Here is a 54,074-nt window from a genome sequence, read left to right on the forward strand (position 1 = left end):
GCGCGCGAGGCGGCCGGGCGCGCCCGCGTCCCGGCGCTCGCGGCCGAAGTGGCCGAGGCGCAGGCAGCGCTCGATCGCCCCGCGGCGCGGCGGCTCTTTCCCGGCGGCGAGCAACCGCTGCGCCTGGACGAGGTCGCGGCGCTGCTGGCCTCCGACGCGCTGGTGGTCGATGCCTGCCGCCGCGGCGTGGGCGCCGGCGATGCGTGGCGGCCGCTCGCACGCCGACCGGTGCTCTTCGCGCTGGCGCGCGCGCTTGCGGAAGCCTGGCCCGGCGATGTCGAGCGCGAGGCGCTGATCGCCTATGCCTTCAATACCCGCCATCCCGACGAGACGCTGCGCGCACGCCTGCGCGTGGAGATCGGCCGGCTGCGCGCGCTCGTCGCTGCGGAAACGGGCATCGAGGCCACCGCGCGCGGCTTCGCGCTCAAGCCGCGCGACGGGCGCGAGGTGGTGCTGCTGGTGCCGCCCATCGATGGCGAGCAGGCCTCGCTGGTGGCGCTGCTGTCCGACGGCGCGGCGTGGTCGACCTCGGCCCTCGCGCTCGCGCTGGGCGCGAGCCAGCGCACCGTGCAGCGCGCGCTGTCCGAGCTGGAGGCCGAAGGGCGCGTGCGCGCCAACGGGCGGGCACGGGCGCAGCGCTGGCTCGCGCCGCCGCTCTCGGGATTCACGACGATCTTGTTACTCCCCTCTTCGCTGCCGATTGCCTAAAGTTGTCTCCAGGGCGCCGATCCGCGGCGCACCGCACAAGGAGCCAACGATGAGCAGCAAGAAAGACACCCCCCAGGCCACCCTGCGCGCGGCCGAGATCGTGCGCGAGTACGGCCCCTTCGACGGCGTCGACAAGGTGGGCGGCGTGACCCACGACGGCCAGCGCGTGTGGGCCGCCACCGGCGCCCGGCTGATCGCATTCGACCCCGGAAGCGGCGAGGCCACGCGCACGCTGGACCGCGCCGCCGACGCCGGCACCGCCTTCGACGGCAAGCACCTCTACCAGATCACCGAGCAGCGCATCGACAAGATCGACCCCGCCACCGGGGACGTCGTGACCTCGATTCCCGCACCCGGCCACGGCAACGACTCCGGCCTCACTTGGGCCGAGGGGAGCCTCTGGGTGGGCCAGTACCGCGACCGCAAGATCCACCAGATCGACCCCGCGACCGGTGCGGTGCTGCGCACCATCGAATCGAATCGTTTCGTCACCGGCGTGACCTGGGTCGACGGCGAGCTGTGGCACGCCACCTGGGAAGGCGACGAGAGCGAGTTGCGCCACATCGATCCGCAGAGCGGCGCCGTGCTCGAGCGGCTGGAGATGCCGCGCGGCGTGGGCATCAGCGGGCTCGAATCGGACGGGGCCGACCTCTTCTATTGCGGCGGCGGCGGCAGCGGCAAGGTGCGCGCCGTGCGCCGCCCCAAATCCGCCAGGGCCTGAGGGGCCCGCACATTCAAGGAGACCACACCATGAACACCGTGACTGCAGGAACCACCGACCTGAAGAACCACCCCGTCGTGCCGAAGGACCGATGGCTCGCCGAGCGCAAGGCGCTGCTGGCGCGCGAGAAGGAACTGACGCACCTGCGCGACGAGGTCGCCCGCGAGCGCCGCGCGCTGCCGTGGGCGCGCGTCGAGAAAAACTACAGCTTCGACACGCTCGAAGGCCCGCGCAAGCTCGCCGACCTCTTCGAAGGCCGCCGCCAATTGGTGGTGCAGCACTTCATGCTCGGCCCGGACTGGGAGCAGGGCTGCCCGAGCTGTTCGTTCATGGCCGACCACATCGCGGGCATGAAGGTGCACCTGGAGCACCGCGACGTGACCCTGCTGGTCGTCTCGCACGCGCCGCTGGCCGAGATCGAGCGCTTTCGCCAGCGCATGGGCTGGCAGTTCACGTGGGTGTCGGCGTACGACAGCGATTTCAACTACGACTTCGGCGTGAGCTTCAAGCCGCAGGAATGGGCCGAGGGCAAGGGCGAGGTCTACTACAACTACAGCGTGCGCCCCTTCCCCGCGCAGGAGGCGCCCGGCGTGAGCGTGTTCTACAAGGACGACGCGGGCGCGGTCTTCCACACCTACTCGACCTACGAGCGCGGCGTCGAAGTGATGATGGGCACGTACAACCTGCTCGACCTCACGCCCAAGGGCCGCGACGAGCACAACCCGGTCTACGCGATGGACTGGGTGCGGCACCACGACCGCTACGAGCCGGTGCCGGAACCCGCGAAGCCGGCGGCGGGCTCGTGCTGCCACGGCGGCGACTGAACGCGCGGGGATGTCGTGCCGGCCGCAGACCTTTGGCCATGGCTCGCAGTTACCGGGGTCGGCGCCCTTCATGGGCTGAACCCTGCGACCGGCTGGATGCTGGCCGCCGCGTGGGGCGTGCGCGCGGGTGACCGGGCGCAGGCACTTCGGGCGCTGATGCCGATCGCCATCGGGCATGTGGCATCGATCGCGCTGGTGGCCGGCGCGGTCGCGTTCGGCCTGTCGATGGATCGCACGTTGATGCAGGTGCTGGCGGGTGGGCTGTTCGTGGCAGTCGCGCTGCTTCACCTGTGGGGCCGCACGCCCGAGGCTGCGCGGGCGCCGGCAGGGCACGCCGGCCTCGCGCTCTGGTCTTTCATGATGTCCACCGCGCATGGGGCGGGGCTGATGCTGGTGCCGGCGCTGATGCCGCTGTGCATGGAAGATGGGGCGGCCAGGCAGATGGCTGCATCCGATTCGCTGATGCTGGCGTTCGCGGCTGTGGGTGTTCACACGGCGGCGATGCTCGGTGTCACGGGCTTGATCGCCAGTGGGGTGTGCCGTGGCTTCGATTCAGGGGCGGGCCTTTTTCGAAGCCTCAGGCGCGAGGCTCGGTGCCCTGACTAGGCATGGACGGCGATTCGCATGAGCTGTCGCGCGCCCTCGACGACCAGGCACAGCACCGCCCCAGCAAGACCGATCCGAAAACACCACCACGCCTTTCGGCCCGATACGCCCAACGCCGTCACCAGCACAGCGAGAAATAACTGGAAGAGGCCCATCAGTCGGGCGTCGAGTGCCAGCAGCGTGACTGTGCCGTTTCCCCGCCCCGGGCGATATGTGTATTCGCCGGAGAACAGCACCCAGATGCCGTAGGCCGCCAAGCTCAATGGCAGCAACGGCCCCAGATAGCGAACGACGAAGGATCTTCTGCCTTCGCTCACCTCACGCGGCCTTGGGCTCCGGCAACACCGCCGTCAGCGCGAAGTCGATCAGCCGCAGCCACGTCTCTTCGAGACCCATGATGTTGTAGTGGTCCGAGCCGGGAACGGTCTCCACGCTCACCGGCGTCGGCCATGCCGCGATGAGCTTCTGCGAACGCTCGGGCAGCACGACGTCGTCGCGCTCGGCCAGCAGCACCTGCGTCTTGGCGGCAACCTCAGCGCAGTGCGTGAGGGAGTCGAAGCGATTGCGCAGCAGCAGCGACAGCGGCACGAGGGGAAAGCGCTTCTTCGCGACTTCGAGCATCGAGTCGTAGGGCGTGACCAGTTGCAGGCTCGCGAATTCCTGGCGCGCCACGAGCTGGATGGCCACACCCGTGCCGAGGCTGCGGCCCACGACGTGCAGGCGCGCATTCGGGAAGGCGCGGCGAAGGTGCCTGGCGAACTGGCCGGCGTCTTCGACGGAAGCGATCTCCGACGGGTGGCCCTGCGAATCTGCCACGCCGCGGTAGTTGATCGCGGCGAAGCCGAAGCCCTCCGGCAGCCAGTGCAGCGCCTGCGCCGTGGCGCGAACGTCTTCGCTGCGGCCCGCGAAATAGATGAAGAGGTCCTGCACCGCCTCTTCGCCCTGCGGGTGGTAGACATAACCGCGGACCATGCCACCGGGCACCGTGTGCGAGTAGGTGGAGAAGTCGTCCGACAGATGCACGACCGGGTGCTTGCGGGCATTGAAGAGGATGTGGCCCTGGCGCGTGGCCAGCAGGGTCCAGTAGGCGGCGAGGCTGCCGATGGCGGCGGCCGAGGCGGAGAGTGCGATGCGGGCGGCTTTGGATGACAAGGTTTCTTTTCCCTGGAGCAATGGCATGGAGGCGCGGAGCCTGTGTGCGAAGGCGCTAGTTTCGCCTCGTTCGCGGATGGGGTTGTGTCAGAAATCAGTTCCCCGGCGGGTGGGGTGTTTTCTTTTTCCGCCCTCCGATGGCGCCCGATCCGGCGGCCTTCAGGATGCGGCGGAACGTGGGGCATTCCATGTGGCTCGGCGCGGGGCACACGGCCGCGTGCCGCAGGCCGTCGCGCAGGGCGCCCAGCTTGCGGATGGTGCGGTCGAGCTGGTCGGCCTTGGCCGCGAGCATCTGCCGGTCGATGCGCGGGCCACCCTCGGGCGCGAACATGCGTGCGATTTCATCGAGTGAAAAACCGGCCGCCCGGCCCACGGTGATGAGCGCCAGCCGCTCCAGCACGCCGGGGTCGAACAGGCGGCGCAGGCCGCGCCGGCCGCTGGAGACGATCAGCCCTTTTTCGTCGTAGAACCGCAGCGTCGAGGCCGGGATTCCCGATTGCCGCGCCACCTCGGCGATGTCCAGATGTTCCACCTCTTGACCTCAAGTCGACTTGAAGTTGCACAGTCTAGCTACCGCCTCTTTTCCGAAGGCATGCAAAGGACCAACGCCATGAACACCACGCCCCCGAATTCCACCGAACAGGCCGCACTCTGGAACGGGCGCGCCGGCCGCGCCTGGATCGACGGACAGGCAACGCTCGACCGGATGTTCGCCCCCTTCGAAGACCTGCTCGCCGACACGGTCCGCACCGCGTCCGCGCGGCGGGTGCTCGACGTGGGCTGCGGCACGGGCAGCACGACGCTGGCCGCTGCAAGGGCAGTCGGCGCGCGCGGCGAATGCGTCGGCGTCGATATCTCGCAGCCGATGATTGCCGTGGCCCGCGAACGCGCGGAGCGTGAAGTCTCGACCGCCCGCTTCGTGAGCGCCGACGTGCAGACGCACGCCTTCGAGCCCGCGAGCTTCGACCTCGTCATCTCTCGCTTCGGCGTGATGTTCTTCGACGACCCCGTGGCCGCCTTCGCGAACCTGCGCAGCGCGGCGAGCGCCCATGCACGGCTGCAGGTCATCGCGTGGCGAAGCGCCGCCGAGAACCCGTACATGACCACCGCCGAGCGCGCAGCCGCGCCGCTGTTGCCGAACCTGCCGGTGCGCGCGCCGGGCGCACCGGGGCAGTTCGCCTTTGCGGAGCGGCACCGGGTCGCCTCCATCCTGCGAGAGAGCGGCTGGGGCGACATCGACATCCAGCCGATCGATGTGGAATGCGCCTATCCCGAGAAGGACCTGGTCGGCTATTTCACGCGGCTCGGCACCGTCGGCCAGGTCCTGGAGGACGCGGACGAAGCGACGCGCCGCGAGGCCATCGGCACCATGCGCGCCGCCTTCGATCCGTTCGTGCATGGCGACGAAGTCCGCTTCACCGCCGCCTGCTGGGCGATCGGTGCGAAGGCACCCGCCGATGCCTGAAGCGGTTTGATGCCCGGTGCCTGGTGCTCGGCGATCGCGGCTACTCCGCCGCCCTGCCCTGCATCTGCGCCTTGAAGCCGCGGTTGTTCTCGAAGGCCACGTTCACCCGCTGCCCGTCGAAGCGCAAGGTGTACGTCGCCACGTCGTCTTCGCCGAGCACGCGCGAGTCGATGCGAAAGCTCTGCGCGTCGAGCCAGTGGCCCTTGACTGCGACGGGCGCGTTGGGGGCCTTGTCGTTGATGCGGAAAAGGCCGTCGAGCCCGATCGGTCCTGCCAGCGGCGGCGAGGTTGCGCCGGGGTCCTTGCCGTCGAACACGATCTCGTAGGTCGGCGTTGCGGCCTTCAGGTCGAGCACCAGGCTCCTGATGCCCAGCATGTTGCGATCGAACTGCCAGACCTTGCCGGACACCGCGGCCGCCAGCTCAGGTGCGGGCGTGACCGCGCTCGGCTTCTCGATGGCCGCATCGCGGATGCGGTCCGCCAGCTGCGCCTGCGCAGCGGCGTCCGAGGGAAGCGGCTGCGCCGAGCGCGCGGCGGCGACGAGCAGGTCGATGAACGGCGCCATCGGGAAGTTGCGCCGGCTCGTGGTCACGGCGACGACGTCGACCTCGGGCAGCACGACGATCAGTTGCCGGTTGTAGCCCGCCGCGATGTAGGCGCGCTTCTCCGGAATGGTCCACCAGCCATTGGCGTAGCTGTAGGCCGGCGTTGCGCCGAAGCCCATGTCGACGGAGGCGTTGAACACCCTGTCCACCCATTCGGCGGGCAGCAGTTGCCGGCCCGCCCACTGGCCCTTGCGCAAGTAGAGGTAGCCGATCTTCGCCATGTCGCGCGGCTGCAGGTAGAGGCCGAAGCCGCCGGCCTCGATGCCCTGCGGGTCCTTGATCCAGCGTACGTCCGCAATGCCCAGCGGCGCGAACAGGCGCTTCTGCGCATAGGCCAGCGTGCTGCCACCGGTTTTCTTCGCGACGATGGCCGACAGCAGGTGCGAGTTGCCGCTGTTGTAGTTGAAGCCGGCACCGGGCGCCTGCGCCATCGGGCGGTCGAGCACGAAGCCCTGCCAGTCGCGGCTGCGGCGCAGCTGGATCAGGCTCTCGGGCACGCTGGCGTCGAGCTTCTCCTTCCATTCGAGGCCCGAGGTCTGGTCGAGCAGGTTCCCGAGGGTGATCGACTTCTTGGCGGCATCGGCGTTGGCCACCGTGCGGTCGGAAAAGAACTCGAGCACCGGCTGGTCGCGCGAGGCCAGCAAGCCATCCTGGATGGCCATGCCCGTGAGCGTGCCGACGACGGCCTTGGTGACGGAGTTGACGGTGTGCTTGAGGCCCGCGCGATAAGGCGCGTAGTAGGCCTCTGCGACCAGCTTGCCGTGGCGCGTGACGAGGATGCTGTCCAGGTTGTTCACGCCGCCGCGTTCGACCAGCCTGGCAAGCGCCGCCGAGTCCATGCCTTGCTCCTCGGGCGTGCTCGTGGCCCAGCCGGCGGTGGGCCACGCAGCGGGTTCGTCGGCCAGCGCCGGCTTGAGCGGCAGCGCTGCGAACACCAAGGCCGTTGCGAGGCGAGCCAGTGAAGAAGCTGTCTTTCCGTGCACGCGCATCGCCGGTCTCCGCTGTTGATTTGGCGCCGATCATATCGACGCCCTGTGCCGCGACATCGCGCGGCCGGCGGGGGCCTGGGCATTGGCGCACGGCCTGGCTGACCGGCGCGGCCCGGGCCGCCGCTCAATGCCGGGTTTCGTTGCAGCTTCGCAGTTCGGTGCAGGCGGCGTCGAACTGCTCGTAGTACGCATCGATGAACGATTCCTCGTCCCCGCCCGCCATGTCGAGCAGCGTGGCGAGCACGCCGATCTTCTGCGCGCGGGCAAAGACGGCGAGGTCTTCGATCGCCGTCTCGTGCACGTCTTCCAGTGCATCGAGTGAACCCGCGTTTCTCACGGCGTAGTCGAGGGCCCACATGCAATAGATCGCCCGCTCGGGCGGCGAGAGCGAGGCCTCGCCCTGCTCGGCTCTTTTCTCGATGACTTCGTCGCCTGCTTCGAGCAACCAGGTTTCCATATCGTCCGCATCGTCCGCAGCGCTCATGGCGTTACTTGTCCTTCCTGTCGATGGCCAGGCCCGTTCCGATGCCCAGGCTCTTGCGTTTCATGCGGACAGTTTATTCACCGGTGCCGATCGCAAGACGTATTCTTTGGCAACAAGCCGCATGTCCGAAGCCATGAACACGCGCGACCGCCGCGCCCTCTTCCGCCGGCCCCGTCCTGCGGCTACGCGGCGCTCTCGAAGAATGCAAGCTTTCGGGTTCGAGGCAGCGCCTTGACCTTGATCTCGGCCCGCAATGCGGCGCCCTTGTCCGGGTAGACGCGGGCGGCGAGCACGCGCAACGGCGGCCGTGCGCGCGTGAACTTGGCGCCCAGCCCGAAGACATGCTGGAAGAAGCGCTGCTCCACATCGAGCGCGATTCCCGCGTAGTACACGCCGCCTTCGCACTCCAGGAGATAGAGCCAATAGGGTGTGGAAGCGGGCACGGGCGCGGACTGAGGATCTGGCGGGGTTCGAGGCACGGCTGGATTGTGCAGCGACAATCCCGGCATGGCTCAAGGCAAACGCATCTCGGCAGACATCGACAGCGATGCCCTCCAGGCGATCAGGCACATGGGGGCAGAGGCCAAGCTCGCGCGCACGCGCGCCGGCGAAGGCCAGTCGGCCGCCGCCGCACGATTGGGCGTTCACGTGCAGACGATCGCGCGCATCGAATCGGGCGAACCGGGTGTCGCCATCGGGCACGTGCTGGGCATGCTGGCGCTCTATGGGATCGCGACGAAACTGCAGCCTGCAGATGGCGAGCGGCCGTCCTCCTGAACAGGCAGGCGCGCCATGCGGGCCCAGGCCCTCGCAACGGAGAAGCGACATGAAGATTGAAGTCCGTCGGCAAGCGTGTTGCGCACAGGACGACCAGATGGGCCCGCTCACGCAGACGTTCGAGATGCCCGATCGATGCAGCATCGAAGACCTGGTGAAAGCGGTCGCGGCTTCGCGCTTCCTGCAGTTCTCGTCGACCCACACGGCGTTGCATTGCCGCATCGCGGGCAACGAGGTGGCCGTGGTTTTCAGCCCCCATGAGGTGCCTGCGCGAGAACCGCTCTTCGTCGTGGCCCCGGACACCGCAGTTCAAAGCATTGCAACGGTGGATCGCAAGGTCGAGTTCGTTTTCGACCGCGCTTGAGCCATGGCCCACCCTTGGTTCTATCCAGGACCCAAGGCCCGAACCTCCCTCCCCAACGCCCCATAGAGCCACTCGCGGTCAGAGACCAGGCCGCCGCCATCGCCCTTGCCCATCTTGATCGATGAAAGCCGTTGCCCGGTGGCTGGGTCGAGAAAGACGATCCCCTCCTCCGGCGCGAGCACTGCCAGTGCTTCGCCGGCCATGACCGGCCGCCCGCGGATACCGCCTTCGCATGCGGCCTGCCACGCGCTCTCGAGCGAGAGCCTGGTCTTGAAAAATGATCGCTTGCTCTGCAGCACCGCGCAGCGAACGCGCCCTGCATCCGTGCCGAAGCAGATGCGGTCGCCAAAGACCTGCATCTGCCCGTCGATGGCTTCCTGGCCCTCCAGGTCCAGCCTTGCGAGCAGCTCGCCGGTCTGCAACGAATAGGCGCGCAGCGATCCCCTGGCACCGATGAGGACGGTCTGGTCCTGCACGACCGGATGGAACATCCACTCCGCGCTGTCGACGGCCCAGAGCGCGCGGCCGTTCGACATGTCCACGCAATGCAGCCGAACTCCCGCGCCCTTCGCGAGCACCGTCGCGTGAACGACGCGGCCGTTGTTCGCGGCAAGGCCGTAGCTGTGGCCGTGGTTCTCGAAGGCCCACACGATAGAGCCCGTGCGCACGTCGAGGCACCACGTCTTCGACGCGCCACCGCCGGTTTCCGCGACGACGAGCCGGTCGCCCCCGACGAGGCAAGGCCTGCCCATGTTGCGATCGCCGCATCGTCCGTCCCACAGCTTCTTGCCGGTGCGGTCGAAGGCGTGGACCGTTCCGGAAAAGCTGCTGACGTACACCGAGCCGTCCGGCCCCAGCAGGGGCTCGTTGATCACATGGGGAATGGTGGCGCGCCAGCGTTCTTCGCCCGTCGTCGGGTCGAGCGCGACGAGCGTGCTCTCGTAGAAGCCAGCCTTGTCGTAATGAAAGGCGACGAGCACCGTGTCGGCGCCTGCGACAGGGGGCCTGGCACCGACCTGCCGCTCTTTCGGCAGGCGATAGGACCAATTCAATTTCATGCGCGTTCTCTTGGGTTGTATTCGGAGAGCCTGAAGAATTTCTTCTAACGCTGGCGCGCTTCCTGATCGATGGTTGCCACCACTTCGCGCAGCCATGCCCGATGGCCCTTGAAAGTGTCTAGCCGCTCTTCGGCTGCTTGTCTCGAAGCGAGGTACCGATCGAGGAACCGGAATCCCACCGAGGCCGCGGCGCGCTGAAGTTCTTCGTCGGGCAGATCGCATTCGTACAGGAAATCGAACCGCGTGGCCCAGAACCCTTGCTCGGTCCTGGCGATCCTGTCGATTTCATTGGGGGTCTCGATGCTGAATTCGATGAACTCCAGGCCATCGGATTTTTCCCAGACGCCGGAGACCGTGTCTCCGCTGTCCCACAAGGGGACCAATGTCGGACCGGCAGGCGCATCGGCACGGCGATAGACATGGAACGGTGGGCCCAGGCAACGGTTCCGGAATGCCTCGTGAATGCATTCGCCTGCGGCCAGCCGTATCAATGGCGCGGAGACACCCAGCCTGCGCAATTCTGCGATCCGCAGATCTTCGGCAATCACCGCCATTCTGAAATTTCCTCGGTCACCCGGTCGCGGGCCTCGTTGCAAAACGCCGTCATTATTCTGATGCTAGGCTCCGCCTTTCCGCATACACACACCTGCATAGGAGTTCGAAGATGGGCACGTGGTCTACCGAAAGCTTTGGCAATGACGATGCACTGGATTGGTTCGGCGAGCTGCAGGAAGCCCCGAGCGCGCTGCCGTTCATCGAGGAGACATTGACCTCGGGCTCGACCGAAAGCGTCATCGCCGCGGGCGCTGTTCTCGCGGTGCTCAGCGGCAAGGACGGCGCAGACGTTCATCCGGATGTCATTGCCTGGTGCGCCGGAAAGGCGGCACCTCCGGCCTCGCTGAAGCAAGCCGCCATCGATGCGATCCAGGCCGTCATCGACGACCCCGAGGCGGATGGGCACGACACGTGGGCGGAGCTGGGCGAGGACGATGAAGACTACCTCGCGTGGCTCGCGAACCTGAAGAGCATTCAAGCCCGGCTTCGCTAAGCGGCACTGGACCTTGCACCGGCGCGGGCCAACGTCGCGCCAGCCCTGCGATTCACGACGATCTTGTTACTCCCACTCCGCGCGCTTGCCCGAATAGATTTGCCTTCACGCCACGCGGCGTACGAGCACTTCTCTCAACGCAACCGAACGGAGCACACATCATGATCGACATCATTCACAGGGTCGGCATCAAAGCCCCCGCCTCCAAGGTCTACGCCGCCATCTCGACCGTCGAGGGCGCCGCAGGCTGGTGGACGAAGGAAACCACCGGCGATGCGCAGCCCGGCGGCAACATCGACTTCGAATTCAGCACGTCCGACGGCGAAAAGATCGGCGGCTTCGGCATGGACGTGCTGGCGCTCGCGCCCGGCAGGAAGGTGCACTGGCGCGTGGCGACGGGCCCCGAGGAATGGATCGGCACCGACATCGTCTTCGACCTGGCCGAGGACGGCGAATACACCATCGTGCGCTTCGGCCACACGAACTGGCGCGAGGCGAGTGAGTTCACCGCGCACTGCAGCACGAAGTGGGCCGTGTTCCTGCTGAGCCTGCGCGACCTCGTGGAAACCGGCAAGGGCCGGCCCGCACCCGACGACGTCCAGATCGGCAACTGGCATTGAAGACCGGCCCGTCGAGAGGACACGAAAAATGAACAAGCCCTACACCGGCGGTTGCGCGTGCGGCGCGATCCGCTACGAGATTTCGGGTGAGCCCGTCTTCCAGAACGACTGCCAGTGCCGCGACTGCCAGCGCAAGAGCGGCACCGGCCACGGCTCGTACCTCACCTTCCCGCGCGGCGGCGTGAAGCACAGCGGCGAGGCCACGCGGTGGGACATGGTCGGCGACAGCGGCAACGTGAAGACGCGCGCCTTCTGCCCGCAATGCGGATCGCCCGTGTACATGACCTTCGCCGCAATGCCCGACGTGTTCACCGTGCATGCCGCGAGCCTGGACGACCCGGGCCGCTACCGGCCGCAGGCGGTCACGTACGGCGTGCGCGGACATGCATGGGATTTCCTGGACCCGGCGCTGCCGAAGTTCGAGCGTATGCCGCCCATGTGAAATCGCTGCGCCCGGATCGGCCTATCGCATGTGCGCCAGGTCCCGCAGGTCCGAACGGATCGCCGCGCGGTCCGCGCCGTGCAGCGGCAGGCTCGCGAACAGCTCCAGGCGCCGCCGCAGCACGAACATCATCTGGATGGCGGCGCGAACCGCGTCTTCGGGGTTGCCGATCGCGGCAATGTCGGGAAAGGCCCACAGCGCCGAATCGGGCTGGCCCGGCCAGCGCGGCTGCGAAGGGAGCGTCGATTCGTCCAGGGTGATGACGAACTCCGCGCGCGGCGCGCCCGACGCGGTGAGGTCGTTCCAGCTGCGCGGCGGCGCATCGAGTGGGGGAATGCCTGCGTTCTCGAGCGCGGCGACGGCGGCGGGATGAATGTCCGCGGCGACCTTCCCGGGCTGGCCGCACGAGAGCACCGTGAACCGGCCTCCGCCCAGGTGTGCGAGGCTGGCATGCGCCAATGTGCTGCGAAGGGAATTGCGTCGCGAGACGAAGGTAACCACGATGCCTCTTGCCATGGTTTCCAGTCTAAAACGAAGATATGTCGAACGCATGCGGTGCGACATTCAGCCGGGCTTGCCCCGTAATCGGCCTCGTGATTCCGAGGGTGCCGGCGCGGCCCCTTCTCCGCCGTTCACGAGTTGGGCTTCGATGGCCGCCTTGTCGATGACGGACCAGACGTTCGCGATCTTTCCGTCGAGGAATTCGTAGAACACGTTCTCGGTGAAGGAGACTCTGCGCCCGTTCACGGGCAGCCCGAGAAACACGCCCTTCGGCGAGCAGTCGAACTGCAGCCGGCTCGCGATGCGCGGCGGCTCGGCAATGACCAGGCGAATGTCGAAATGCAGGTCGGGGATGTCCTCGCAGTCACGCTCCAGCATCTCGCGATAGCCGGACAGGCCGATGCGCCGGCCGTTGTGGCGGGCCTCGGCGTGAACGAACCTGCCAAGGCTCGGCCAGTCCCGTGCATTGAGGCAGGCGATGTAGCTTCGATAGATGCTGGCGAGATCCGTCCCGGTCATGCCGATTCCTTTCTTCGAACGAGCGCGCGGCGCAAGAATGGCCGATTGCGGCCGACCCGACAAGCGAGATGGCCGCACGCGGCCGGGCCCCGCCCCCGATGCGGCATACTCCCACCCCCCAAACACGCCACGAACCCACCCGCATGGACAAGGAAGTCGACCCCCACGTACTCGCCGTCATCGATGAGATGCGACTCTCAGGACCGCGGCTCACGCCGGTCGAGATCGTCGCCAAGATGGGGGTGTTCGACGCGCGGGAAAAGCCGTTCGACCAGGCCTGGCTAGCGACGGGCGACAACGTCATTGCGACCGTCTGGGCGGAATACGTGAGCGTTGGCGCCGGCGGACGCTGGTTCTGCCTCGAATCGCTCGACACGCAGCACCGCCCGGGCGGCGGCACGCGCAGCCCCTTCCAGGTCCAGCGCGCGAAAGACCGACTCGCCCTGCTCAAGCGGACCTTCGATGCGGGCCAGGGCTTTCGCGCCGTGCTGCAGACCAACCGGGTCGCCATCGCCGAGCTGGAGAGCAACAAGGCCGCGAAGGTGTCCACGCGCGTGCGCGACGATGCCGAATGGCACGTCGCGAGCTGGGAGCCGGAGCAGCAGCTCGCGGTGCTGGTGCGCGGCGCACGCGGCTGGACGCCCGACGAGGCAGAGGTGAAGGCCGCCACGGCGCGGGGCGGCGTGCCGGTCGTGGCCGAGGCCGAGCCCGACGTCGCGACCCCTCCCCCGCCGGCCTCGCGCGAAGAGGTCCAGGCCGCCGCGATGGACTACGTGATGCGCCACTTCAAGGGCTACGGCTACAACGCCGAAGACCTCACGAGCAAGAACATCGGCTTCAGCATCGAGGTGTCGAACGCGAAGGGCGCGACGCTGCTGCGCGTCGTGGTGAAGGGCACGTCGACCGCATCGCCCAAGTTCCAGCTCACGAGCGAGGAACAGGCCTCGTCGGTGCGCGAGCCGCTCTGGCGTCTGCTGGTGGTTTCCGATGCAGGCAGCGCGATCGCGCAGCACAAGATCTACAAGCCTTCGGAGATGAGCCAGGCGCCCGGGTTCGAAGCGCAGGCGTAATCCGCTCAGGCGTGGGCGCGGGCAGCGTTCACAGGGTCTCCCAGACCTGAACGAGCCCGGCCAGATGGACGAGGCCGAACACGAGGCAGATGGCCGAGCTCCACACCCAGAAGGCGCTCAGGCGTCGCCGGTCGAACACGAACAGTGCGACGGCAACGAGCCCCCGCAGCAGGTAGACGGCGGTGATCGCGGGCAGCACGAACGCCAGCAACGGCAGCGGCTGCAACACACCCGCACCGGAGAGCGCATAGGCGGCCCAGGTCGCCAGCACGCAGGCGATCAGCACCGTGAGGATGGGCGGATACCAATGCCCCGCCGCGGCGCCCGCAGCCATGCGCTCGCCCGCTCCGAAAAAGCGGTACCACGCAGGTCCGCCGAAGATGACGCAGATGTGCAGCAGCGCGGCAATGGTGCTGAGCGCCGCGCCGGCAATCAGGAAGACGTTGGGCGTCATGCGGGACCTCCGATGTGTTCGCGTGCCCGCACGGTACCGCGCGTCGGGCCGAAGGCGCCGAAGCGCACGGGGAGGCCGCCGAGGGCTTCGACGCGCTCCACCCACGCCTGCGCGGTGGCGACGGGATGCGATTCGTAAAGGGGCTGCGCGCCTTGCAGCAACCGGGTCAACGCGTGCTGATGGTCGAGGTCCGGTTCCTTGCTGAACGGCAGCGATGCAACGTGATTGCCGCCAGCAGTGCGGTAGCCGGTGCACCAGCGCAGGCCCGCGCCCTCGACCGCATCGAGATGACTCACGACCAACCCGTCGAGCGGCCCGACCGCCGCAAGCGCATGGTGCAGCAGCACCGCATCGGGGTGGCCGCGTCGGAACGCGCCCTGCCAGCCTTCGTCGGCGTTGTGCGGCTCGGCGAATCGCGCGTCGAGTGCGCGATCGTGCGTGGGCAACGGGCCCGGGCCATGGCGCGTGAGGTAGCTGCGCAGCACGCCCAGGTGCTGCACGGGCGCATCGATGCCCGCGTCGTGCAGCACGGCTTCGACGGCGGACGTCGAGATGGTGCTCCACGTGGTATGCGGATGAAAGCCGCGCCATTCGTCGAGCAGCACGCCCTGCGCACCTTCGAACAACACAGTGCCTGGATGCGCGAGCCTTGCACCGATGGCGTCGGCGCTGGCAGGAGGCGAGAGGCGAACACAGGGCGCAGCGGCATCGAGCCAGCGCTCGGCGAGCGAGGCATCGCCCAGCAACGTCAGCTCCTCTGCGGCCTCGGGATGCGCCGGCGCCATGTCCGCGAACTCACGGCGCAGCGCCGTGCGCGAAGCCTGCAGCTTGTCGAGTGCTTGCGCACGATGCATGAGGTCGCCGTAGCGCAGGGCATCGTCGGGCGCAGCCAGCGCCTGCCGCACCGTCTCGCCGACACCCACGCCGCACGTGCCATGCGCCGCCGCGCCCCTCGCCCATTCGCGCAGCCGGCCCGCGGCCTGATGAAACGGCGTGGTCACGCGGCAGCGCGCATCGATCAGCAAGCGCGCGAAGGCATCGGCCACGCCCACCCGGCGCAACGCCTCTTCCTCGACGCGCAGCGCCGTCGGATGCACCACCACAGGGCTCGCGAGCACCGTCGCCACGCCCGCATGAAAGCTGCCGGCACCGAACTGCGAAAAGGTGTGATGCCGCCCATCGGCCAGCACCACGTTGTGGCCCGCCTGCGCGCCGCCGTTGAAGCGCACCACCGTGTGAGCCTGCCACGCGCCGCACAGGTGGTCGGTGAAGAGGCCCTTGCCGCAGTCCCCGAAGCCGAGGCCCAGCAGCGAGGCGTAGCGCGTGGGCGCTGCGGTCGTCACACGGTGTTCAGCCGTCAGCCGTTCAGCCGAACAGCCGCTTCCACCACGACGAGCGCGGCCCGCTCGGTGCCGGTGGCGCACGGCGCGGTGCGGTGGGGTCGAGCAGCGCGGCGTACGCGTCCAGCGCATGCAGCACGCCGCCCACGCGCTCCTTGGCCATGCCGGTCGCGCCCATCACCTTGGCCAGGCCGTCGAGGTTGGGCACGGCCTTCTCGGTGAGCGCGACGATGCCGGCGGCTACGGCGCAGGCGTCGTCGGGCGAGTCCATGCAAATGACGTGATCGCCGAGCAGCTCGCGCCAGCGCGGCTCGCAGCGGCGGCGGCGCTGGGCGTCGGGAATCAGGAAGAACAGGTTCGTGGTCTCGGCCGCGGCGGCGATGACTTCCTCGATGGGAATGTCCTCGTCGAGCTTCTCGCCGATGAGGCCCTCGATCTGGTGGCGCGAGACGGCGGGGTACGGCAGTTCGTCGCCGGTCACGAACAGGTAGCCGCGCTTCTTGCGCTTCACCCAGCAGTCCATGTCGGTGTGCTGCGCCATCACGTAGAAAGCCAGCTCGTAGCTCTCTTCGCCGCTGCCGCCACCGCCGCCTTCGAGGTAGCTCCAGGTGAGCCACTGGTCCATGAGGTTGGCGGTCGATTCGAACTGGCCGACCTGCAGCGGCGCGCGGTCGGAAGTGGCGTCGCCGATGGCCATGAACATGAGCTGGGGGTCGGCCACGCCGCAGTCGGTCAAGAGCTTCATGAAGGTGGGCAGCTCGCGGCGCGCAAGGGTCTGCGGGATGTCGCCCATGGAGCCGGTGACGTCGAGCGCGAACACGATGCCCAGCGAGTTGGGATGGTCGGCGTTGTCGCGCGACTCGCGCACCTTCAGGCCGTGCGGGTTCATCAGCGCGTGCGTGGCCGTTTGCATGAACACCTCGGCGCTTGGCTTGGCGGCGCGGTCGGCGATCAGCGCCGTGTGTGCGGCGTGCGAGTAATTTCCGTAACCCATGGATGCTCCTTGGAATGTCGGTCCGTCAGCCGCCCAGGCGCGGCGCGGGATCGAAGTGAACGAACTGCGGGGCGCCGAAGGCTTCGCGCGATGCGTCCGACAGCGCCTGCTCGATGCCCTGCGCGCCGAGGCGTTCGCAGAAGGCGGTGTCTTCGCTGCATTGGCGCAGCAGTGCGGCGAGCGGTGCGGGCGTGTGCGCGCCCAGACCAGGATCAACGGTGTCGCCGGCCGCGCCGCCGTGCAGCGCTGCGCGCACGGTCCATGCGGCTTGGGCAAGGTCACGCGCCGCGGCGGCCGCAAGCGCTGAGCCTGAGGGTTGACGCGCCTGCGACCAGCCGATGATCAGCACGCCATGGTCGCGCGGATGCACCAGTGCATGTGCAGGCGAAAGATCGCGGTGCGCCCAGCCGGCGCCATGCACGAAGGCCAGCACCTCGAGCATGCGGCGCCAGATCCACACGGCGTGGCGCGCGTCGATGCCCTGCGGATTGGCCTGCAGCACGTCCTGCAGGCTGCCCCAGAAACCGTTCGGATGGCGCAGCACCAGGGCCTGTCGCTTGCCGTCGCCCAGGCCCTCGGCGATGCCCGTGCCCAGCGGCTGCGGCAGGCGGCGCGTGAAGTAGGCGGCACCCGGAACGGAAAGGCTTTGCAATGCCTGCAGCACCGCACCTTCGCGCAGCAGCACATCGTTGTCAGACGCCTCGCGCGCAAGTTTCAGGGTGACGCGTTCAGGCACCGCGCCGAGCCGTTCGGCGAACAGCACCTCGCTGTGCTCGCCGAAGCCCAGCGGCGCCAGCACGCGGTAGCGCGCGCCGCGCCATTGCACGATGCGCCCGCCTGCGACGTCTGCGTTGGCACGCCGCCAGGCCGCGCGGAAGCCCTCGCGCTCCACGGTTTCTTCGCCGCGCGTGATGGTCGCGCCGCAGTAGCTGCAGTTGACGGTGCGCCAGCGCGCGGCGCGCGGGAGCGGCGCGGAGCATTGCGGGCAGCTCAGTGCGAGCAGCGACAGCATGGCCGTTCGTGCCTGCCTACTCGTCGCGCGGCGCCGCGGGGTCGGGCGAGGCCAGCACGCGGTCGATGCGGCGGCCTTCGAGCGCCACGATCTCGAAGCACCAGCCGGCGCAGTCGATCAGCTCGCCCACCGCGGGCAGATGGCCCGACACCGACATCAGGAGGCCGGCCACGGTGTTGTAGCGGCCGCGTTCTTCTTCGGGCAGCTCGCGGATGCCCAGGCGCGCGCGCAACTCCGACACGGGCATGAGGCCATCGAGCTCCCACACGCCGTCGGGCCGCTCGCGCGCCCAGGCGTCGGTCTGCATGCCGGGCTGCAGTTCGCCTGTGATGGCTTCGAGCAGGTCGCGCGGGGTCATGAGGCCCTGCACCACGCCGTATTCATCGACCACGAACACCAGCCGGCCGGCGCGGGCGCGGAACTGCTCGAGCAGTTCCATGCCGGTGAGCGTCTCGGGCACGAACACGGCGGGCGTGGCTTCCTGGCCGAGCACGCCCTTGTGGGCGGAGCCCAGGCGCAGCAGGTGCGCCACGCTGATCACGCCGACCACGTCGTCGAGCGAGTTGCGGCAGACCGGATACCACGAGTGCACGAGGTTGAGCGCCGCGGCATCCGCCACCTTCTGCAGGGCCTGCGCCACGGTGTTGGAGGCGTCGAGCCACTCGATGTCGGCGCGCGGGATCATCAGCGACGACAGGCGCCTGTCATCGAGGTGAAACACGTTGCGCACCATCTGGTGCTCGTGCTGCTCGATCACGCCGGCATCGACGCCTTCTTCGAGGCTCGCGGAAATTTCTTCCTCGGTCACCGAGCGCGCCGCGTTGGCGTCGATGCGCAGCACCTTGAGCATGGTGGCCGTGGCGCCGGCCAGCAGCCACACGAAGGGCTTGGCGCCCTTGGCCAGGCCGCGCATCGGGCGCGACACCCAGCGCGCCACCGGCTCGGGATACAGCTGGCCGATGCGCTTGGGCACCAGCTCGCCGAAGATGATCGTGAAGAAGGTGATGCAGGTCACCACCACCGCGGTGGAGGCGATGCTGGCGGTGCCCGCGCCCATGCCCAGTTCTTCCATCCAGACGGCGAGCGGCGCGGCGAAGGCCGCTTCGCCCACGATGCCGCTGAGCATGCCGATCGACGTGATGCCGATCTGCACCGTCGAGAGGAATTGCGTGGGCGATTCCATCAGCTTCAGCGCGGCGGCCGCGCCGGTGTCCCCCGTTTCGGCCAAGGCTGCAAGGCGTGCGCGCCGGCTGGTTGAAAGGGCCATTTCGGACATTGCGAACACCGCATTGAGGGTGGTCAGCAAGGCCAGCAGGAAGACATCCATGAACAGGGGGAGAGAATGAGGGAATGTCACTTTACTGTATCGGCGACGTGCAGGGCTGCGACCCTGCCCTCGGGCGGCTGCTCGGCGAGATCGATTTCTCCCCCAGCCGCGACACCCTCGTGCTGCTAGGCGACCTGGTCAACCGGGGGCCCGACTCGGCCGCCGTGCTGCGCCGCGTGCAGGGCTACGGCGCCTCGGCGCAGAGCCTCCTGGGCAACCACGACCTGCACCTTCTGGGCGTGGCGCACGGCGCGCGCAAGGCCGGCCGCAAGGACACGCTGGCGGGCATCCTGGCCGCGCCTGACAGCGAGGCGATGCTCGACTGGGTGCGCCACCAGCACATGGCGCTGCACATGCAGGTCGGTGGCGGCGATCTGCTGATGGTCCACGCCGGCGTGCTGCCGCAGTGGACGATCGGCGACACGCTCGCGCTCGCGTCGGAGGTCGAATCGGTGCTGCGCGGTCCGGCGCTCGGCGACTTCCTGCTCACCATGTACGGCGACGAGCCTGCGCAATGGCACGACACGCTCACCGGCAGCGCGCGCCTGCGCGTGATCGTCAATGCGCTCACGCGCCTTCGCTACTGCACGCCCGAGGGCGAGATGAAGTTCGAGACCAAGGACGGCGCGATCCCCGCCCCCGAGGGCCTCTTGCCGTGGTTCGACGCGCCGGGCCGAAAGACCGCCGCGGCCACCGTCGCCTTCGGCCACTGGTCCACGCTCGGCTGGCTCTCGCGCCCCGACCTGCTTTCCACCGACACGGGCTGCGTCTGGGGCGGGTGCCTGAGCGCGGTGCGCATCGGCGCGACGCTGGCCGAGCGCGAACTGATCCAGGTGAAGTGCGAAGCGGCGCAGAAGCCCGGCAAGCAGGCCTGACGGCCGCCTCGTTCGCTCAGAACCCGTGCGTCATCAGCGCGTAGACCGTCTGCACGCCGGTCACGTAGTTGCCCATGCGCAGGTTCTCGTTGGCCGCATGCTGATTGTTGTCGGCGTTCACCAGCGGAATGATCGCAAAGGGCACCTGCAGCACCCGCACGATCTCCGCCGTCGGCACGGTGCCGCCCATCATGCGGATGCGCACGGGCGCGGGCGTGGCGCCGAAGGTGTCGGTCAGCGCCTTGTAGGCCCACTGCCCGATCGGTGAATTGATGGGCGAGCCCGCCGCGTCGGCGCCCTCGCTGCGGTATGAGAAGCTGGCGATCTTGTCGTAGCGGGCGCGCTCCTCGTCCGTCGGCGCGCCCTTCACGAGGTGATAGCCCTGCTTGACGATGTGCGCCTCGATCAGCTTGCCCAGGTACGGCGCATCGGAGTCGGGCGTGGTGCGCAGGTCCATCTCGGCCTCGGCCTTGTCTGGAACGATGTTCGCCACCTTGTCGCCCACGGCCGCCGAGGCCATGCCGCGGACGTTCAGCGAGGGGTACTGCATCGCCTCCTGGTAGTTGGCGCCGACCTTGTCGGTGCGCGCGATGCCCAGGCGCCGCTTGAGCGCCACCTCGTCGTCGGGCACCGCGGCCATGATCTTGCGGTCGGCCTTGCCGATCTTCACGTGGTCGTAATAGCCGGGAACGGTCACCCGCCCCGTGTCGTCCTTCATCGAGGCCAGGAGGCTCGCCAGGCGCTGGGCCGGGTTGGGCGCGTAGTTGCCGTAGTGCCCGCTGTGCAGCGGCACCTTGGCGCCGTACACCGTGAGCCGCGCGTCGGCTGCGCCGCGGTTGCCGAACACCAGCGTGGGCCGGTTGGTCGCGTGCATGGGGCCGTCGTGGATCACGATGGCATCGCTGCGCAACAGGTCGCGGTGCGCCTGCATGACCTGGCTGATCGACGGGGAGCCCTTTTCTTCCTCGCTGTCCAGGATCACCTTGACGTTGACCGCCGGCTGCCCGCCGCCGGCCTTCAGCGCATCGATGGCGGCCAGCAGCATCATGATCGGGCCCTTGTCGTCGGCCGAGGCCCGGCCGAACACGCGCCACTCGGGGTCGAGCGGGCCGCTGAAGAGCGGGGCCGAATCGATCTCCTCCCACTCGCCCTTGTCCGACTTGCGCTTGAGCACGGGCGTCCACGGGCTCTTCTGCGCCCACTGCGCGGGAATCACCGGCTGGCCATCGAGGTGCATGTAGAACAGCACGGTCTTGCGCGCGGGATCGCTGCCCGGGAATTCGGCGTAGAGCATCGGCTTGCCGTTGTTGGGCAACTGCTGCGTCGTGAAGCCGCGCTTCTGGAAGGCCCGCTCCAGCCAGTCGACGTTCTTGCGGATGTCCTCCGGCACGGTGGCGTCGTTGGGGAGCGCCAGCAGTTCGAAGTACTCGCGGTAGGTGGCTTGCGCATGGCGTTCGGCCTGGGCCGGCGAGAGTTCGGCCGCCCCTGCGAGGCCATGGCCCAGGAGCAGGAGGGCCGAGGGCACCAGTGCCATCAGGCGACGGGGAGTGCGACGGGAACGGGTGGACGCGGAATCGATGGGCATGGGTTGGCAGTGCAGAGGGAGCGAGTCGGAGAGCGGGGTATCGGTGCAGCATAAAAAGCGCACACCTTTTCAACAATTGCTATTTTCTTGAGCTACCTTTGCGTTTCCCGCAAACCGCGCGCATCGCCCTCACCCCTTTTCCGCCCCATGCCCAGCCGCCGCCTCCAGGAAACCTCGCTGCGCTACTTCCTCGAGGTGGCCCGCACCGGCTCGCTCACCGAGGCGGCCGCGCGGCTGAACGTCAGCATCTCGGCCGTCAGCCGCCAGGTGGCCACGCTGGAAGCGCTGCTGGAGGTGCCGCTCTTCGAGCGCCGCCCGCGCGGCATGGTGCCCAGCGCCGCGGGCGAACTGCTGGCGGCGCACGCCCTGCGCGGCGCGCTGGAGGCCGAGCGCGTGCTCTCGGACATCCAGGCGCTGCAGGGGCCGCTGAGCGGGCGGGTGCGCATCGCCTGCTCCTCGGGCTTCGCCAACGAGTTCCTGCCGCGCACCATCGCGGCATTCCGGGCGCAGTACCCGGGCGTGCGGTTCCGGCTCGATGCCACCGGCCCGACGCAGGTGAGCGATGCGGTGCTGCTCGGCGAAGCGGACATCGGCCTCACCTACAGCCGCGCGGCGGTTCGCGGCATCCGGGTCGAGCATCGCCAGCCGGCGTCGGTGTTCGCGATCATGCGGCCCGACCATCCGCTGGCGAAGTCGCGCAGCGTGACGCTGGCGCAGATGCATCCATTCCCCATTGCGCTCGGCAGCCCCGAGAACACGGTGCGCCAGCTGTTCGATGTGGGCTGCAGCAACCGTGGCCTCGTGTTCGAACCCGTGCTGGTGAGCAACCGCTTCGAGGCGCTCGCCAACTTCGTGCTGCATGGCGGCGGCCTCGCGATCACCGGGGAAATCACCGTGCGCGACCGCCTGCAGCGCGGCGAGTTGCACGCGGCCGAAGTCCGCGAGCCAGGCATGCGCGGGCGTTCGGTCGAGCTGCAGACGCTGGCCGACCGCACGCTGCCGGAGGTGGTGCGCACGTTCCTCGCATTCCTGCGCGAGCAGTTGCCGGAACCGGGCGCCCGCGCGGCGGCGACGAAGGCGCCCGCAAGCAAGAAAGCGAACGCGCGCAAGGCCGCGTGAGCTTCGCGCAGCGCCCGGCCCTCAGTCCGCGCGCGGCAGCCTGAACTTGTCCAGCGCGATGCGCTGCCTGCCCTGCGCATCGAAATTCTCAGGTGCGAGCCAGCGCTCGAACGCCGTGCGCAGCACCGGCCATTCGCTGTCGATGATCGAGAACCACGCGGTATCGCGGCTGCGGCCCTTGTAGACGACCGCCTGCCGGAAGAGCCCTTCGTACTGGAACCCCAGCCGCGCGGCTGCGCGCTTGGACGGCTCGTTGAAGTTGTCGCACTTCCATTCGTAGCGCCGGTAGCCCAGTTCGTCGAATGCGAGCTTCATCAGCAGGTACTGGGCTTCGGTGGACATCGGCGTCTGCTTGAGCAGTGGCGAGAAGGTGACGCTGCCGACCTCGATGGCGCCGTGCGCCGGGTCGATGCGCATCAGCGCCAGCGTGCCGACGGCATGGCCGCCCTGGCTGTCGATGACGGCGAAATGCATCGGATCGGCCGTCTGGGCGGCGCATTCGAGGTGCGCGCGCGTCGCGTCCAGGTCGGCGGGCCGCTCGACGAACAGGTAGGTCCAGTCGCGGCCGTCGGGCGCCTGCGCGTAGGCGGCGTAGAGGTCGTCGGCGTGCCTGGCGGCATCGAGCGGTTCGAGGCGGCAGTACCGGCCCTCGATGACGCGGCGCGGCGGCAGGGCACGCGGCGTCCAGCCGGGGACCTCGGGACCGATGGATTGACCGAATTCGTTGTGGCGGACTGGCATGGGAGGAAGAGTCTTTCAGGGCGGAAGAAGCGGCGACGCCGGAGACCGGTAAAGTACGCCCGCCGTGGCGCCATGAAAAGTACCACGAGGCGTTCATTTCGTGGTGCCACGCCCCCCCCTCCGCCGCAATCGCCGCCATCGCCGCCACCGCCCCCATGCCCAACCCGCCAGACTTCGCCGCACTGCTCGAGTCCCCGCTCGCGAAGGATCGCGACGCCGGCTCGATGCAGCGCCAGCTGCACGAGCGCCTGAAGCGCGCCATCCTCGAGGGCCGCCTCGCCCCGGGCAGCCGGCTGCCCGGCTCGCGCGCGCTGGCCGAGGCGCTCGCCATCTCTCGCAACACCGTCACCGCCGCCTACGAGCACCTGGCCGCCGAGGGCTACGTGCAGCCCGACCGCCAGGGCACGCGGGTGACCGAGCTTTCGTCGCCCGCCCTGCCCCTGCCCCGACGTGCGGGCAAACCGGCCGGCACGCCCGCCACCGCGCGGCGCCTGGCAACGATCAAGCCCGCCACGCCCTTCACCGAGCCCGACGCGGCCCTGCGCCCCGGCGTGCCCGCGCTGTCGCACTTTCCTGCGGCTGCATGGCGGCGCGCGATCGACCGCGCCATCCGCACGGCGAGCCCGGCCACGCTCGGCTACGGCAATCCGCTGGGCGAGCCCCGGCTTCGTGCGGCCATCGCGCGGCACCTGGCGATCGCGCGCGGCGTGCGGTGCGAGCCGGGGCAGGTCGTCATCGCCGAGGGCGCGCAGGAGGCCATCTCGCTGTGCGTGCGGCTGCTGTCGAACCCCGGCGAGACGGGCTGGATCGAAGACCCGGGCTACCGCGGCGTGAAGTCGGCCATGCGCGCCGGCGACATGCACATGGTGCCGATACGCGTCGATGCCGAGGGCCTGTGCGCGAGCGCGCAGGACTGGCGCGACCACCCGCCGCGCCTGATCTACACGACGCCCTCGCACCAGTACCCGGCCGGCGCGGTGCTGAGCATCGCGCGCCGCCTCGCGCTGATCGCCGAGGCCCGCCAGCACGGCGCATGGATCATCGAAGACGACTACGACAGCGAGTTCCGCCACACCGGCGAGCCCATCGGTGCGATGCAGGGGCTGGTGGCCGACGCGCCCGTGCTCTACATCGGCACCTTCAGCAAGACGATGTTCCCGTCGCTGCGGCTGGGTTTCCTGGTGCTGCCCGGGGAGTTGGCGGCTGGCGTGCAGGCCCCGCTCGAGGAAATGCTGCGCGGCGGGCACCGCCACGAGCAGCTGGCCATGGCCGACTTCATCGAGAGTGGGCAGTTCGGCCGGCACCTGGGCCGCATGCGGCGGCTGTATCGCGACCGTCAGCAGGCGCTGCGCCTGGCGCTGACCCGGCATTTGAAAGTGCCGCACGAGATCGACGGCGGCCACTGCGGCCTGCACCTGACGGTGCGGCTGCCGCCCCGCTTCGACGACCGCCGGATCGCCGCCGAGGCGCTGCGCCACCACCTGGCGCCCGTGGCGCTGTCGAGCTTCGCGGTGCAGCCGCTGCCCTCGGACAACGGGCTGGTGCTGGGCTACGGCAATACCTCGGCCGAGCTCTTCGAGCCGCAGGTCAAGCGCCTGTCGCAGCTGGCGCGCGCCGCGGAACGCAGCGGCGCCTGAAGCGCCCGCGCGAGCCGGCTATTGCGGGCGGCCGGCGTCCCAGCTCAGCAGGCCCAGTTCCATCGCCTTGCGGACGGCCCGGGTCCGCGAGTTGACGTCGAGCTTGCGATAGATGCTCTTGATCTGCGTGTCGATGGTGTTGCCCGAGCGGTTGAGCGCCTCGGCGATCCGGCGGTTGGTCCACCCCTGCGACACCAGCTGCAGCACCTGCAGTTCGCGCGGTGACAACTGCACCGTCGGCAATGCGGGCCCGGCGAGCGGCGCATCGTGCATGCGCGGTGGCGTCTCGATGGCCGGAGGCCGCGTTTTCGCAGCCGCGGCAATCAGGGCGAGGATGCGGCGCGCGATGCGCGACGGCCCCGGCGCACCGCCGTGCTCCATGGAAAACATCAGGGCGGCCAGTTCGTCCTCGTTCGCCTCGTTGAAGAGATGACCGACGGCACCGGTGGCGACTGCGGGATCGGCTTTTCCTGTGGACATTGGGCTACTCGCTCAAGAAATCGGGTTCGGCCATGCAGCCGCGCGGAGGCAAGAGTGGTGGCACGGGTTCGGCGGACTTGACCGTCCGTCTCAGTTATTGAGAGAATTCCGCCGGTTTTGCGCTTTTTTTAACGGTTTTTTCTGTTCATTGGCGCATTAACTTCGACGTCGCAACTGGCGATTTCTTCTCTCCCATGAACCTCCCCGGCCCTCGAAGCGCCTCCCCCGCGGCACATGGCGGCGTGGCGCGCAGCCACTTCAGCGTGCTTGGAGAGCCTCAGCACCGGCAGCTGCTGGCCTGGCGGGAGCGCGTGGGCCACGTGATCGACGTGCTGCCTTCGAAAGCCGACATCGAGCAACCATTCCGGGCGGAAATCGACCGCTACAAGGTCGAGGGGCTCCTCTTCACCGACTGCCGCTCCGATGCGATGCTGCTGGAGCGCTCGCTGGCGCGCATCTCCACCGACAGCGTGCGCGACTACGTGTTCCATGTGTTCGCCGAGGGCGGCGTCGGCGACATCGCGCTGCGCGCCTCGCCGCGGCACAGCGCCCCCGTCGCCGCCTCCACCGCGAAGATCCTCGCGCTGGACATGAGCCAGCCGGTGCGCATGCGGCGCAGCCACTGCCGGGTCCTCACCTTCTTCGTGCCGGGCTCGATGGTGCAGGAGATCTTTCCCGACCCCGAGGCCATCCACGGCCGCACGGTCCAGGACGCGACGCCGCTCACGCGGCTGGCGCTCGAACACGTGGCGGCCCTGGGCGCCAACATCTCGGGCATGACCGCCGCCGCAGCGGACAGCGCCGTGCGCACGGCCGCGCACCTGGTCATCGCCGCCTTCGGCAAGCAGGCGGGCCTGAGCGGCAACGCGCGCTCGGCGGCGCGCGCCGCGCTCTTCGGCCGGGTGCGCCGCCATATCCAGGCGAACCTGCATAGGGCCGAGCTGACGCCCGAGAGCCTGCTCAACGCGCTGCACCTGTCGCGCCCGACGGTCTACCGCATGTTCCAGCACGAAGGGGGCCTTGGGGCCTACATCCGCCACCTGCGGCTGCGGCAGGCCGCCGACGAGCTCGCCCGCTACCCGCACATGATGGTGACCGACGTGGCCTATGCGGTCGGCTTCAAGAGCGCCTCGGACTTCACCCGCGCCTTTCGCCGGGCCTACGGCATGGCGCCGCAGGAGTTTCGCGCGCTCGCGCAGACGTACCGGGCCGATCGCCCGGACCCCTGGCAGGCGCCCTCGGCCTAGCCCGCGACGCCGAAGCCGGTGTCGAAGGTGCCCTTCACGTCGAGCGGCTGCTTGATGAGCCCCACCTGCCGGTAGAAGTCAGCCGTGCCCTGCTGGTCGGCGATGACCTGCGCATCGATGGCCACCCACTTCTGCTGGCGGCGCTCGAACTGCAGCTTGGCCGCCTCGGGCGGAATGCCGATGATGCGGGCCAGCGCGGCCGAGTAGGCATCGACATTGCGGTACGACCAGAGCTGCGCCTTCACCACGCGCTGCAAAAAATCCTGCAGCACCGGTCGCTTCGCGGCAATGGCCGCATCGGTCGCGGCAAGGTAGCTCAGGCCCGGCAGCAGCCCGCGGCCGCTCACCAGCACGCGCGCATGGTGGCTCACCTCGGCCAGCGCGGTGTAGGGCTCCCAGGTGGCCCAGGCATCGACCGAGCCCTGCGTGAGCGCGAGCTTGGCGTCGGCCGGCGCGAGGAAGCGGATGTTCACCTCTTCCGGCTTCAAGCCCGCCGCGGTGATGGCCTTGAGCGTCACGTAGTGGCCGATGGAGCCGCGGTTCGTCGCGATGCTCTTGCCCTTGAGGTCGGCCGCGGTCTTGAGCGCGGAGTCGGGCCGCACGAGCACGGCGGTGCCGTAGGAGTCGGAGCGGTTCGCGCCGATGGCTTTGACGCGCGTGCCGGCGGCCAGCGCGAAGATGAGCGGTGCATCGCCGATCGGGCCCGAATCGACCGCCGCCGCATTGAGCGCTTCGGCGAGCGGCGCGGCCGCGGGAAATTCGGACCACTGGATGTCGTAGCCGAGGCCTTCGAGCCCGTTGGCCGCTTCGAGCAGGGCGCGCAGCCCGCCCTTCTGGTCGCCGGCCTTGAGCACCGGGCGGCCCTGTGCACGGGCCGGCAGCGAGAAGGCGGGCAAGGCGGCGGCCGTGGCGGCGGCGAGGCCCTGGGAAAGGAGCTTGCGGCGTGAGGGGTCGAGGTGCGAAGTCATGGGTTCTCCGGGTTTGGTCGAGGTCAAGAAAAAATCAGTGGATGAAACCGCCCTTGACGAAGCGCACCGGCTCCGCGTCCATGCGGGCGATGAGTGCGCCGAGGCCATCGGCAGGTGATGCGGCGCTCTTCGCAGAAGCGGGCGCGCGCTCGCTGCGGCACAGCAGGTCGTCGTCGGACCAGCCCGCCTTGCCGGGCTCGCCGCGTGCACGCAGCCAGCCGTCGCGGTCGGCAATGAGTTGCGTGCCGGCGAGGCGGTCGGTGCCGGCGATCAGCGCCAGGGCCTCCCAGGCCGCGGGCGAGTCGGCCACGCAGTCGGCGGTCTTCGCGGTCAGCGAAGGCGAAGGCGAGACCAGCTGGACGGTGACGAGCCGCGGGTCTTCCGTGGGTGCGGTGTCGCCCGCCACGATGCGCACGCGCTGCCCGCGCCAGCTCGCGAGCAGCCGCGGCGCCTGCGCGCCGCAGCGCACCGCCATGTCGGGCAGGCCGATGGGCTGCGGCCAGTTGCCGAGCGCGCGCAGGCTCTGGCCCGCGCCCTGCGCCTTCATGTAGTCGATCAGCGCCCAGGCGTCGGCCTCGTCGAGCTGGCCGCCGAAGCCGGGCATCGTGGATCGCTTCTGCTGCGCATCGCGGGTGCCGTGAAGAATGCGCCAGAGCAGGTCGCCATCGGCGCGCCGCCACAGCAGCGGGCCGCTCAGGTTAGGCGGCCACACCGCGAGCGAGGCTGCGAGCGGCCCCTCGCCCTGGCCGTCCGCGCCATGGCACGCCACGCAGTTCTGCGCGTAGAGCACGCGGCCCTTGGCGATGGAGGTGGCCGTGAAACCTGTCGGCGAAGACTGGAAGCTCGTCGGCGTGGCCGGCACCAGCACCACATGCGCCTCGGGCCATGGCGCGGCGACGAGCAGCATCGGCACCAGCGCCAGAACGTAGAAGCGCCGGCGCCGCCAGAACAGCGCGACCAGCAAGGCCAGCGCCGCGACGGCAACGCACGCGAGCGTCCACGCAAGGCCGCGCGCCTGGCCCAGGTCGATCAGCAGGTTCTCGCCCGACAGGCGCCGCGCCCATGGCCACGCCGGCTGGCCATGCACCTGCGCCGCGAGCCCGAGCGCATCGAGCACCCGCAGCAGTTGCAGTTGCGCGCCCTGGAGCAGGCCGATCAGCAGGTTGAGCCAATCGGCCTCGGGCGTGCTGTTCATGTCACCAGGTGGCGTCGAGCCCCAGGTGCCGGAGCGCCTCGTGGCGCAGCTCGGCAAGCCGCGCATGGCCGCGATGCCGCGGATACGGCAGGTCGACCACGATCTCCGCGGCAATGCGCGCGGGCCGGTCGCTCAGCACGATCACGCGGTTGGCCAGGAACAGCGCCTCTTCCACGTCGTGCGTGACCAGCAGCGCCGAGAAGCCTGCGCGCTGCCAGAGGTTGACCAGCTCGCTCTGCATCGCGATGCGCGTGAGCGAGTCGAGCTTGCCGAGCGGTTCGTCGAGCACCAGCAGCTGCGGGTCGTTGACCAGCGCGCGCGCCAGCGTCACGCGCTGCGCCATGCCGCCCGAAAGCTGGTGCGGAAAGGCCTTGGCGAAGTCGGTGAGACCGACGAGCTTGAGCGCCTCGTCGACCCGCCCGCGCTGCGCCTTGAGCACGCCGCGCGCCTGCAGGCCGAGCGCCACGTTGTCCCACACGCTGCGCCACGGGTAGAGCGTCGGGTCCTGGAAGACGACGATGCGCGACGGGTCGGGCCGGGTGATCGGCACATCGTCCTGCGTGATGCGGCCGGCGGTGGCGGGCTCCAGGCCCGCGACCAGCCGCAGCAGCGTCGACTTGCCGCAGCCGCTCGGGCCGAGCAGCGCGACGAATTCGCCGGGCCCCACCGTGAGGTCGATGTCATCGAGCACCTGCAGCGGCCCCGCCGGCACGTCGAACCAGTGGCTTACGCCGCGGATGTCGATGTGCGCGCCGGCCTGGCGCACGCTCGCATCGGGAATGGCGGCGGCTACCACTTCACGGTCCCCTTCTGCCACGACAGCACGCGGTCGCGCACCTTGAAGAGCAGCGTGATGAGGCCCGAGCAGAGCGCCGCCATCACGATGAGCGCGGCGTACATGTTCGAGTACGAGGCCCAGCCCTGCGCCCACGACAGGTAGAAACCGAGGCCCGCCTTCACGCCCATCATCTCGGCGGTCACGAGCACCGAGAACGCGGCGCCCAGCCCCATGAAGAGGCCGACGAACACCTGCGGGAGCGCCGCGGGAATCGCCACGCGCAGCACCAGGAAGCGTTCGCTCGCGCCCATGGTGCGCGCCACGTCGTAGTAGTTGCGGTTGACGCCGGCCACGCCCGACCAGGTGAGCACCGCGACCGGAAAGCCCGTGGCGAGCGCGATCAGGAACACCGCCGCCGCATAGCTCGATGGAAAGAAGAAGAACGCGAGCGGCAGCAGCGCCGAGGCCGGCACCGGCCCGACGAATCGCAGCACCGGATGCACCCAGTAGCCCGCGATGCGCGACCAGCCGATGGTCACGCCCGTGAGAAAGCCCGCGAGCGCGCCGAGCACGAAACCGTGGGCGAGCAGGCGTGCCGAATGCAGCAGGCTTTCGCCGAGGCGGCGCCAGTCGTCGATGTAGGTCTCGACCAGGCTCTGCGGCGGCGCGAAGAACGGCGTGGGGAGCAGCGCGAGCTTGGCGGTCGCGATTTCCCAGATCGCGAAGAGCACCGGCAGCGCGACGAGCCACGGACCCGCGGGCCGCAGCACGCGCGACACGCGGCCGGCGCGCGAACCGAGCAGCGCGACGACCAGCACCAGCGCACCCACGGCGATGGCGGCGATACCGAACTCGTCGGTGTAGGCCCAGTCGCTGAACCCCACCGCCTTGTTCGGCCAGTAGATCGTGAGCAGGCCCAGCGCGAGCCACGCAACCGCGGCGGCGAATCCGCTGCGCCACACGGGCGGGGTTGCCTGGGTACGGAACGGCGTCGAGGCGGGAGCCGCGGTGCGCTCGGGCGCCGCTGCCCCCACCCTTGCCCTTCCCCGGAAGGGGAGGGAATCGAAGCCCAAGGCGGGGTCGGGGGTGCTCATGCCAGCGGATCGAAAGAGACGTGCTCGGCGAAGCGCACCGGGTCGGTGGTCTTCTTGAGCACGCCGACGCCGCGGAAATCGCGCGCGTAGAACTCCACCTCGTCGCGCAGGTTCTTGCCCAGCGGATGGTGGTTGTGCGTGAGCGTGCCCAGCAGCGCGCGCAGGTCTTCGATCGGCACCTTGGGCGAGTACTTGGCGAAGAGCTTGGCCGATTCGTTCGGGTTCTCGGCCACGTAGTCCGACGCCTGCGCGATGGAGCGCACCAGCGCCGCGACGGTCGGCTTGTCCTTGCGCACCAGTTCGCCGCGCGCACCGACGATGCAGCAGACCTTGTCCTTGTATTCGCCCGAGAGGTTGCTCGCCACTTCGACGAACGTGCCCTTGTTGCGCTTCTCGATCAGGTAGACGTTCGGGTCGCCGTCGGCAATGGCGTGGATCTCGCCCTTCTGCACCGCGATGTCGAGCAGGTCGGCCGGGTACTGGCGCCAGGTGACGTCGCGGTCGGCGTCGATGCCGTTCTTGGCCAGCAGGATCGAGAAGAAGTTCTTGCCCGGGCTCGCGATGTCCGACACCCCGATGATCTTGCCCTTCAGGCTCGCGAGGTTGGTCACGCCCGCGGCCTTGGCGCCCACCAGGCGCACGCACCCGCCGTGCGAGCTGCCGACGATCTTCACGTCGAAGCCCGACTCCAGCGGCTTGAGCCAGCGGTGGATCATGCCCACCGCCGCATCGGCCTTCGCGGTGGCGAGCGATTCGAGCAGCTGGTCGGTGGAGCCGGTGTAGTTGATCAGGTCCACCTGCAATCCGTTGCGCTCGAAGTAGCCGCGCTCCTGCGCCACCACCACCGGCGAGAGGCAGAACGCGGTGGCGTTCCATGCGAAGGTGAGCTTGCGCGCCTGCTGCGAGAACGCCTGCGAGGCGATCAGGCCGCCCGAGGCAACCACGGCGGCGGCGCCGCCTGCTCGCAATACGCTGCGGCGGGAAAGGGATGCGGTCATGTGCGGGTTCCGGAAGGTGTCATGCGATCGGAACCGTTCGGGCCGAGCTTGTCGAAGCCTTGCGCGGCGCTTCGACAAGCTCGGCGTGAACGGTTTTATTGAACGGGTCCTGGTGTCAATCCAGCAGCTCGGGCTCGGCCTCGACCAAGCCTTCATAGAGGCTGTAGAAGGAATGGATGGCCCCCTCCGGGCCGCCGATCTGGCTGTGCGTGTGGCGCGCGGTGTCCTCGTCGATCGGCTGCGGCTTGCCGGCCGCCTCGGCGAGAAGCTGCGTGTGGCAGGCGTTGTCCAGAGCGATGTACCACCACGCGGCGGCTTCCACCGTCGGACCCGCGGTCAGGATGCCGTGGTTCTTGAGGATCGCGCCCTTCTTGTCGCCCAGCGCCTGGGCGATGCGGTCGCCCTCGCTGGTGTCGACCACCATGCCGGTGAAGTCGTCGAACAGCGCCACGTCGTCGTGGAACACGCAGCTGTCCTGCGTGATCGTGTCCAGCTTGCGGCCGAGCGTGGACCAGGCCTTGCCGTAGGTCGAGTGCGTGTGGGCGGCGGCCACGATCTTCGGGTTGTGCTCGTGGATCGCGGCGTGGATCGCGAAGGCGGCCTTGTTGAGCGGCTTGTCGCCGATCACGGTCTCGCCCTTCGAATTGACCAGCAGCAGGTCGGACACCTTGATGCGCGAGAAATGAATGCCCAGCGGGTTGACCCAGAAGTGATCGGAAAGCTCGGGGTCGCGCGCGGTGATGTGGCCGGCCAGGCCCTGCGCGAAGCCGAAGCGCGCGAACAGGCGGAAGGCCCCCGCCAGGCGCTCCTGCCGATGGCGGCGCTCGGCCTGCACGCTGGTGCGCGGCGGGACCGGGTCGAACCAGTATTTCTGCTGGGGGTTGGGGTTGAGCTTGAGCGGCTGGGCCGCGTTGCGGTCGATGGAAAGAACGGCACTCATGGGGATTCCTCGTATTCGGTTTCTGGTTTTGCTCCTTCCCCTTCCGGAGGAAGGCTGGGATGGGGGCAAGCGGCGCTTCAAAGGCCGCAGCGTCGTGAAGGCCGCTTGCCCCCCACCCCAGCCCTCCCCCGGAAGGGGAGGAAGAAAGTCAGGTCAGGCCGCCTTGCGAACGGAAGCCACGCGCTGCGCGACGAGTTCGCGCGTGCGCGGAATCAGCTCGCGTCCGTAGTCGGTCGCGTCTTCCAGCGGATCGAAGCCGCGGATGAGGAACGTGGTCACGCCCAGGTCGTAGTAGTCCAGCAGCGCATCGGCCACCTGCTCGGGCGTGCCGACCAGCGCGGTGCTGTTGGAGCGGCCGCCGATTTCCTGCGCGACGGCCGTCCAGAGGCGCTTGTCCACGCGCGGCCCCTTGTCGGCCGCGGCCAGCAGGCGCTTGGCGCCCTCGCTCTGCTGCGGGCCGCCGCGGTTGTAGCCCTGCACCACGCGCAGGCGCTTGGTCTCGGCCAGGATGTTCTCGGCGCGCGCCCAGGCGGCCTCTTCGGTTTCCGCGAGGATCGGGCGGAACGACACCGAGAAGCGCACGCTGCGCCCGTGCTTGGCGGCTTCGGCGCGCACGCGCGTCGTGAGCTCGCGCGCCTGGTCGAGCGATTCGCCCCACAGCGCGTAGACGTCGGCGTACTTGCCCGCGACCGGAATCGCGGCTTCCGAGGCACCGCCGAAATACACCGGCACATGCGGCTTGCCGTTGCGCGTCTGCAGCGGCTTCACTTCGGAGAACGCGTTCTGGTAGCGGTAGTGCGCGCCTTCGTGGTCGAAGGGCTTCTCGGCGGTCCACACCTTGTGCAGCACGTCCAGGTATTCGTCGGTGCGCGCGTAGCGCTGGTCGTGATCGAGCCAGTCGCCGTCGCGGCGCTGCTCTTCGTCGGAACCGCCCGAGATGTAGTGCACGCCAAGCCGCCCGCCGCTGAACTGGTCGAGCGAGGCGAACTGCCGCGCCGCGAGCGTGGGCGCCACGAAGCCCGGACGGTGCGCGAGCATGAAGTGGATGCGCTCGGTCACCGAGGCGGCATATGCCACGGTGAGCGTGGCGTCGGGGCCGGTCGAATGGTGCGGCACCAGCACGCGGTCGAAGCCGGCGTTCTCGTGCGCCTGCGCGAAGGCGCGCACGTAGTCGCGGTCGATGGCCGGGCCCTTGGCGGCATGGATCTCCGAGACCTTCTGGCCCTGGATCATGCCGATGAATTCAACGTCGTTCTGGCTCATGGGTGTCCTTCGTTTGTTGTCGAGGTGTGGGGGTGTTTCAGGCGGCAGGCAGGCGCAGCACGTTTTCGAAGCTGCGGTCCCAGAGAGGCTTCACGTCGGCGGGGCCGTCGAGCACACCGATCTTCAGGAAGGTGTCGGCCACGTCCTGGTGGCTGCGCACCACCGCGTCGCTCACCGGGCCGAGGCTGTAGTCGCCGCTGCGGCCGTTGAAGAGTTCGACCAGGTCGCCGACGGGCACGCGCGTCTCGGCCGACTGCGCGCGCGCATAGGCCAGGAAGTTGCCGTTGATCCATGCGAACGAACGCTGCAGTCGCTGCAGCAGGTCGCTCAATGCCGCGCGGCGCAGCGTGTCGTCCAGCGCGCGCGGGTTGGCGTAGATCGGGAAGTTGCCCGAGAGATAACCCACGCCGGTCTTGATGATCCGGGCGCCGTACTGGGTGCGCGCGATCTGGCCGTTGTAGCCGTAGATGGCCCAGGCATCGAAGTCGCCGCGCGCGAAGGCCGAGAGGCCGTCCGAGGGCGTGAGGCTCACGGCCTGGATGTCGTTGAACGAGAGGCCCGCCTCGGCCAGTTGCTTGGCCAGGTAGTAGTGCGAGGTGGTGGCGCGCACGTAGCCCACGCGCTTGCCCTTGAAGTCGGCGATCGAGCGGATCGGCGAATCCTTGCGCGCCAGCGTGGCCTGGTTGTTCAGGTCCTCGTGCGTCACGGCCACCAGGCGCACGCTGGATTTCTGGCGCGCCGCGAACACCGGCGGGATCTCGCTGCCCGAGCCCAGGTCGAGGGCGTCGCCGTTGATGGCCTCGATGTGCAGCACGCCGTTGTTGAGCTCGCGCCAGTCGATCCTGTAGGGCGTGTTGGCCTGGCCGGAGGCCTGAAGCAGCGGGCGCCACAGACCCTTGTAGGTGCCGACGCGCAAGGTCACGCCCGAGAGGTCGCGCGACGGCGTGGCGGCCTGGGCCGCATGCGTGCCGAGGCCGGCGGCGGCGGCGCCCCATGCGGCGGCGGCCTGGAGCAGGCTGCGGCGATCGAGCGGGAAATCGGGTTTCATGCGTTGCGGTCTTTCGTCTTCCATGCCCACGGGAGCCATGGGAGAGAACCGAGACCGTACCGAGGCGCCCCGCAAAAGCGAACGCAGAAAAACGAGTTTGGATATGCAGGATGCGTCGTTTTCGGGCCGCCCGCCGGCCGGTACCGTGCGGGAACCATGAGTGCACTCCCCCTGCGCCGCCCGTCGGCCACGCCTGAAGAAGCAACCCCCTCCTCCACCGTCGATGCCGCGCTGCTGGCCCGGCTGTCGGCCCAGTTCGCAGCGACAGCGGCCGACTACGACCGCAGCGGCGCCTTCCCGCAAGAGAACTTCGAGGCGCTGCAGGCGAACGGCCTGGTCGGCCTCGTCGCGCCCGCGGTGCACGGCGGCGGCAGCGCCACGCTGGCGACGGCACGGCGCGTGATCGGGGCCGTGGCGCGCGGCGAACCGGCCACCGCGCTGATCCTCACGATGACCTACCTGCAGCACCACGCACTCACGCGCGGCGACAACCGGTGGCCGCCGCAACTACGCGAACGCGTGGCGCGCGATGCGGTGCAGCGCGGTGCGCTCATCAACGCGCTGCGCGTGGAGCCTGCCCTCGGTTCGCCCTCGCGCGGCGGCCTGCCCTCCACCGTCGCACGCCGCGACGGCAACGGCTGGGCCATCGACGGCCACAAGCTCTACACCACCGGCATCGAGGGCCTGACCTGGCTCGCCGTGTGGGCGCGCACCGACGAGCCGACGCCGCGCACCGGCGTTTTCCTGGTGCCGCGCAACGCCCCTGGCGTGCGCGTGATCGCCAGCTGGGACCACCTGGGCCTGCGCGCCTCGGGCAGCCACGAAGTGATCTTCGAGAACGCGACCATCGACCTGGACCACGCGGTCGACCTGCGCGCCCCCGCCGACTGGGCGCCCGATGCCGGCAGCCAGACCGACATCGACGCGCACGCCACGCAGCAGGCCTGGATGGTCGTGCTGCTCGGCAGCCTCTACGACGCGGTGGCACAGGCCGCGCGCGACTGGCTCGTGGGCTTTTTGAACCAGCGTGCACCCGGCAGCCTGGGCGCGCCGCTCGCCAGCCTGCCGCGTGTGCAGGAGCACGTCGGCGAGATCGAGGCGCTGCTGCGCACCAACCGCGTGCTGCTCGATGACGCGGCGGCAGCGGTCGACAACGGCCACGCGCCGCCCGCCACCGACAGCGGCCTCCTCAAGTACACGGTGACGAACAACGCGATCCGCGCAGTCGAACTCGCGCTGCAGCTGAGCGGCAACCATGGCCTCACGCGGCAGAACCCGCTGGAGCGCCACTACCGCGATGTGCTGTGCAGCCGCATCCACACGCCGCAGAACGATGCGATCCTGGTCGGCGCGGGCAAGCGCGCGCTGCTCGCGGCGGGAGTTGCCGCATGACCGACCCGCTCTTCTCCAGGGCATCGCGCCGCGATTGGCTGAAACAAGGCGCCGCGCTCTCGCTGGCTGCCACCGGTTCGCTGCGTGCATGGGCGCAGCCACCGACCACGCTCGTCCTCGGCGATCAGGCCGGCGGCCTGCGTTCCTTGTTCGAGGCGTCGAAGGCGCTCGAGGGCGCGCCGTTCGCCTACCGCTGGGCCAACTTCCAGGGCGCCGCGCCGCTGTTCGAGGCGCAGCGCAGCGCGGCGGTCGATACCGCGATGGCGGGCGACCTGCCGGTGCTGGCCGCGGCGGTCGGCAAGACGCCGCTGAAGATCGTCGCCACGCGCGTCGGCAAGGCCGATTCGCTGGGCATCGTGGTGCAGCCCGATTCGCCCTTGCGAAGCGTGAGCGACCTGCGCGGCAAGACGGTGATCGTCTCTTCGGCGCGCGGCAGCATCTCGCAATACCAGCTCTATGGCGCGCTCGAGGAAGCCGGCGTGCCGCGCAGCGAAGTTACTGTGAAGTTCGTGCTGCCGACCGACGCGGCGGCCGCCTTCGCCTCGAAGCAGATCGACGCGTGGGCCGTCTTCGATCCGTACTACACGATCGCGGTCCAGCAAGGCGGGCGCATCCTGCGCGACGGGCGCGGCATCAACACCGCGCTGGGCTTCATCACCGCGAGCGAGCATTCGCTGGCCGACCCGGCCCGGCGCGCGGCCATCGTGCAGTTCCTCGACCGGCTGGGCCGCGCGGGCGACTGGGCACTGGCCAACCCCGAGGCCTATGCGCTGGCCTACAGCCAGCTCACGCGGCTGCCGATCGAGTCGGCGCGGATCATCACCGCGCGCGCGTCGGTGGCGGGCCGGCCGGTGAGCGAGGCGGACATCGTCGCGCTGCAGGCCGTGGCCGACCGCTCGGCGCGCGACGGCATCCTGCCGGTGCGCGTGGACGTGCGCGCCATCACCGACACCCAGCTCTGGAAGCGCCCCGCGTGATCGCGCCGCTGCGCGACTTCGTCGGCGCTTTCGGCCGGCTGCTCGACAGCGGGCCCGACGAGCCCCGCATCCTCCGCGAAGGCGGTGAGTTGCTCCGTGCGCTGGTCGCGCGCGACGACTGGCTGCCCGATGCCTTCGCACGGCCCGACCCGGCGCGTTACCAGCAGTTCCTGCTGCATGCCGACAGCACCGAGCGCTTCTCGGTCGTGAGCTTCGTGTGGGGGCCGGGGCAGGCCACGCCGATCCACGACCACACGGTGTGGGGCCTCATCGGCATGCTGCGCGGCGCGGAATACAGCCAGGGCTACGCGTTCGACGGCGACGGCCGCGCACAGCCGCAGGGCGATGCGGTGCGGCTGGATGCCGGCGACGTGGAGGCCGTGTCGCCCAACGTCGGCGACGTGCATCGCGTGCACAACGCGCATGCGGACCGCGTGTCGATCAGCATCCACGTCTACGGCGCCAACATCGGCGCGGTACGGCGGCATACTTACCCGGCCGAGGGCGGGCGCAAGCCGTTCGTCTCGGGCTACTCCAACACGCTGCTTCCCAACCTCTGGGACCGCTCCGAAGAACTCAGATCGACCTTCGCATGACGACCGCTGCCTTTCCCCCCGTGCCCTTTGCCGCCGTGCGCGAACGACTCCTTGCGCGCGAAGAGACGGCGTTGCTCGATGTGCGCGAGGAAGATCCGTTCGCGCAGGAACATCCGCTGTGGGCCGCGAACCTGCCGCTCTCGAAGATCGAGATCGAGGCCTGGCGGCGCATTCCGCGGCGGGACACGTTCATCGTGCTGTACGGCGCGCACGACGGGACCGACCTCGCACCGCTCGCGGCACGCACCTTCGCCGCGCTCGGCTACACGAACGTGCACCTGCTCGATGGCGGCCTGGAAGGCTGGCGCGCCGCGGGCGGCGAGCTGTTCCGCGACGTGAACGTGCCGAGCAAGTCGTTCGGCGAACTGGTCGAGCACGAGCGGCACACGCCCTCGCTCTCCGCGCGCGAAGTGAAGGCGCTGGTGGAAGCCAAGGCCAACGTGGTGGTGCTCGATGCGCGCCGCTACGACGAATACCAGACGATGAGCATTCCCTCGGCCACGAGCGTGCCCGGCGCGGAGCTGGTGCTGCGGGTGCGCGAACTCGCGCCCGATCCGTCGACGCAGGTGATCGTCAATTGCGCGGGGCGCACGCGCAGCATCATCGGCACGCAGTCGCTGGTGAACGCGGGCATTCCGAACCCGGTGGCGGCGCTGCGCAACGGCACGATCGGGTGGAAGCTCGCGGGGCAGGTGCTGGACCATGGGGCGGGCCGGCAGGCGCCGGCCGCTGTGTCCGATGCGCACCGTGCACAGGCAGCGGCCGATGCGCGGCGCGTGGCCGACAAGGCCGGCGTGCGGCGCATCGCGCTCGATGCGTTGCAGACGCTGGAAGCGCCGCACCGAACCGTCTATCGCTTCGACGTGCGCACGCCCGAGGAATACGCGGCGGGCCACCTGCCCGGCTTTGCGAGCGCGCCCGGCGGACAGCTGGTGCAGGAAACCGATCACCAGGTGCCGGTACGCGGCGCGCGCATCGTGCTGGCGGACGACGATGGCGTGCGCGCATCGATGAGCGCTTCGTGGCTCGCACAGATGGGGTGGGAGGTCTACGTGCCTGACACGGCGCCGTCGGCGTCTGCGTTCGTCGAGAAGGTTGCGCCCTCGCCCACCTATCCGCCGGTTGCAGCCGCAGTCGGAGAGATCGCGCCCAAGTCGCTGGCCGAGTTGCTCAAGCAGCCCGGCACCGCCGTGCTCGACGTGACCACGAGCGCGAACTACGTGAAGCGCCACATTCCGGGTGCCTGGTATGTGATTCGCGCGCAGCTTGCGGGTGCGATCGATGCGGTGATTCCCGCATCGCAGCGCTATGTGCTGACCTGCGGCAGCAGCCTGCTCGCACGCTATGCCGCAGCCGATTTGCGCGCGCTGCTCGATGCGCGCGGACAAAGCGATGTGGAAGTGCTGGTGCTCACCGGCGGCAACGCGGCATGGTTCGCCGCCGGCCTCGACGCCGAGACCGGCGAGACGCGCCTGGCGACCGCGCGCACCGATCGCTATCGCCGCCCCTACGAAGGTACCGATGCGCCCGCAGAGGCCATGCAGGCGTACCTCGATTGGGAGTACGGGCTGGTCGCGCAACTGGCGCGCGACGGGACGCATCACTTCAAGGTGATCTGACCGCCCAGGTCGGCGCCAAAGAAAAAGGCCGGGGATCACCCGGCCTTTTTTTTGCAGCGGTGGAGCCGATCAGCTCGGCTCTGCGCTCTTGAAGAGCGCCGCGACCTTGCGCTTGCTCTTGATGTTGCTCGAGATGCCGCGCGCGGGCGCTGCCTTGGCGGCGGCTTCCCATGCCGGCGTGGCGTCGGCCTGGCCCGGCTCGTAGGGCTTGTCGAAGAACGGATCGCGCGGCGCCGAAGGCGCGCGGTGCGGGCGTCCGCCGCCACGGCGTGCGTCGGCCCCGATGCCGCTGCTGCGCTCGCGCGGCTGATCGAGCACGTCGCGTGCATCGCCGGCTTCGCCTTCCTCGCGCCAGTGGCGGCGTCCGTCGTTGATGCGGCCGCGCGGGCGGTCTTCCTCGAACTCGACGGGCTCGAGCTCGATCTTCTTCTTGATCAGCTTCTCGATGTCGGCCACCAGGCGCGCATCGTTGCCGCCGCTGGCAAAGCTCACCGCCAGGCCCGAGGCGCCGGCGCGGCCGGTGCGGCCGATGCGGTGCACGTAGTCTTCGGCGTTGAACGGAATATCGAAGTTGAAGACGGCGGGCACGTCCTTGATGTCCAGGCCGCGGGCCGCGACGTCGGTGCACACCAGGAGGTCGACTTCGCCGGCCTTGAACGAGGCCAGCGCCTTCAGGCGTTCGTCCTGGCTCTTGTCGCCGTGCAGCGCGGTGGTACGCAGACCGTCGCGCTCCAGCGAGCGTGCGAGGCGCGCGCAGCCGAGCTTGCTGTTGACGAACACGAAGGCCTGCGTGATGCCGCGCTGCTTGACGATCTGCTTGAGCGCACGGCGCTTGTCGTCGTCGGAGACGCTGTAGAAATGCTGCTCGACGGTGGAGGCCGTCTCGTTCGGCCGCGCCACTTCGATGGTGACCGGGTTCTGCAGGTAGCTGCCGGCCAGCCGCTTGATCTCGGGCGAGAACGTGGCCGAGAACAGGAGCGTGGTGCGCTGCTTGGGCAGGTAGCTCAGGATGCGCTGCAGGTCGGGCAAAAAGCCGATGTCCAGCATGCGGTCGGCTTCGTCGAGCACCACGTACTCGACCTGGTTGAGCACCGCGTTCTTGGCTTCGATGTGATCGAGCAGGCGGCCCGGCGTGGCCACCAGCACCTCGACGCCCTTCTTCAGTTCCAGCGTCTGCGGCTTCATGTCGATGCCGCCGAACACCACCGTGCTGCGCAGGTTGGTGTACTTGGCGTACAGCTTGACCTGCTGCGCGACCTGGTCGGCCAACTCGCGCGTGGGCAGCAGCACGAGCGCGCGCACCGGATGCCGCGCGGGCGAGGTGGAGGCGTTTTCGTGCTTGAGCATGCGCTGCAGCAGGGGGAGCGAGAACGCCGCCGTCTTGCCGGTGCCGGTCTGCGCGGCGCCCATCACATCCTGGCCCGAAAGCACGACCGGAATGGCCTGCTCCTGGATCGGTGTCATGGTCTCGTAGCCCATTTCGGCTACGGCGCGGGCCAGCGGTTCTGCCAGCGATAGATTGGAGAAGGAGCTTGTCATTGAGCCCGCTATTGTCGCATTGCCGCAAAAAACGGCAGTGACGGCGCCGTGACAACGTCCGCGCCGCCTGTATTGCTATTTATTCAATAGCATCCAACCGAACAAACACGGGCCTCGCGGGCCCATGAAGCTCAAAGATTGCGCGCGTTGAAGGTGTCGCACGACTTCATGTCGCCGCTCTGGTAACCCGCGCCGAACCACTTCTGGCGCTGCGCGCTGGAGCCATGGGTGAAGCTGTCGGGCACCACCGCTCGGCCCGCGGAACGCTGCAGGGCGTCGTCGCCGATCTTCTGCGCGGCGTTCATGGCGGCCTCGATGTCGCCCGGGTCGAGCCACTTCTTGGACTCCTGCGAATGGTGTGCCCACACGCCCGCGAAGCAGTCGGCCTGCAGCTCGACGCGCACGCTCACCGCGTTGTTCTGCGACTGGCTCAGCCGGCCGCGCATGCCGTCGACCTTGGCGGTGATGCCCAGCTCGTCCTGCACGTGATGGCCGACCTCGTGCGCGATGACGTAGGCCTGCGCGAACTCGCCCGGCGCGCCGAGCTGGTTCTTGAGCGTGTCGTAGAAGCCCAGGTCGATGTAGACCTTCTTGTCGCCGGGGCAGTAGAACGGGCCCATGGCCGACTGCCCGGTGCCGCAGGCCGTGGGCGTGGCGCCACGGAACAGCACGAGCCGGGGCGCCTGGTAGCTGCCGCCGTTCTGCCTGAAGATGTCGGTCCACACCACTTCGGTGTTCTTGAGCACGGTCGAGACGAAGGCAGCTTCGCGGTCGCCCGAAGGCGGCTTGGGCGCGGGGCCCTGAGGCGCCTGTTGCACCTGCTCGGTACCGCCGCCGCTGAGCAGGCTCAGCACGGTGAGCGGATTGATGCCGAAGACCCATCCGGCGACCAGCGCGACCGCGATGGTGCCGATGCCGATGCTGCGGCCGCCGATGAAGCTCCCGCCGCCGCCCCCACCTTCGCCGCGGCGGTCTTCGACGTTGTCGGATTGTTCGTTGCCTTCCCATCTCATCGCAGTCTCCTTCCCGGCGTGCACAACTGTTGCCGGATAGTGGCTGGATGGTACTTGGCCCCGGGCCACCCGGGGTAACCGGGCGTCAGTGCCCGGCCCGTCGCCGCGTCAGGTTTTCGGCAGAGTGACGCCGCGCTGGCCCTGGTACTTGCCGCCGCGGTCCTTGTAGCTGGTCTCGCAGACCTCGTCGCTCTCGAAGAACAACACCTGGGCGCAGCCTTCGCCCGCGTAGATCTTGGCCGGCAGCGGCGTGGTGTTGCTGAATTCCAGCGTCACGTAGCCTTCCCATTCGGGCTCGAACGGCGTCACGTTGACGATGATCCCGCAGCGCGCATAGGTGCTCTTGCCGAGGCAAATGGTCAGCACGTTGCGCGGGATGCGGAAGTACTCGACGGTGCGCGCCAGCGCGAAGCTGTTGGGCGGGATGATGCAGTAGTCGCCGTGCATGTCGACGAAGCTCTTCTCGTCGAAGTTCTTCGGGTCGACCACGGTGCTGTGGATATTGGTGAAGACCTTGAATTCAGGCGCGCAACGGATGTCGTAGCCGTAACTCGAGGTGCCGTAGCTGATGATCTTGTGGCCAGAAGCTTCACGGACCTGACCGGGCTCGAAGGGCTCGATCATCCCAGTCTGCTCGGCCATGCGCCGGATCCATTTGTCGCTCTTGATAGACATTGAAAACACCCCAGTCTTCGCGCACTTCGTGTCGCTTCGCCAACCCCTCGAGGGGCAACTCCAGCGGCCCGGCAAAGCCGGTTCCGCGGCGTTTCCCGAAGGGGCAGCGCGGTGCCGCTAGGTCGGCGATTGTGGCATGGGCGAGCGACGCGCCTGGCGCATCCGGCACTCAGCCGGCCTGCGAGATCACCGTGCGCTCGACCAGCCGGTCATCGCCCAGCACGATCATCGCGAACAGCAGTTCCTCGAGGTTGTTCGCCAGCTTCGTCTTGCGCGCCAGCAGCGGCGTGGCCGACGGGTTCAGCACCAGGAAGTCGGCCTCGCAGCCCGGCTGCAGGTTGCCGACCACGCCACCCAACCCCAGCGAGCGCGCCGCGCCGCCGGTGTGGTGCCACCACAGGCGCGAAGGCGGGATGCTGAGGCCCGTCTTGGTCTGGCCCTCGCGGCCCACGTAGTAGGCGGCCAGCATCGTGTGGAAGGGGCTGAAGCTGGTGCCGCCGCCCACGTCGCTCGCCAGGCCGTAGGGCGACTCCATGCGGTCGGCCGCGCCGAAGTCGAAGAAGCCGCTGCCCAGGAAAAGGTTGCTCGTCGGGCTCACGGCCGCGGCGGTTTGGGTCTCGCGCATCAGGCGGCGGTCTTCGTCGTCGATGTAGATGCAGTGCGCGTACACGGCGCGCTCGCGCATCAGGCCGAAGCCGGCGTACACGTCCAGGTACGAGCGCGACTTCGGGTAGAGCTCGCGGGCCCACTGCACTTCGTCGCGGTTCTCGGCCACGTGCGACTGGATCCAGGTGTCGCCGTACCTGGCGGCCAGCTCGCCCGCACCGCGCATCTGCGCATCGGTGCTGGTGGGCGCGAAGCGCGGCGTGATGGCGTAGCCCAGGCGATCGACGTTGTGCCACTTGCGGATCAGCGACTCGGTATCGACGAGGCTCTGCTCGGTTTCGTCGCGCACGCCGTCGGGCGAGTTGCGGTCCTGCAGCACCTTGCCGGTGATCATGCGCAGCTGGCGGCGCTGTGCGCTCTCGAAGAAGGCATCGACCGAGGCGACGTGCGAGGTCGCGAAGGTGAGCGAGGTGGTCACGCCGTTGCGCAGAAGCTCGTCGAAGAACACATCGGCCACTTCGCGCGAATGCGCCGGCTCGACGAATTTGCTCTCGGCGGGGAAGGTGTAGTTCTCGAGCCAGGGCAGGAGCCCCGGCGCAGGCGCGCCGATGATGTCGGTCTGCGGAAAGTGGATGTGCATGTCCACGAAGCCCGGCGCGAGGATGCGGCCCGGCAGGTGGGTCACGTCGGCATCGGGGTGGCGCGGCGACACGGCGGCGTGGCTGCCGGCATCGACGACGCGCTGGCGGCCGGCGCCGTCGGGGGCGACGACCAGCAGGCCGTCTTCATCGAAAACGGGCAGGCCCGCGTCGTCGAATCGCAGGAGGGAGGCGCGGTAGGCTTTTTTCATCGTGGCTGCGGAGGGTAATCCAGCCTCGCGCCGTCGCAATTTCCATGCGCATATGAGTGCTATATGCGGAATGGACTCCGGGAAAACCCCGGCGCAGCCATTTCAGCGCGCGACGCGCCCCTGCACGCCATCGACCAGCCAGTCCATCTTCAGGATCTGCTCGTCGCTCAGTTGCGCGCCCTTGGCGATGACGGTGCGGCCTTCGTTGTCGCGCACATCGCCGTTCACTGCGCGAAACGGCTGCAGCTTGCCGGCCGCGATGTCCTGCTGGCGCGCCAGCACCTCCTGCTGCACGGCCTTGGGCACCTTGGAGCCGAAGTCGCCGACGCGGATCATTCCTTCCTTCACGCCGCCCCAGAGGTTGCCGCTCTTCCAGGTGCTGTCGAGCACCGCCTTCGCGCGCTGCGTGTAGTAGCCGCCCCACTGGTGCGTGACCGCGACGAGCTGCGCATCGGGCGCGATCTTGCGCATGTCGGAGTGGTAGGCGATGGACATCTTGCCGCGCTCCTGCGCCGCGGCCATCACGGCCGTCGATCCGGTATGGAAGGCGACGACGTCGGCGTTCTGGTTGAAGAGCGCCATCGCCGCGTCGCGCTCCTTGGGCGGGTCGAACCACTCGTTGAGCCACACCACGACGACCTTCGCATTCGGGTTCACCGAACGCATGCCGAGCGTGAACGCGTTGATGCCCTGCAGCACCTCGGGAATCGGAAAGCCCGCCACGTACCCCGCCACATTGGTCTTGGTCATGCGCCCGGCCGCGATACCCGCGAGATAGCGGCCTTCGTAGTAGCGCGCGTTGGCGGTCGCCACGTTGGCCGCGGGCTTGTAGCCTGTGATCGACTCGAACTTCACGTCGGGAAAATCGCGCGCCACCTTGAGCGTCGGCTCCATGTAGCCGAAGCTGGGCGTGAAGATGAGCCGGTTGCCCTGCTGCGCGAGGTCGCGGATCACGCGTTCGGCATCGGCGCCTTCGGCCACGTTCTCCACGAAGGTGGTCTTGACCTTCGCGCCGAGTGCCGCATCGACGGCCTTGCGGCCCTCTTCGTGCTGGCGCACCCAGCCGGCATCGGTGACCGGCGTGACGTAGACGAAACCGATCTTCAGCGGTTCTTTCGAAGCCTGCGGTTGCGAAAAAGCGGGGGATAAAAAACAGGCGGCTGCCCACGCCAGAACGGCGCGGCCCGCGAGGTTTTTGTACATGGTGGTCCTCTACATGGCCCCGGAAAAGCAAAAACCCGCAGCCGGCCGGGACGCCCAACTGCGGGATGCGGATTTTAGTGCGACCGTTTTCAGGCGGTTGCCGCAGCCTCCGCGCTCGCGCCTTTCACGCCGTAGCGGGATGCGGGCACCGAACTGGAAATCCGGCCCGACATGGCGCGCCGCGCCGCATCGAAAGCGTCCCACTCGTCCTGGCTCGGCAGCGACGGGATCGTGACCTTCTCGCCTTGGTCGAGCCCCGCGAGCGCCGCATCGACCATGTCGTGCGCGCTCATGACGATCGCGCTGGGCAGGTGCTCCACCGGCAGGCCGGCGATGTCCCAGAACTCGGTGGCCGTGGCGCCCGGCAGCACGGCCTGCACGCGCACGCCCTTCTCGCCCAGCTCGTGCTGCAGCGACTGGCTGAACGCGAGCACGAAGGCCTTGCTGCCGCCGTACACGCCGTTGAGGGTTTCGGGCGAGACCGCGACGATCGACGCGATGTTCACCAGCGTGCCCGCGCCCCGCGCCACGAAGCCCGGCACCGCCGCATAAGTGAGGCGGGTGAGCGCAGTCACGTTGATCGCGATCATCTCTTCCATCTTGTCGATGTCCGAGGCGAGCAGCGGCGCGGTGGCACCGACGCCGGCGTTGTTCACCAGCAGCGTGAGTTCGCGATTCGTGCGGATGGCGGCTTCGACGCGCGCGATGTCTTTCTTGTCGGTGAGATCGGCGGCGATGGTCTCGATCTTGCGGCCCGTCTCGGCCGTGAGCCTGGCGGCCAGCGCCTCGAGGCGCTCCTGGTTCCGCGCGACCAGCACGAGGTCGAAGCCGCGCCGTGCGAGCCGGTCGGCATAGATAGCGCCGATGCCCGAAGAAGCGCCGGTGATGAGGGCGGTGCCCTTGGATGTCGCAGTCATTGGAGTTTCCTTTCGAAGCCGCGGTGTTGCGGCGTGAAGGGAAGTTTCCTTTTTAAGAGCGATGGCGTAAATGTCGTATATCCCACCTTTTAGGCCGCATCGAGGATTTGCCGCGCCACGCGGCGAACGGCCTGCGGCGGCTGGCCCAGCGTGCGCAGGAACGCGCGCCGCATGCGCTCCGGGTCGCCGAAGCCCGTTTCATCGGCCACCACGTTGAGCGCCAGCCCGCCGGCATCGATCAGTGCCTTCGCCGCCTCCACGCGCAGGTGTTCGACGGCCTGCGCAGGCGACTGGCCGGTTTCCGACTTGAAGGCGCGGCTGAACTGGCGCGGGCTCAGGTGCGCCACCTCGGCGAGGTCTTCGACCGAAAGCGCGTCGCGCAGGTTGGCGCGCGCATGCACCAGCGCCTGCTGGATGCGGTCGGACTTGGGTTCGAGTTCGAGCAGCGCCGAGTACTGCGACTGCCCGCCCGCTCTGCGGTGATAGACCACGAGGTTCCTGGCGACCATGCGCGCGGCCTCCACGCCCAGGTCCTCCTCCACCAGCGCGAGCATGAGGTCGATGCCCGCCGTCATGCCGGCCGAGGTCCAGAGCGAACCATCGTTGATGAAGATGCGGTCCGGCTGCACCTTGGCGAGCGGGTGGCGCTTCTGCAGCTCCTGCGCAAAGGCCCAGTGCGTGGTGACGCGCCGGCCGTCGAGCAGGCCCGCATCCGCAAGGCCGAAGGCGCCGGTGCAGATGCTTGCGATCCGGCGCGCGCTGCGTTCGCCCGCGCGCAGCATCCTGCACAGCCCTTCGGAGGTGGGCTCGATGGTGAGTGCGCCCGTCATCACCAGCGTGTCGAATTTCGACGCGGTCAATCGCTTGGTCTCGACGCCGATGCCCGACGAACTGGGAATGGAGCCGCCGGTTTCCGACAGCAGCTCGACCTTGTAGACCGGCTTGCCCGCGTGCTTGTTGGCCAGTTCGAAAGCGGCGACGGCGGCCAGGTCGAGGATCTGGAAACCAGGGAACACGACGACGGCGATACGCTTTTGCATGATGTCCTGAAAAGAGGCTTATTTATTATTCCAGCCATCAGGCTACGCGACGCGCACCGCTGCGTCAACACAGGCGTCCCTCGCACCCATGCACCGCCGCGATGGCTGCCGCCGCGAATCGGCAGGCGCGGATTCGGCCCTGCGGCCGGACAATGGCCCGCCCCATGACGAACCCGACAACTCCCGCCAGCGGCGCGACCTACGCAGACTGGCAGCGCAACCTCGCCGTCTGCATGTTCGGCTCCTTCACCACTATCGTGGCGATGACGCTGCTGCTGCCGTTCCTGCCGCTGTACGTCGAGCAACTGGGCGTGAAGGACCATGCGGCCATCGTGCAATGGTCCGGCGTGGCCTACGGCGCCACCTTCTTCAGCGCCGCGCTGGTGGCACCGCTGTGGGGGCGCCTGGCCGACCGCTATGGCCGCAAGCCGATGCTGATCCGCGCAAGCCTGGGCATGGCGGTGGCGATGGCGCTGATCGGCATGGCGGGCAACGTCTGGCAGCTCGTCGGCCTGCGCCTCCTGGCGGGCCTGCTGGGCGGCTACGCCTCGGGCTCGATGGTGCTCGTGGCCACGCAGACGCCGAAGGACCGCACCGGCTGGGCGCTGGGCACCATGTCCTCGGCCATCATGGCCGGCAACCTCGTGGGTCCGCTGGTGGGCGGCGCGCTGCCGCCGCTCATCGGCATCCGCGCGACCTTCTTCGCGGCGGGCGCGATGATCTTCGTGGCATTTCTCGCGACCGCTTTCCTCATCCGCGAAGAGAAGAAGGCGCCCTCGGGCTCGAAGCAGAGCGACACCCCCGACACCGGCTGGGCCGCCATTCCCGACAAGCGCCCGCTCATCGCGATGCTCTTCACCGGCATGCTTTTGATGCTGGCCAACATGTCGATCGAGCCGATCATCACCGTCTACGTCGCCACGCTGGTCGAGGACCCGAATCGGGTGACCATGATGGCCGGCCTCGTCATGTCCGCGGCTGCGCTGGGCAGCATCCTCTCGGCCTCGCGCCTGGGCAAGCTGGCCGACCGCGTGGGGCACTGGAACGTGATCGTCGGATGCCTGGCGGTGTCGGCACTGCTGCTGATTCCGCAGGCCTTCGTCACTTCGGGCTGGCAGCTGGTGGTGCTGCGCTTCCTGATGGGGCTCTCGCTCGGCGGGCTGCTGCCCTGCATCGCGAGCGTGATCCGCCACAACGTGCCCGAGCGCGTGGCCGGCAACATGCTGGGGTACTCGACCTCGGCCCAGTACACCGGGCAGGTCGCGGGGCCACTGCTAGGCGGCTTCGTGGGCGGACACATCGGCATGCGGGCCGTGTTCCTCGGCACCTGCGTGCTCATGGCCGCAGGCGCCGGGTGGAACTGGCTCGCGCAGCGCGCCGCGTCCACCGCTGCGCCGCCCGCTCGCTGAACTACTCGCTCACCTACTCGTCGATGGTGACGCTGCGGTAGGCCGCATCGGCCTTGATCTCGGCTTCCGAGAACGGCACCTTGAGCCACTGCCCCGCGCTGTAGGCGCGGGTGTAGTCGGCGTTGTGCGCCGAGGCCGGGTCGTCCGACAGCGAGAAGGTCAGGAAGGTGTGCGCCTCCACGCCGCCTTCGGGAAACCGCACGATCTGCATGTAGCTGTTGCCGTTCGGGTTGCCGTCCATGCTGTAGCCGCCCTTGTCGAGCCGGTTCTCCGAGCACGCGATGGTGAAGTAGCCCGGCCCGCCGCAGCCGCCGTAGAGCGGGATCTTCTGGCCGCCGCGCGTGGCGAACAGGTAGTCGCCGCGCTTGGCATCGAGCGCGAAGCCGCTGGCCTCGACGCGCGCGACGGCGGCGCCGAAGGCCTGCTGCAGGGCGGCCTGCGCACCGGGCTTCAGGTCGCGCGGCGTATGGATCGGGTCGCTCGCGCTGAAGGGCACGTTGTAGAGCGCGGCTGCCGATTGCAGCGACGCACGGTTCCAGAACTCGTCCCAGATGTGCGCACCGCGCGCGCCGCTCGTGCCGGTGTTGTCCCAGGCCTGGAGCACCGCGCAGGCCGGGCCGGTATCGACGTCGCGCCCGATGGCCGCGCCGCCCTGCGGATCGGTCGCCACGTTGATCGTCGGCGTCGCGCACACCATGGCCAGCGCCTGGTCCTTGAAGAGCTCGGCCGTCAGCACGCGGCTGTTGATCACCATCTGCTTGACGGTGTCGGCCGTGGCGCCCTTGGCGCCGTAGGCATCGGCGCCATCGATCCGGCCTTGCGCGAGCAGGTTGCCCAGGCGCGTGCGGAAGCTTGCGGGCTCCGTGCCCGCGGTGCCCATGATGTCGGGGTAGCCGGTCATCGGCGCCTTCGGATTCGCGAGCCAGTAGCTGTCGTTGGAGTTCTCGACGTAGTCGTCGCGCTGCAGGCTGGGCATGCGGGAGGCGCCGAGTGCGCCCTTCTGCGCGGAGTCGGCATCGGTCTGCCAGTCGCATTCGCTCCTCGAACCGTCGAACACGGGAACGCGCGGCAGCGCGGGGCCGAGCGCCGCGCCCAGCGGCGTCGTGCAACTGGCCACCTGGGTGGGCGACACGTTGGGAATCGCGCCGATGTCGGCATACCAGGCCTTGGCTGCGCCCCGGCCCACGGCCACGGTATTGACCCACGGAATGGCCGACTCCTCGCGCTGGATGGCGATGAAGTCGTCCAGCGACTTCGCCTGGTTCCAGCGCAGCCAGTTCCTGAAGGTGCGGTAGTTCTCGCCGTTGATGTCGCGGATCGCGAATGCAGTGGTCTGGCTCCAGCCCAGCGCCGCATTCAGCGGGGCCAGGTTGATCATCGGCCCGTATTCCGACTTGTAGAGCGTGCGCGTCACCGGGGCCACGCTGCCGTCGGCCTGCTTCACGTTGACGGTGATGTTCAGCGCCTGCATCTTCACCGCGCTGCCGTCGCGCATGTAGCTGGTCGGGTCGCCCGATGCGAGCTTCAGCTCGAAGAAGCCGAAACGCCGCGCGGTCGACACCGTGTGGCTCCAAGCGATGTTGTCGTTGAAGCCGATGAGGATCACCGGAATGCCGAGGAACGAGGTGCCGCTGATGTTGAGCTGGCCCGGAATCGTGAGCTGCGCCTGGTAGAAGCGGTCGGGTCCGCGCCAGTACCAGTGCGGGTTGCCGAAGAGCAGCGGGCTCGCGTCACCGGTGGCGGCGGTGCCGAAGCCGATCATGTTGCTGCCGACGCCTTCGTGGCCGCCCACCTGCAGTTCGGGCACCCGCGTGCCGCCTGCCGCGAGTTGCAACGGCGCCTTGCCGAGCTTGCCGCGCGCGGCGGTCTTGGTGAGCACCACCGGTGCGGGTGCGATCGCATTGGCGATGTTCGGCAGGAAATTGCTGTACCCGCCCGCAAGGTTGGCCGCGTACATGCGGCGGTAGATGTCCTCGGCGGTGATGGGCTTGACCCATGCCTCGCTGCGGCAGGCTTCGTGCGCCGTGCCGCTGGCCTTCACATCGCGCACGTAGCGGTTGTAGCCGGCGGCGAAGCCCTCGACCAGTTGCTTGAGGTTGTCGGGCTGGGCCGCGATCATTTTCTCGAGCACGTCGGCCGAGATCACATGCTTGTGGAAAAAGTCGGAGTCGATGTTCTTCGGACGCGCGATGGTGCTGGCAGCCACGAGCAGCGCCTCGCCGCCCAGGTACTGCGAGCGCTCGCCGCGGTAAGTGAGGAACGAATCGGCCATCGTGCACAGGTCGTCTTCCGCCTGCGCGAACCCGTAGCCGTAGCCCACGCCGGGCCAGTTGTCGGCCTTGATGTGCGGCACGCCCATCGCAGTGCGGCGGATCTCGGCCTTGTAGGTGCCTTCGGCCGGCGGGTTGGTGGGCGGGTTCACGGGCGGATTGCCGCCGATGGGCAAAAACGAGAACCCGTTGCCGCCTCCGCCGCCGCCGCAGGCGGTGATCGCCGCGGCCGTGGCCAGCGCGAGCGGAACGAACAGGGACCGCGGCAGCGCGCCGCGCGAGGATGTCTTTTTCACTGATGTCTCCGGTTGATGCTCTCTTGATGGAGCACCCCCAGCTTAGACACACCGGCACCTGGCGGCTTGAACGCAGCCGCTGTCCTGCAGAGCAAGCTCAGTGCATCGTCGCGTGGCCCCAGGCGTGCGAGGCCTGCGCGTCCGCGGTCACCTGCACCTGGCTTGCAAGAAACGAGGGCGGCAGGCCGAAGTACCGCTGGAAGGTGCGGCTCATGTGCGCCGCATCGGTGAAGCCGCTGACCAGCGCCACGTCGGTGAGCGGCCGGTGGCCGGTGAACTGCTGGACCGTGCGCCGCACCTTGGTCCACAGCGCATAGCGCTTGACCGACACGCCCACCTGCTCGGCGAACAGGTGCGTCAGGCGGTCGGGCGAGAGGCATGCCACGACCGAGAGTTCTTTCAGCGAGATCTGCCCCGCGTGCTCTCGGATGGACTGCAGCACGCGCTCGATGCGCCGGTCGATCGGCGCTGCAACCTCAGGGCATCCGGTGATCGACTCGATCATCTTCGCGCTCAGCGACTGCAGCTTGCGGTCGCCGAGCATGCCGCGCTGCGCGGGGTCGAAGTCGTCGCGCAGCTGGCCGAAGCGGCGCGCATCGATGGGCTCGATGCCGTGGCCGCCCATGCACCGCGCAAGCATGCGGTAGGCGCTCGATGCCGGGTCGAGGTTGAGCGACAGCAGCCCGCAGCCGTCGACGTCGAGCCGGCGCGACACATGCGGCGCCACCAGCGCGGCGGTGCAGCGCACCCGCGTGCCGTCGACCGCCTCGAGCGTGAAAGGATGCCCGCTCGCCGAAGCCAGCAGCGTGGCCGACGAGCGCGCCGTGAGCCCCGACTGGATCGCCGGCGTGATGTACAGGAACCTGTCGTCCCACAGGTGCAGGAAGTTTTGCTGCGTGGCCATGCCGTTCCACTTCTTCGTTGTTGTCTCCAGCGGCGGATTCTCATGCATCGACGCGGCGGCGATGCGAGGGATTGTGCTCAGTGCATTTGCGCGGGCCCCATCTGCACGTGCTGCCGCACCGCCTCCAGCAACAGCGTGGCGAGCCGGCCGACCGGCGCCTCGGCATTGGCCTGCGCGCGGTAAAGCGCCATCGACATCTGCGGCAGCGCCGGCAAGCCCACCGCCGTGCGATCGATCGCGCGCACATGCGACGGCAGCCCGAAAGGCGTGCGCACCGTGAGGCCCAGGCCCGCCGAACTCGCGGCCCACAAGGCTGCAAGGCTGGCGCTCGTGAACGCATGGCGCCACGGCACGCCGGCGCGGTCGAGCGTTCTGGTGACGATGTCGCGCAGCGGGCACGGCGCATCGAGCAACACCAGCGGCAACGGCTCCGTGGACTTGCGCGCGCCGCGACCTGCGCCTTCGCGGCGCTGGCGCTCCTTCCACCAGGCCGCATCGAGCACGTCGCCGGAGGCGGGCCCGATCCACTGCAGCGGCAGGCGCGCCACGCGCTCGGCATGCAGTGACGGCGGCTGGTCGCCCGCGTCCCACGCCAGCGCGAGATCGAGCTTGCCGAGTTCGAGGCGCTCCCGCAACTCGGCACTGCGCGCCACGCAGGCCTCGATGCGCACCTTGGGATGCGCGCGCGCAAAGCGCCCGAGCACCGCGGGCAGCAGCGTCTCGCCGAAGTCTTCCTGCAGACCCAGGCGCACCCATCCTTGCAGGTCGGCGCCGCGCATGGCGGCACCGGCTTCCTCGTTGAGTTCGAGCATGCGGTGGGCATAGGCCAAGAGCGTTTCGCCGGCGTCGGTGAGCTCCAGCCCGCGGCCGGCCTTGCGGAACAACACCGTGCCGGCTTGCGCCTCCAGCTTCTTGAGCTGCGCGCTCACTGCGGAAGTCGAGCGCCCCAACCGGTCGGCCGCGCGGGCATAGCTGCCGAGCGCGATGCCGGTGGAAAAACTGCGCAGCACGTCGAGATCGAACATCACCTGGGACATGGGTTCATCCTTTTTCAATCGTCCAGCTTTTGTGGACGATTCACTCATTATTTTCTGATTTTCAAAACCTTGGCAACGGCGGAGACTTCACCGCACCATGACCCAATCGCACCTTTCGTCTCCGCATTCGCCTCGCCACCGCTGGAAGGTGCTGGCCGCGGGCGTGGCCGCCAACGCGGCGTTCTCCGTGGCCTTCAGCGGCATCCCGATGACCGCGGTGCTGATGCGCACCGGCTACCAGCTGGACAACGCGACGCTCGGCCTGGTGCTCGGCCTCATGGGCCTGGGCATCGCGGTGAGCGAACTGCCATGGGGCCTGCTGACTGACCGCTGGGGCGATCGGCCGGTGCTGCTTACGGGGCTGGGCAGCACCGCGATCGCCCTCGTCGCGATGGCGCTCTGGGCCGCGCCCAGCGCGCAGCACATTCCCGGGCTCGGCTGGCTCGCCGCGGGCCTGCTGTTGGTCGGCCTGCTGGGCGGGAGCGTCAACGGCGCGAGCGGCCGCGCGGTGATGACGTGGTTCGACGCCAGCGAACGCGGGCTCGCGATGAGCATCCGCCAGACCGCCGTGCCGCTGGGCGGCGGCATCGGCGCGCTGGTGCTGCCGTTCGTCGCGCTGCACTTCGGCTTTGCAGCGCTCTACGGACTGCTCGCGCTGCTGTGCGCGTTGAGCGCGGCGATGA

General features: G+C 68.9%; 56 protein-coding genes and 1 pseudogene (1 of these 57 running past the window's edge). 21 read left to right on the top strand and 36 right to left on the bottom strand.

Annotated features, from left to right (window positions below):
* The 4 genes and pseudogenes from RT97_RS20935 to RT97_RS20950 form a co-directional block, all read left to right on the top strand.
* Positions 1 to 708, top strand: a pseudogene (locus RT97_RS20935) (helix-turn-helix domain-containing protein); the annotation flags it as partial.
* A gap of 49 nt (positions 709 to 757) precedes the next feature.
* Positions 758 to 1,429, top strand: coding sequence for a Vgb family protein (locus RT97_RS20940; protein ID WP_042580754.1), 672 nt, complete (start codon positions 758 to 760; stop codon positions 1,427 to 1,429).
* Between the two features lie 29 nt (positions 1,430 to 1,458).
* The gene (locus RT97_RS20945) at positions 1,459 to 2,253 is read left to right on the top strand and encodes a DUF899 domain-containing protein (protein WP_042580755.1); all 795 of its coding nucleotides are present in this window, start codon (positions 1,459 to 1,461) and stop codon (positions 2,251 to 2,253) included.
* 15 nt (positions 2,254 to 2,268) lie between these two features.
* Complete coding sequence (locus RT97_RS20950) at positions 2,269 to 2,859, top strand: hypothetical protein (protein ID WP_042580756.1); 591 nt, start codon at positions 2,269 to 2,271, stop codon at positions 2,857 to 2,859.
* On the opposite strand, the gene RT97_RS20955 is transcribed toward RT97_RS20950, so the two are convergent.
* The 3 genes from RT97_RS20955 to RT97_RS20965 all read right to left on the bottom strand — a co-directional run bounded on the left by RT97_RS20955 (position 2,856) and on the right by RT97_RS20965 (position 4,543).
* Positions 2,856 to 3,176 carry a hypothetical protein gene (locus RT97_RS20955; RefSeq protein WP_155403853.1) on the bottom strand — a complete coding sequence of 107 codons (321 nt, stop codon included), beginning with the start codon at positions 3,174 to 3,176 and terminating at the stop codon, positions 2,856 to 2,858. The genes RT97_RS20950 and RT97_RS20955 overlap by 4 nt on opposite strands.
* A 1-nt stretch (position 3,177) precedes the next feature.
* A complete protein-coding gene (locus tag RT97_RS20960; protein ID WP_253278281.1) occupies positions 3,178 to 4,011 on the bottom strand; it encodes an alpha/beta hydrolase in 834 nt (277 codons plus the stop codon).
* A 94-nt stretch (positions 4,012 to 4,105) separates the two neighbouring features.
* Positions 4,106 to 4,543, bottom strand: a complete 438-nt coding sequence (locus RT97_RS20965) for a helix-turn-helix domain-containing protein (protein WP_042580759.1) — start codon at positions 4,541 to 4,543, stop codon at positions 4,106 to 4,108.
* A 78-nt stretch (positions 4,544 to 4,621) separates the two neighbouring features.
* On the opposite strand from RT97_RS20965, the gene RT97_RS20970 reads away from it, so the two are divergent.
* The gene (locus RT97_RS20970; RefSeq protein WP_042580760.1) at positions 4,622 to 5,476 is read left to right on the top strand and encodes a class I SAM-dependent methyltransferase; all 855 of its coding nucleotides are present in this window, start codon (positions 4,622 to 4,624) and stop codon (positions 5,474 to 5,476) included.
* Between the two features lie 40 nt (positions 5,477 to 5,516).
* Here RT97_RS20970 and RT97_RS20975 read toward each other — a convergent pair whose 3' ends face one another.
* From RT97_RS20975 to RT97_RS20985, 3 genes are all read right to left on the bottom strand, one after another.
* A complete protein-coding gene (locus RT97_RS20975) occupies positions 5,517 to 7,070 on the bottom strand; it encodes a serine hydrolase domain-containing protein (RefSeq protein ID WP_052810714.1) in 1,554 nt (517 codons plus the stop codon).
* A gap of 124 nt (positions 7,071 to 7,194) precedes the next feature.
* Entirely contained in the window at positions 7,195 to 7,554 is a 360-nt protein-coding gene (locus RT97_RS20980) for a hypothetical protein (RefSeq protein WP_042580761.1), read from the bottom strand.
* A 182-nt stretch (positions 7,555 to 7,736) separates the two neighbouring features.
* Positions 7,737 to 7,997 (bottom strand): GIY-YIG nuclease family protein, encoded by a 261-nt coding sequence (locus RT97_RS20985; protein WP_042580762.1) that lies wholly within the window; start codon positions 7,995 to 7,997, stop codon positions 7,737 to 7,739.
* Positions 7,998 to 8,061: 64 nt separating this feature from the next.
* Here RT97_RS20985 and RT97_RS20990 point away from each other — a divergent pair, with 64 nt between their 5' ends.
* Both RT97_RS20990 and RT97_RS20995 read left to right on the top strand, forming a co-directional pair.
* Positions 8,062 to 8,331, top strand: coding sequence for a helix-turn-helix domain-containing protein (locus tag RT97_RS20990; protein WP_042580811.1), 270 nt, complete (start codon positions 8,062 to 8,064; stop codon positions 8,329 to 8,331).
* Positions 8,332 to 8,380: 49 nt separating this feature from the next.
* Complete coding sequence (locus RT97_RS20995; protein ID WP_155403854.1) at positions 8,381 to 8,695, top strand: hypothetical protein; 315 nt, start codon at positions 8,381 to 8,383, stop codon at positions 8,693 to 8,695.
* Between the two features lie 20 nt (positions 8,696 to 8,715).
* Here the strand turns inward: RT97_RS20995 and RT97_RS21000 are convergent, their stop codons facing one another.
* Both RT97_RS21000 and RT97_RS33490 read right to left on the bottom strand, forming a co-directional pair.
* Positions 8,716 to 9,753 (bottom strand): PQQ-binding-like beta-propeller repeat protein, encoded by a 1,038-nt coding sequence (locus RT97_RS21000; RefSeq protein WP_042580764.1) that lies wholly within the window; start codon positions 9,751 to 9,753, stop codon positions 8,716 to 8,718.
* A gap of 44 nt (positions 9,754 to 9,797) precedes the next feature.
* Positions 9,798 to 10,307, bottom strand: a complete 510-nt coding sequence (locus RT97_RS33490; RefSeq protein WP_042580765.1) for a hypothetical protein — start codon at positions 10,305 to 10,307, stop codon at positions 9,798 to 9,800.
* A 110-nt stretch (positions 10,308 to 10,417) separates the two neighbouring features.
* Here RT97_RS33490 and RT97_RS21010 point away from each other — a divergent pair, with 110 nt between their 5' ends.
* The 3 genes from RT97_RS21010 (at position 10,418) to RT97_RS21020 (ending at position 11,863) form a co-directional block, all read left to right on the top strand.
* Positions 10,418 to 10,801 (top strand): DUF4259 domain-containing protein, encoded by a 384-nt coding sequence (locus tag RT97_RS21010; RefSeq protein WP_042580766.1) that lies wholly within the window; start codon positions 10,418 to 10,420, stop codon positions 10,799 to 10,801.
* 161 nt (positions 10,802 to 10,962) lie between these two features.
* Positions 10,963 to 11,421: an SRPBCC family protein gene (locus RT97_RS21015; protein ID WP_042580767.1), complete on the top strand. Its 459-nt coding sequence runs from the start codon at positions 10,963 to 10,965 to the stop codon at positions 11,419 to 11,421.
* Between the two features lie 28 nt (positions 11,422 to 11,449).
* Positions 11,450 to 11,863, top strand: coding sequence for a GFA family protein (locus RT97_RS21020; protein ID WP_042580768.1), 414 nt, complete (start codon positions 11,450 to 11,452; stop codon positions 11,861 to 11,863).
* 21 nt (positions 11,864 to 11,884) lie between these two features.
* On the opposite strand, the gene RT97_RS21025 is transcribed toward RT97_RS21020, so the two are convergent.
* Both RT97_RS21025 and RT97_RS21030 read right to left on the bottom strand, forming a co-directional pair.
* Positions 11,885 to 12,379: a protein-tyrosine-phosphatase gene (locus tag RT97_RS21025; protein ID WP_042580769.1), complete on the bottom strand. Its 495-nt coding sequence runs from the start codon at positions 12,377 to 12,379 to the stop codon at positions 11,885 to 11,887.
* A gap of 48 nt (positions 12,380 to 12,427) precedes the next feature.
* Positions 12,428 to 12,883 (bottom strand): ester cyclase, encoded by a 456-nt coding sequence (locus RT97_RS21030; protein ID WP_042580770.1) that lies wholly within the window; start codon positions 12,881 to 12,883, stop codon positions 12,428 to 12,430.
* A 143-nt stretch (positions 12,884 to 13,026) separates the two neighbouring features.
* Here RT97_RS21030 and RT97_RS21035 point away from each other — a divergent pair, with 143 nt between their 5' ends.
* Positions 13,027 to 13,953, top strand: coding sequence for a DUF3883 domain-containing protein (locus RT97_RS21035; protein WP_042580771.1), 927 nt, complete (start codon positions 13,027 to 13,029; stop codon positions 13,951 to 13,953).
* A gap of 28 nt (positions 13,954 to 13,981) precedes the next feature.
* On the opposite strand, the gene RT97_RS21040 is transcribed toward RT97_RS21035, so the two are convergent.
* The 5 genes from RT97_RS21040 to RT97_RS21060 are packed head-to-tail and all read right to left on the bottom strand — an operon-like array spanning position 13,982 to position 19,080.
* Positions 13,982 to 14,407: a hypothetical protein gene (locus tag RT97_RS21040; protein WP_042580772.1), complete on the bottom strand. Its 426-nt coding sequence runs from the start codon at positions 14,405 to 14,407 to the stop codon at positions 13,982 to 13,984.
* Positions 14,404 to 15,750, bottom strand: a complete 1,347-nt coding sequence (locus RT97_RS21045) for an adenylosuccinate synthetase (protein WP_042580773.1) — start codon at positions 15,748 to 15,750, stop codon at positions 14,404 to 14,406. Before RT97_RS21045 ends, RT97_RS21040 begins: the two co-directional genes overlap by 4 nt.
* A 22-nt stretch (positions 15,751 to 15,772) precedes the next feature.
* Complete coding sequence (locus tag RT97_RS21050; protein WP_042580774.1) at positions 15,773 to 16,741, bottom strand: hypothetical protein; 969 nt, start codon at positions 16,739 to 16,741, stop codon at positions 15,773 to 15,775.
* 25 nt (positions 16,742 to 16,766) lie between these two features.
* Positions 16,767 to 17,753 (bottom strand): protein kinase family protein, encoded by a 987-nt coding sequence (locus RT97_RS21055; protein WP_042580775.1) that lies wholly within the window; start codon positions 17,751 to 17,753, stop codon positions 16,767 to 16,769.
* Positions 17,754 to 17,769: 16 nt separating this feature from the next.
* On the bottom strand, positions 17,770 to 19,080 hold the full coding sequence (locus RT97_RS21060) for a hemolysin family protein (protein WP_042580776.1): 1,311 nt from the start codon (positions 19,078 to 19,080) through the stop codon (positions 17,770 to 17,772).
* A gap of 23 nt (positions 19,081 to 19,103) precedes the next feature.
* Here RT97_RS21060 and RT97_RS21065 point away from each other — a divergent pair, with 23 nt between their 5' ends.
* Positions 19,104 to 19,955, top strand: coding sequence for a symmetrical bis(5'-nucleosyl)-tetraphosphatase (locus RT97_RS21065; protein WP_042580777.1), 852 nt, complete (start codon positions 19,104 to 19,106; stop codon positions 19,953 to 19,955).
* A 16-nt stretch (positions 19,956 to 19,971) separates the two neighbouring features.
* On the opposite strand, the gene RT97_RS21070 is transcribed toward RT97_RS21065, so the two are convergent.
* The gene (locus RT97_RS21070; protein WP_155403855.1) at positions 19,972 to 21,540 is read right to left on the bottom strand and encodes a M20/M25/M40 family metallo-hydrolase; all 1,569 of its coding nucleotides are present in this window, start codon (positions 21,538 to 21,540) and stop codon (positions 19,972 to 19,974) included.
* 147 nt (positions 21,541 to 21,687) lie between these two features.
* On the opposite strand from RT97_RS21070, the gene RT97_RS21075 reads away from it, so the two are divergent.
* On the top strand, positions 21,688 to 22,659 hold the full coding sequence (locus RT97_RS21075; protein WP_042580779.1) for a LysR family transcriptional regulator: 972 nt from the start codon (positions 21,688 to 21,690) through the stop codon (positions 22,657 to 22,659).
* A 21-nt stretch (positions 22,660 to 22,680) separates the two neighbouring features.
* On the opposite strand, the gene RT97_RS21080 is transcribed toward RT97_RS21075, so the two are convergent.
* Positions 22,681 to 23,400 (bottom strand): GNAT family N-acetyltransferase, encoded by a 720-nt coding sequence (locus RT97_RS21080; RefSeq protein WP_042580780.1) that lies wholly within the window; start codon positions 23,398 to 23,400, stop codon positions 22,681 to 22,683.
* 155 nt (positions 23,401 to 23,555) lie between these two features.
* On the opposite strand from RT97_RS21080, the gene RT97_RS21085 reads away from it, so the two are divergent.
* Entirely contained in the window at positions 23,556 to 25,037 is a 1,482-nt protein-coding gene (locus RT97_RS21085) for a PLP-dependent aminotransferase family protein (RefSeq protein WP_042580781.1), read from the top strand.
* A gap of 18 nt (positions 25,038 to 25,055) precedes the next feature.
* Here the strand turns inward: RT97_RS21085 and RT97_RS21090 are convergent, their stop codons facing one another.
* Complete coding sequence (locus RT97_RS21090; RefSeq protein ID WP_052810715.1) at positions 25,056 to 25,517, bottom strand: response regulator transcription factor; 462 nt, start codon at positions 25,515 to 25,517, stop codon at positions 25,056 to 25,058.
* Between the two features lie 194 nt (positions 25,518 to 25,711).
* Between RT97_RS21090 and RT97_RS21095 the strand changes: the two genes are divergently transcribed.
* Positions 25,712 to 26,764, top strand: a complete 1,053-nt coding sequence (locus RT97_RS21095; protein ID WP_042580782.1) for a helix-turn-helix transcriptional regulator — start codon at positions 25,712 to 25,714, stop codon at positions 26,762 to 26,764.
* On the opposite strand, the gene RT97_RS21100 is transcribed toward RT97_RS21095, so the two are convergent.
* From RT97_RS21100 to RT97_RS21135, 8 genes are all read right to left on the bottom strand, one after another.
* A complete protein-coding gene (locus RT97_RS21100; RefSeq protein ID WP_042580783.1) occupies positions 26,761 to 27,732 on the bottom strand; it encodes an ABC transporter substrate-binding protein in 972 nt (323 codons plus the stop codon). The two genes, RT97_RS21095 and RT97_RS21100, sit on opposite strands and share 4 nt — an antisense overlap.
* Positions 27,733 to 27,766: 34 nt before the next feature.
* Entirely contained in the window at positions 27,767 to 28,927 is a 1,161-nt protein-coding gene (locus RT97_RS21105; protein WP_042580784.1) for a c-type cytochrome, read from the bottom strand.
* 1 nt (position 28,928) lies between these two features.
* Positions 28,929 to 29,723, bottom strand: a complete 795-nt coding sequence (locus tag RT97_RS21110) for an ABC transporter ATP-binding protein (RefSeq protein WP_042580785.1) — start codon at positions 29,721 to 29,723, stop codon at positions 28,929 to 28,931.
* Positions 29,717 to 30,799 (bottom strand): ABC transporter permease, encoded by a 1,083-nt coding sequence (locus RT97_RS21115; protein WP_042580786.1) that lies wholly within the window; start codon positions 30,797 to 30,799, stop codon positions 29,717 to 29,719. Before RT97_RS21115 ends, RT97_RS21110 begins: the two co-directional genes overlap by 7 nt.
* The gene (locus RT97_RS21120) at positions 30,796 to 31,797 is read right to left on the bottom strand and encodes an ABC transporter substrate-binding protein (protein ID WP_042580787.1); all 1,002 of its coding nucleotides are present in this window, start codon (positions 31,795 to 31,797) and stop codon (positions 30,796 to 30,798) included. Before RT97_RS21120 ends, RT97_RS21115 begins: the two co-directional genes overlap by 4 nt.
* 115 nt (positions 31,798 to 31,912) lie before the next feature.
* A complete protein-coding gene (locus tag RT97_RS21125) occupies positions 31,913 to 32,737 on the bottom strand; it encodes a class II aldolase/adducin family protein (protein ID WP_042580788.1) in 825 nt (274 codons plus the stop codon).
* 153 nt (positions 32,738 to 32,890) lie between these two features.
* Entirely contained in the window at positions 32,891 to 34,000 is a 1,110-nt protein-coding gene (locus RT97_RS21130; RefSeq protein ID WP_042580789.1) for an LLM class flavin-dependent oxidoreductase, read from the bottom strand.
* A 37-nt stretch (positions 34,001 to 34,037) separates the two neighbouring features.
* Entirely contained in the window at positions 34,038 to 35,048 is a 1,011-nt protein-coding gene (locus RT97_RS21135) for an ABC transporter substrate-binding protein (RefSeq protein WP_042580790.1), read from the bottom strand.
* Between the two features lie 156 nt (positions 35,049 to 35,204).
* Between RT97_RS21135 and RT97_RS21140 the strand changes: the two genes are divergently transcribed.
* The 4 genes from RT97_RS21140 to RT97_RS21155 are packed head-to-tail and all read left to right on the top strand — an operon-like array spanning position 35,205 to position 39,632.
* The gene (locus tag RT97_RS21140) at positions 35,205 to 36,440 is read left to right on the top strand and encodes an acyl-CoA dehydrogenase family protein (protein ID WP_042580791.1); all 1,236 of its coding nucleotides are present in this window, start codon (positions 35,205 to 35,207) and stop codon (positions 36,438 to 36,440) included.
* Complete coding sequence (locus tag RT97_RS21145; RefSeq protein ID WP_042580792.1) at positions 36,437 to 37,417, top strand: ABC transporter substrate-binding protein; 981 nt, start codon at positions 36,437 to 36,439, stop codon at positions 37,415 to 37,417. The genes RT97_RS21140 and RT97_RS21145 overlap by 4 nt, the downstream gene beginning before the upstream one ends.
* On the top strand, positions 37,414 to 38,013 hold the full coding sequence (locus RT97_RS21150; protein ID WP_172672235.1) for a cysteine dioxygenase: 600 nt from the start codon (positions 37,414 to 37,416) through the stop codon (positions 38,011 to 38,013). The genes RT97_RS21145 and RT97_RS21150 overlap by 4 nt, the downstream gene beginning before the upstream one ends.
* The gene (locus tag RT97_RS21155) at positions 38,010 to 39,632 is read left to right on the top strand and encodes a rhodanese-related sulfurtransferase (protein WP_042580793.1); all 1,623 of its coding nucleotides are present in this window, start codon (positions 38,010 to 38,012) and stop codon (positions 39,630 to 39,632) included. The genes RT97_RS21150 and RT97_RS21155 overlap by 4 nt, the downstream gene beginning before the upstream one ends.
* A 69-nt stretch (positions 39,633 to 39,701) precedes the next feature.
* On the opposite strand, the gene RT97_RS21160 is transcribed toward RT97_RS21155, so the two are convergent.
* From RT97_RS21160 to RT97_RS21190, 7 genes are all read right to left on the bottom strand, one after another.
* Positions 39,702 to 41,171, bottom strand: a complete 1,470-nt coding sequence (locus tag RT97_RS21160; RefSeq protein WP_042580794.1) for a DEAD/DEAH box helicase — start codon at positions 41,169 to 41,171, stop codon at positions 39,702 to 39,704.
* Positions 41,172 to 41,302: 131 nt separating this feature from the next.
* Positions 41,303 to 42,184: a KPN_02809 family neutral zinc metallopeptidase gene (ypfJ, locus tag RT97_RS21165; RefSeq protein WP_042580795.1), complete on the bottom strand. Its 882-nt coding sequence runs from the start codon at positions 42,182 to 42,184 to the stop codon at positions 41,303 to 41,305.
* Positions 42,185 to 42,292: 108 nt separating this feature from the next.
* Complete coding sequence (dcd, locus tag RT97_RS21170) at positions 42,293 to 42,859, bottom strand: dCTP deaminase (RefSeq protein WP_013542862.1); 567 nt, start codon at positions 42,857 to 42,859, stop codon at positions 42,293 to 42,295.
* Between the two features lie 169 nt (positions 42,860 to 43,028).
* Positions 43,029 to 44,315, bottom strand: a complete 1,287-nt coding sequence (gene guaD, locus RT97_RS21175; RefSeq protein ID WP_042580796.1) for a guanine deaminase — start codon at positions 44,313 to 44,315, stop codon at positions 43,029 to 43,031.
* A 102-nt stretch (positions 44,316 to 44,417) separates the two neighbouring features.
* Positions 44,418 to 45,518 (bottom strand): BMP family ABC transporter substrate-binding protein, encoded by a 1,101-nt coding sequence (locus RT97_RS21180; protein WP_042580797.1) that lies wholly within the window; start codon positions 45,516 to 45,518, stop codon positions 44,418 to 44,420.
* A gap of 89 nt (positions 45,519 to 45,607) precedes the next feature.
* Positions 45,608 to 46,435 carry an SDR family NAD(P)-dependent oxidoreductase gene (locus tag RT97_RS21185; protein WP_042580798.1) on the bottom strand — a complete coding sequence of 276 codons (828 nt, stop codon included), beginning with the start codon at positions 46,433 to 46,435 and terminating at the stop codon, positions 45,608 to 45,610.
* A gap of 89 nt (positions 46,436 to 46,524) precedes the next feature.
* The gene (locus RT97_RS21190; protein ID WP_042580799.1) at positions 46,525 to 47,475 is read right to left on the bottom strand and encodes a GlxA family transcriptional regulator; all 951 of its coding nucleotides are present in this window, start codon (positions 47,473 to 47,475) and stop codon (positions 46,525 to 46,527) included.
* A gap of 164 nt (positions 47,476 to 47,639) precedes the next feature.
* Between RT97_RS21190 and RT97_RS21195 the strand changes: the two genes are divergently transcribed.
* On the top strand, positions 47,640 to 48,884 hold the full coding sequence (locus tag RT97_RS21195) for an MFS transporter (protein ID WP_042580800.1): 1,245 nt from the start codon (positions 47,640 to 47,642) through the stop codon (positions 48,882 to 48,884).
* Positions 48,885 to 48,897: 13 nt separating this feature from the next.
* On the opposite strand, the gene RT97_RS21200 is transcribed toward RT97_RS21195, so the two are convergent.
* The 3 genes from RT97_RS21200 to RT97_RS21210 all read right to left on the bottom strand — a co-directional run bounded on the left by RT97_RS21200 (position 48,898) and on the right by RT97_RS21210 (position 53,391).
* Positions 48,898 to 51,450 carry a penicillin acylase family protein gene (locus RT97_RS21200; protein WP_042580801.1) on the bottom strand — a complete coding sequence of 851 codons (2,553 nt, stop codon included), beginning with the start codon at positions 51,448 to 51,450 and terminating at the stop codon, positions 48,898 to 48,900.
* 97 nt (positions 51,451 to 51,547) lie between these two features.
* Positions 51,548 to 52,354 (bottom strand): helix-turn-helix domain-containing protein, encoded by an 807-nt coding sequence (locus RT97_RS21205; protein ID WP_042580814.1) that lies wholly within the window; start codon positions 52,352 to 52,354, stop codon positions 51,548 to 51,550.
* Positions 52,355 to 52,431: 77 nt separating this feature from the next.
* The gene (locus RT97_RS21210; protein ID WP_042580802.1) at positions 52,432 to 53,391 is read right to left on the bottom strand and encodes a LysR substrate-binding domain-containing protein; all 960 of its coding nucleotides are present in this window, start codon (positions 53,389 to 53,391) and stop codon (positions 52,432 to 52,434) included.
* A 97-nt stretch (positions 53,392 to 53,488) separates the two neighbouring features.
* Between RT97_RS21210 and RT97_RS21215 the strand changes: the two genes are divergently transcribed.
* Positions 53,489 to 54,074: the 5' portion of an MFS transporter gene (locus tag RT97_RS21215; protein WP_042580803.1), read on the top strand. 716 nt of this gene lie beyond the right edge of the window; only the first 586 of its 1,302 coding nucleotides appear in the window; the start codon lies at positions 53,489 to 53,491; its stop codon lies off the right edge, out of view.

The sequence above is a fragment of the Variovorax paradoxus genome (genome assembly GCF_000834655.1).
In the GTDB taxonomy this organism is placed as follows: Bacteria; Pseudomonadota; Gammaproteobacteria; order Burkholderiales; family Burkholderiaceae_C; genus Variovorax; species Variovorax paradoxus_F.

Bases quoted from the DNA above. Each gene is read 5' to 3' on its own strand.
- RT97_RS21100 (WP_042580783.1), bottom strand. From the start codon at position 27,732: ATGACTTCGCACCTCGACCCCTCACGCCGCAAGCTCCTTTCCCAGGGC.
- RT97_RS21140 (WP_042580791.1), top strand. From the start codon at position 35,205: ATGAGTGCACTCCCCCTGCGCCGCCCGTCGGCCACGCCTGAAGAAGCA.
- RT97_RS21010 (WP_042580766.1), top strand. From the start codon at position 10,418: ATGGGCACGTGGTCTACCGAAAGCTTTGGCAATGACGATGCACTGGAT.
- RT97_RS21040 (WP_042580772.1), bottom strand. From the start codon at position 14,407: ATGACGCCCAACGTCTTCCTGATTGCCGGCGCGGCGCTCAGCACCATT.
- RT97_RS20970 (WP_042580760.1), top strand. From the start codon at position 4,622: ATGAACACCACGCCCCCGAATTCCACCGAACAGGCCGCACTCTGGAAC.
- RT97_RS21055 (WP_042580775.1), bottom strand. From the start codon at position 17,753: ATGCTGTCGCTGCTCGCACTGAGCTGCCCGCAATGCTCCGCGCCGCTC.
- RT97_RS21085 (WP_042580781.1), top strand. From the start codon at position 23,556: ATGCCCAACCCGCCAGACTTCGCCGCACTGCTCGAGTCCCCGCTCGCG.
- RT97_RS21180 (WP_042580797.1), bottom strand. From the start codon at position 45,518: ATGTACAAAAACCTCGCGGGCCGCGCCGTTCTGGCGTGGGCAGCCGCC.
- RT97_RS21145 (WP_042580792.1), top strand. From the start codon at position 36,437: ATGACCGACCCGCTCTTCTCCAGGGCATCGCGCCGCGATTGGCTGAAA.
- RT97_RS21135 (WP_042580790.1), bottom strand. From the start codon at position 35,048: ATGAAACCCGATTTCCCGCTCGATCGCCGCAGCCTGCTCCAGGCCGCC.
- RT97_RS21095 (WP_042580782.1), top strand. From the start codon at position 25,712: ATGAACCTCCCCGGCCCTCGAAGCGCCTCCCCCGCGGCACATGGCGGC.
- RT97_RS21195 (WP_042580800.1), top strand. From the start codon at position 47,640: ATGACGAACCCGACAACTCCCGCCAGCGGCGCGACCTACGCAGACTGG.
- RT97_RS21065 (WP_042580777.1), top strand. From the start codon at position 19,104: ATGTCACTTTACTGTATCGGCGACGTGCAGGGCTGCGACCCTGCCCTC.
- RT97_RS20940 (WP_042580754.1), top strand. From the start codon at position 758: ATGAGCAGCAAGAAAGACACCCCCCAGGCCACCCTGCGCGCGGCCGAG.
- RT97_RS21185 (WP_042580798.1), bottom strand. From the start codon at position 46,435: ATGACTGCGACATCCAAGGGCACCGCCCTCATCACCGGCGCTTCTTCG.
- RT97_RS21120 (WP_042580787.1), bottom strand. From the start codon at position 31,797: ATGACCGCATCCCTTTCCCGCCGCAGCGTATTGCGAGCAGGCGGCGCC.
- RT97_RS21015 (WP_042580767.1), top strand. From the start codon at position 10,963: ATGATCGACATCATTCACAGGGTCGGCATCAAAGCCCCCGCCTCCAAG.
- RT97_RS21155 (WP_042580793.1), top strand. From the start codon at position 38,010: ATGACGACCGCTGCCTTTCCCCCCGTGCCCTTTGCCGCCGTGCGCGAA.
- RT97_RS21060 (WP_042580776.1), bottom strand. From the start codon at position 19,080: ATGGATGTCTTCCTGCTGGCCTTGCTGACCACCCTCAATGCGGTGTTC.
- RT97_RS21030 (WP_042580770.1), bottom strand. From the start codon at position 12,883: ATGACCGGGACGGATCTCGCCAGCATCTATCGAAGCTACATCGCCTGC.
- guaD (WP_042580796.1), bottom strand. From the start codon at position 44,315: ATGAAAAAAGCCTACCGCGCCTCCCTCCTGCGATTCGACGACGCGGGC.
- RT97_RS21210 (WP_042580802.1), bottom strand. From the start codon at position 53,391: ATGTCCCAGGTGATGTTCGATCTCGACGTGCTGCGCAGTTTTTCCACC.
- RT97_RS21125 (WP_042580788.1), bottom strand. From the start codon at position 32,737: ATGAGTGCCGTTCTTTCCATCGACCGCAACGCGGCCCAGCCGCTCAAG.
- RT97_RS21090 (WP_052810715.1), bottom strand. From the start codon at position 25,517: ATGTCCACAGGAAAAGCCGATCCCGCAGTCGCCACCGGTGCCGTCGGT.
- RT97_RS21075 (WP_042580779.1), top strand. From the start codon at position 21,688: ATGCCCAGCCGCCGCCTCCAGGAAACCTCGCTGCGCTACTTCCTCGAG.
- RT97_RS20990 (WP_042580811.1), top strand. From the start codon at position 8,062: ATGGCTCAAGGCAAACGCATCTCGGCAGACATCGACAGCGATGCCCTC.
- RT97_RS21160 (WP_042580794.1), bottom strand. From the start codon at position 41,171: ATGACAAGCTCCTTCTCCAATCTATCGCTGGCAGAACCGCTGGCCCGC.
- RT97_RS21115 (WP_042580786.1), bottom strand. From the start codon at position 30,799: ATGAGCACCCCCGACCCCGCCTTGGGCTTCGATTCCCTCCCCTTCCGG.
- RT97_RS21190 (WP_042580799.1), bottom strand. From the start codon at position 47,475: ATGCAAAAGCGTATCGCCGTCGTCGTGTTCCCTGGTTTCCAGATCCTC.
- ypfJ (WP_042580795.1), bottom strand. From the start codon at position 42,184: ATGAGATGGGAAGGCAACGAACAATCCGACAACGTCGAAGACCGCCGC.
- RT97_RS21205 (WP_042580814.1), bottom strand. From the start codon at position 52,354: ATGGCCACGCAGCAAAACTTCCTGCACCTGTGGGACGACAGGTTCCTG.
- RT97_RS21070 (WP_155403855.1), bottom strand. From the start codon at position 21,540: ATGCCCATCGATTCCGCGTCCACCCGTTCCCGTCGCACTCCCCGTCGC.
- RT97_RS20945 (WP_042580755.1), top strand. From the start codon at position 1,459: ATGAACACCGTGACTGCAGGAACCACCGACCTGAAGAACCACCCCGTC.
- RT97_RS33490 (WP_042580765.1), bottom strand. From the start codon at position 10,307: ATGGCGGTGATTGCCGAAGATCTGCGGATCGCAGAATTGCGCAGGCTG.
- dcd (WP_013542862.1), bottom strand. From the start codon at position 42,859: ATGTCTATCAAGAGCGACAAATGGATCCGGCGCATGGCCGAGCAGACT.
- RT97_RS21000 (WP_042580764.1), bottom strand. From the start codon at position 9,753: ATGAAATTGAATTGGTCCTATCGCCTGCCGAAAGAGCGGCAGGTCGGT.
- RT97_RS20980 (WP_042580761.1), bottom strand. From the start codon at position 7,554: ATGAGCGCTGCGGACGATGCGGACGATATGGAAACCTGGTTGCTCGAA.
- RT97_RS21080 (WP_042580780.1), bottom strand. From the start codon at position 23,400: ATGCCAGTCCGCCACAACGAATTCGGTCAATCCATCGGTCCCGAGGTC.
- RT97_RS21050 (WP_042580774.1), bottom strand. From the start codon at position 16,741: ATGGGTTACGGAAATTACTCGCACGCCGCACACACGGCGCTGATCGCC.
- RT97_RS20975 (WP_052810714.1), bottom strand. From the start codon at position 7,070: ATGCGCGTGCACGGAAAGACAGCTTCTTCACTGGCTCGCCTCGCAACG.
- RT97_RS21020 (WP_042580768.1), top strand. From the start codon at position 11,450: ATGAACAAGCCCTACACCGGCGGTTGCGCGTGCGGCGCGATCCGCTAC.
- RT97_RS21130 (WP_042580789.1), bottom strand. From the start codon at position 34,000: ATGAGCCAGAACGACGTTGAATTCATCGGCATGATCCAGGGCCAGAAG.
- RT97_RS20995 (WP_155403854.1), top strand. From the start codon at position 8,381: ATGAAGATTGAAGTCCGTCGGCAAGCGTGTTGCGCACAGGACGACCAG.
- RT97_RS21105 (WP_042580784.1), bottom strand. From the start codon at position 28,927: ATGAACAGCACGCCCGAGGCCGATTGGCTCAACCTGCTGATCGGCCTG.
- RT97_RS21025 (WP_042580769.1), bottom strand. From the start codon at position 12,379: ATGGCAAGAGGCATCGTGGTTACCTTCGTCTCGCGACGCAATTCCCTT.
- RT97_RS21035 (WP_042580771.1), top strand. From the start codon at position 13,027: ATGGACAAGGAAGTCGACCCCCACGTACTCGCCGTCATCGATGAGATG.